Annotated in this window: 58 protein-coding genes (2 of these 58 cut by a window edge); 30 read left to right on the plus strand and 28 right to left on the minus strand. The window is 70.1% G+C overall.

The annotated features are described in order from the left end of the window. Together J3P31_RS03425 and J3P31_RS03430 are read left to right on the plus strand one after the other, a co-directional pair. On the plus strand, positions 1-515 hold the 3' portion of the coding sequence (locus J3P31_RS03425; RefSeq protein WP_210527005.1) for a nitroreductase family protein. Its footprint begins 64 nt before the window's first position; the window shows 515 of its 579 coding nt (coding positions 65-579); its start codon lies beyond the left edge, outside the window; the stop codon is at positions 513-515. Next, positions 512-1,198, plus strand: a complete 687-nt coding sequence (locus J3P31_RS03430) for an EI24 domain-containing protein (RefSeq protein ID WP_368373007.1) — start codon at positions 512-514, stop codon at positions 1,196-1,198. Before J3P31_RS03425 ends, J3P31_RS03430 begins: the two co-directional genes overlap by 4 nt. Here J3P31_RS03430 and J3P31_RS03435 read toward each other — a convergent pair. Both J3P31_RS03435 and mce read right to left on the minus strand, forming a co-directional pair. Beyond that, positions 1,195-1,476: a DUF1467 family protein gene (locus J3P31_RS03435; RefSeq protein WP_210527006.1), complete on the minus strand. Its 282-nt coding sequence runs from the start codon at positions 1,474-1,476 to the stop codon at positions 1,195-1,197. The genes J3P31_RS03430 and J3P31_RS03435 overlap by 4 nt on opposite strands. Before the next feature lie 109 nt (positions 1,477-1,585). Next, positions 1,586-1,990, minus strand: a complete 405-nt coding sequence (mce, locus tag J3P31_RS03440) for a methylmalonyl-CoA epimerase (protein ID WP_210527007.1) — start codon at positions 1,988-1,990, stop codon at positions 1,586-1,588. Between the two features lie 108 nt (positions 1,991-2,098). Between mce and J3P31_RS03445 the strand changes: the two genes are divergently transcribed. Continuing rightward, on the plus strand, positions 2,099-2,788 hold the full coding sequence (locus tag J3P31_RS03445) for a response regulator (protein WP_210527008.1): 690 nt from the start codon (positions 2,099-2,101) through the stop codon (positions 2,786-2,788). On the opposite strand, the gene J3P31_RS03450 is transcribed toward J3P31_RS03445, so the two are convergent. After that, positions 2,785-3,498 carry a GNAT family N-acetyltransferase gene (locus J3P31_RS03450; RefSeq protein WP_210527009.1) on the minus strand — a complete coding sequence of 238 codons (714 nt, stop codon included), beginning with the start codon at positions 3,496-3,498 and terminating at the stop codon, positions 2,785-2,787. The two genes, J3P31_RS03445 and J3P31_RS03450, sit on opposite strands and share 4 nt — an antisense overlap. Positions 3,499-3,709: 211 nt before the next feature. Here J3P31_RS03450 and J3P31_RS03455 point away from each other — a divergent pair, with 211 nt between their 5' ends. Beyond that, entirely contained in the window at positions 3,710-3,985 is a 276-nt protein-coding gene (locus tag J3P31_RS03455; protein ID WP_210527010.1) for a hypothetical protein, read from the plus strand. A 381-nt stretch (positions 3,986-4,366) separates the two neighbouring features. Here the strand turns inward: J3P31_RS03455 and aspS are convergent, their stop codons facing one another. The 3 genes from aspS to J3P31_RS03470 form a co-directional block, all read right to left on the minus strand. Next, entirely contained in the window at positions 4,367-6,148 is a 1,782-nt protein-coding gene (gene aspS, locus J3P31_RS03460; RefSeq protein ID WP_210527011.1) for an aspartate--tRNA ligase, read from the minus strand. Between the two features lie 65 nt (positions 6,149-6,213). Continuing rightward, positions 6,214-6,816: an aminotransferase class IV family protein gene (locus J3P31_RS03465; RefSeq protein WP_210527012.1), complete on the minus strand. Its 603-nt coding sequence runs from the start codon at positions 6,814-6,816 to the stop codon at positions 6,214-6,216. After that, positions 6,809-7,933, minus strand: a complete 1,125-nt coding sequence (locus tag J3P31_RS03470; RefSeq protein WP_210527013.1) for an aminodeoxychorismate synthase component I — start codon at positions 7,931-7,933, stop codon at positions 6,809-6,811. The genes J3P31_RS03465 and J3P31_RS03470 overlap by 8 nt, the downstream gene beginning before the upstream one ends. 126 nt (positions 7,934-8,059) lie before the next feature. Between J3P31_RS03470 and J3P31_RS03475 the strand changes: the two genes are divergently transcribed. Next, positions 8,060-9,658: an amino acid permease gene (locus tag J3P31_RS03475; protein WP_210527014.1), complete on the plus strand. Its 1,599-nt coding sequence runs from the start codon at positions 8,060-8,062 to the stop codon at positions 9,656-9,658. A 48-nt stretch (positions 9,659-9,706) separates the two neighbouring features. On the opposite strand, the gene J3P31_RS03480 is transcribed toward J3P31_RS03475, so the two are convergent. Continuing rightward, on the minus strand, positions 9,707-10,513 hold the full coding sequence (locus J3P31_RS03480; RefSeq protein WP_210527015.1) for a class I SAM-dependent methyltransferase: 807 nt from the start codon (positions 10,511-10,513) through the stop codon (positions 9,707-9,709). A 155-nt stretch (positions 10,514-10,668) separates the two neighbouring features. Between J3P31_RS03480 and carB the strand changes: the two genes are divergently transcribed. Together carB and J3P31_RS03490 are read left to right on the plus strand one after the other, a co-directional pair. Next, positions 10,669-13,998: a carbamoyl-phosphate synthase large subunit gene (carB, locus tag J3P31_RS03485; protein WP_210527016.1), complete on the plus strand. Its 3,330-nt coding sequence runs from the start codon at positions 10,669-10,671 to the stop codon at positions 13,996-13,998. 98 nt (positions 13,999-14,096) lie between these two features. Next, a complete protein-coding gene (locus tag J3P31_RS03490; protein WP_210527017.1) occupies positions 14,097-14,678 on the plus strand; it encodes a thymidine kinase in 582 nt (193 codons plus the stop codon). Positions 14,679-14,722: 44 nt separating this feature from the next. On the opposite strand, the gene J3P31_RS03495 is transcribed toward J3P31_RS03490, so the two are convergent. The 5 genes from J3P31_RS03495 to J3P31_RS03515 form a co-directional block, all read right to left on the minus strand. After that, the gene (locus J3P31_RS03495; protein WP_210527265.1) at positions 14,723-15,670 is read right to left on the minus strand and encodes a 2-hydroxyacid dehydrogenase; all 948 of its coding nucleotides are present in this window, start codon (positions 15,668-15,670) and stop codon (positions 14,723-14,725) included. Positions 15,671-15,678: 8 nt separating this feature from the next. Next, the gene (locus J3P31_RS03500; protein WP_210527018.1) at positions 15,679-16,020 is read right to left on the minus strand and encodes a tRNA-binding protein; all 342 of its coding nucleotides are present in this window, start codon (positions 16,018-16,020) and stop codon (positions 15,679-15,681) included. Next, positions 16,017-16,823: a pyrroline-5-carboxylate reductase gene (gene proC, locus J3P31_RS03505; RefSeq protein WP_210527019.1), complete on the minus strand. Its 807-nt coding sequence runs from the start codon at positions 16,821-16,823 to the stop codon at positions 16,017-16,019. Before proC ends, J3P31_RS03500 begins: the two co-directional genes overlap by 4 nt. Positions 16,824-16,973: 150 nt before the next feature. After that, positions 16,974-17,477 carry a type III secretion system chaperone family protein gene (locus tag J3P31_RS03510; protein ID WP_210527020.1) on the minus strand — a complete coding sequence of 168 codons (504 nt, stop codon included), beginning with the start codon at positions 17,475-17,477 and terminating at the stop codon, positions 16,974-16,976. Between the two features lie 184 nt (positions 17,478-17,661). Then, on the minus strand, positions 17,662-17,961 hold the full coding sequence (locus J3P31_RS03515; RefSeq protein WP_210527021.1) for an accessory factor UbiK family protein: 300 nt from the start codon (positions 17,959-17,961) through the stop codon (positions 17,662-17,664). A 95-nt stretch (positions 17,962-18,056) separates the two neighbouring features. Between J3P31_RS03515 and lgt the strand changes: the two genes are divergently transcribed. The 3 genes from lgt to pgeF are packed head-to-tail and all read left to right on the plus strand — an operon-like array spanning position 18,057 to position 20,761. Next, positions 18,057-18,953: a prolipoprotein diacylglyceryl transferase gene (gene lgt, locus J3P31_RS03520; RefSeq protein WP_210527022.1), complete on the plus strand. Its 897-nt coding sequence runs from the start codon at positions 18,057-18,059 to the stop codon at positions 18,951-18,953. Further along, the gene (locus J3P31_RS03525) at positions 18,950-20,005 is read left to right on the plus strand and encodes a class I SAM-dependent methyltransferase (RefSeq protein ID WP_210527023.1); all 1,056 of its coding nucleotides are present in this window, start codon (positions 18,950-18,952) and stop codon (positions 20,003-20,005) included. Before lgt ends, J3P31_RS03525 begins: the two co-directional genes overlap by 4 nt. Then, positions 20,006-20,761 carry a peptidoglycan editing factor PgeF gene (pgeF, locus tag J3P31_RS03530; protein WP_210527024.1) on the plus strand — a complete coding sequence of 252 codons (756 nt, stop codon included), beginning with the start codon at positions 20,006-20,008 and terminating at the stop codon, positions 20,759-20,761. Between the two features lie 3 nt (positions 20,762-20,764). On the opposite strand, the gene J3P31_RS03535 is transcribed toward pgeF, so the two are convergent. Continuing rightward, complete coding sequence (locus J3P31_RS03535) at positions 20,765-21,241, minus strand: Lrp/AsnC family transcriptional regulator (protein WP_210527025.1); 477 nt, start codon at positions 21,239-21,241, stop codon at positions 20,765-20,767. A 157-nt stretch (positions 21,242-21,398) separates the two neighbouring features. Between J3P31_RS03535 and trxB the strand changes: the two genes are divergently transcribed. Then, a complete protein-coding gene (trxB, locus tag J3P31_RS03540) occupies positions 21,399-22,394 on the plus strand; it encodes a thioredoxin-disulfide reductase (RefSeq protein WP_210527026.1) in 996 nt (331 codons plus the stop codon). A 134-nt stretch (positions 22,395-22,528) separates the two neighbouring features. Continuing rightward, positions 22,529-24,232, plus strand: a complete 1,704-nt coding sequence (locus J3P31_RS03545; RefSeq protein WP_246849253.1) for a bifunctional sulfate adenylyltransferase/adenylylsulfate kinase — start codon at positions 22,529-22,531, stop codon at positions 24,230-24,232. Between the two features lie 57 nt (positions 24,233-24,289). Here J3P31_RS03545 and J3P31_RS03550 read toward each other — a convergent pair whose 3' ends face one another. The 3 genes from J3P31_RS03550 to J3P31_RS03560 form a co-directional block, all read right to left on the minus strand. After that, on the minus strand, positions 24,290-24,820 hold the full coding sequence (locus J3P31_RS03550) for a cytochrome b (protein WP_210527028.1): 531 nt from the start codon (positions 24,818-24,820) through the stop codon (positions 24,290-24,292). Between the two features lie 125 nt (positions 24,821-24,945). Continuing rightward, the gene (locus J3P31_RS03555) at positions 24,946-25,191 is read right to left on the minus strand and encodes a DUF1150 family protein (RefSeq protein WP_210527029.1); all 246 of its coding nucleotides are present in this window, start codon (positions 25,189-25,191) and stop codon (positions 24,946-24,948) included. Beyond that, positions 25,188-25,610 carry an Hsp20 family protein gene (locus J3P31_RS03560; protein ID WP_210527030.1) on the minus strand — a complete coding sequence of 141 codons (423 nt, stop codon included), beginning with the start codon at positions 25,608-25,610 and terminating at the stop codon, positions 25,188-25,190. Before J3P31_RS03560 ends, J3P31_RS03555 begins: the two co-directional genes overlap by 4 nt. 161 nt (positions 25,611-25,771) lie before the next feature. Here J3P31_RS03560 and J3P31_RS03565 point away from each other — a divergent pair, with 161 nt between their 5' ends. The 5 genes from J3P31_RS03565 to J3P31_RS03585 are packed head-to-tail and all read left to right on the plus strand — an operon-like array spanning position 25,772 to position 28,514. After that, complete coding sequence (locus J3P31_RS03565; protein WP_210527031.1) at positions 25,772-25,990, plus strand: YdcH family protein; 219 nt, start codon at positions 25,772-25,774, stop codon at positions 25,988-25,990. A gap of 20 nt (positions 25,991-26,010) precedes the next feature. After that, positions 26,011-26,469 (plus strand): 5-(carboxyamino)imidazole ribonucleotide mutase, encoded by a 459-nt coding sequence (gene purE / locus J3P31_RS03570; protein WP_246849254.1) that lies wholly within the window; start codon positions 26,011-26,013, stop codon positions 26,467-26,469. Beyond that, the gene (locus J3P31_RS03575) at positions 26,462-27,526 is read left to right on the plus strand and encodes a 5-(carboxyamino)imidazole ribonucleotide synthase (RefSeq protein ID WP_210527033.1); all 1,065 of its coding nucleotides are present in this window, start codon (positions 26,462-26,464) and stop codon (positions 27,524-27,526) included. Before purE ends, J3P31_RS03575 begins: the two co-directional genes overlap by 8 nt. Positions 27,527-27,585: 59 nt before the next feature. Then, complete coding sequence (locus J3P31_RS03580) at positions 27,586-28,029, plus strand: NUDIX domain-containing protein (RefSeq protein WP_210527266.1); 444 nt, start codon at positions 27,586-27,588, stop codon at positions 28,027-28,029. Further along, entirely contained in the window at positions 28,026-28,514 is a 489-nt protein-coding gene (locus J3P31_RS03585; protein ID WP_210527034.1) for a GNAT family N-acetyltransferase, read from the plus strand. The genes J3P31_RS03580 and J3P31_RS03585 overlap by 4 nt, the downstream gene beginning before the upstream one ends. A 125-nt stretch (positions 28,515-28,639) precedes the next feature. Here J3P31_RS03585 and J3P31_RS03590 read toward each other — a convergent pair whose 3' ends face one another. The 4 genes from J3P31_RS03590 to J3P31_RS21275 form a co-directional block, all read right to left on the minus strand. After that, the gene (locus J3P31_RS03590; protein WP_210527035.1) at positions 28,640-29,497 is read right to left on the minus strand and encodes a GGDEF domain-containing protein; all 858 of its coding nucleotides are present in this window, start codon (positions 29,495-29,497) and stop codon (positions 28,640-28,642) included. Between the two features lie 126 nt (positions 29,498-29,623). Next, on the minus strand, positions 29,624-31,261 hold the full coding sequence (gene groL, locus J3P31_RS03595) for a chaperonin GroEL (protein ID WP_210527036.1): 1,638 nt from the start codon (positions 31,259-31,261) through the stop codon (positions 29,624-29,626). Positions 31,262-31,297: 36 nt separating this feature from the next. Further along, positions 31,298-31,615 (minus strand): co-chaperone GroES, encoded by a 318-nt coding sequence (gene groES, locus J3P31_RS03600; RefSeq protein WP_210527037.1) that lies wholly within the window; start codon positions 31,613-31,615, stop codon positions 31,298-31,300. A gap of 172 nt (positions 31,616-31,787) precedes the next feature. Next, positions 31,788-33,455, minus strand: a complete 1,668-nt coding sequence (locus tag J3P31_RS21275) for a BON domain-containing protein (protein ID WP_246849255.1) — start codon at positions 33,453-33,455, stop codon at positions 31,788-31,790. Positions 33,456-33,865: 410 nt separating this feature from the next. Between J3P31_RS21275 and J3P31_RS03610 the strand changes: the two genes are divergently transcribed. The 9 genes from J3P31_RS03610 to J3P31_RS03650 all read left to right on the plus strand — a co-directional run bounded on the left by J3P31_RS03610 (position 33,866) and on the right by J3P31_RS03650 (position 41,155). Continuing rightward, positions 33,866-34,120: a hypothetical protein gene (locus J3P31_RS03610; protein ID WP_210527038.1), complete on the plus strand. Its 255-nt coding sequence runs from the start codon at positions 33,866-33,868 to the stop codon at positions 34,118-34,120. 80 nt (positions 34,121-34,200) lie between these two features. Then, positions 34,201-35,121, plus strand: coding sequence for a manganese-dependent inorganic pyrophosphatase (locus J3P31_RS03615; protein WP_210527039.1), 921 nt, complete (start codon positions 34,201-34,203; stop codon positions 35,119-35,121). Between the two features lie 3 nt (positions 35,122-35,124). Beyond that, positions 35,125-36,003, plus strand: a complete 879-nt coding sequence (locus J3P31_RS03620) for a TIGR01459 family HAD-type hydrolase (RefSeq protein WP_210527040.1) — start codon at positions 35,125-35,127, stop codon at positions 36,001-36,003. Positions 36,004-36,170: 167 nt separating this feature from the next. Next, positions 36,171-37,097 carry a bifunctional riboflavin kinase/FAD synthetase gene (locus tag J3P31_RS03625; protein ID WP_210527041.1) on the plus strand — a complete coding sequence of 309 codons (927 nt, stop codon included), beginning with the start codon at positions 36,171-36,173 and terminating at the stop codon, positions 37,095-37,097. Beyond that, complete coding sequence (locus tag J3P31_RS03630) at positions 37,090-37,545, plus strand: YcgN family cysteine cluster protein (protein ID WP_210527042.1); 456 nt, start codon at positions 37,090-37,092, stop codon at positions 37,543-37,545. The genes J3P31_RS03625 and J3P31_RS03630 overlap by 8 nt, the downstream gene beginning before the upstream one ends. Beyond that, positions 37,542-38,615, plus strand: a complete 1,074-nt coding sequence (locus J3P31_RS03635; RefSeq protein ID WP_210527043.1) for a threonine aldolase family protein — start codon at positions 37,542-37,544, stop codon at positions 38,613-38,615. The genes J3P31_RS03630 and J3P31_RS03635 overlap by 4 nt, the downstream gene beginning before the upstream one ends. Before the next feature lie 28 nt (positions 38,616-38,643). Beyond that, positions 38,644-39,663, plus strand: a complete 1,020-nt coding sequence (locus J3P31_RS03640; RefSeq protein WP_303645122.1) for a ribose-phosphate pyrophosphokinase — start codon at positions 38,644-38,646, stop codon at positions 39,661-39,663. Positions 39,664-39,886: 223 nt separating this feature from the next. Continuing rightward, complete coding sequence (locus tag J3P31_RS03645) at positions 39,887-40,630, plus strand: Crp/Fnr family transcriptional regulator (protein ID WP_210527044.1); 744 nt, start codon at positions 39,887-39,889, stop codon at positions 40,628-40,630. A gap of 63 nt (positions 40,631-40,693) precedes the next feature. Further along, entirely contained in the window at positions 40,694-41,155 is a 462-nt protein-coding gene (locus tag J3P31_RS03650) for a group III truncated hemoglobin (protein ID WP_246849256.1), read from the plus strand. Between the two features lie 117 nt (positions 41,156-41,272). On the opposite strand, the gene J3P31_RS03655 is transcribed toward J3P31_RS03650, so the two are convergent. The 7 genes from J3P31_RS03655 to J3P31_RS03685 all read right to left on the minus strand — a co-directional run bounded on the left by J3P31_RS03655 (position 41,273) and on the right by J3P31_RS03685 (position 48,406). Then, the gene (locus J3P31_RS03655; protein WP_210527045.1) at positions 41,273-42,055 is read right to left on the minus strand and encodes a formylglycine-generating enzyme family protein; all 783 of its coding nucleotides are present in this window, start codon (positions 42,053-42,055) and stop codon (positions 41,273-41,275) included. A 511-nt stretch (positions 42,056-42,566) separates the two neighbouring features. Beyond that, complete coding sequence (locus J3P31_RS03660; RefSeq protein WP_210527046.1) at positions 42,567-42,968, minus strand: F0F1 ATP synthase subunit epsilon; 402 nt, start codon at positions 42,966-42,968, stop codon at positions 42,567-42,569. A 4-nt stretch (positions 42,969-42,972) separates the two neighbouring features. Further along, a complete protein-coding gene (gene atpD / locus J3P31_RS03665) occupies positions 42,973-44,403 on the minus strand; it encodes a F0F1 ATP synthase subunit beta (protein ID WP_210527047.1) in 1,431 nt (476 codons plus the stop codon). Positions 44,404-44,487: 84 nt separating this feature from the next. Beyond that, on the minus strand, positions 44,488-45,354 hold the full coding sequence (locus J3P31_RS03670; protein ID WP_210527048.1) for a F0F1 ATP synthase subunit gamma: 867 nt from the start codon (positions 45,352-45,354) through the stop codon (positions 44,488-44,490). 14 nt (positions 45,355-45,368) lie between these two features. Further along, on the minus strand, positions 45,369-46,907 hold the full coding sequence (gene atpA / locus J3P31_RS03675; protein WP_210527270.1) for a F0F1 ATP synthase subunit alpha: 1,539 nt from the start codon (positions 46,905-46,907) through the stop codon (positions 45,369-45,371). Further along, the gene (locus tag J3P31_RS03680; RefSeq protein WP_210527049.1) at positions 46,907-47,473 is read right to left on the minus strand and encodes a F0F1 ATP synthase subunit delta; all 567 of its coding nucleotides are present in this window, start codon (positions 47,471-47,473) and stop codon (positions 46,907-46,909) included. Before J3P31_RS03680 ends, atpA begins: the two co-directional genes overlap by 1 nt. A 180-nt stretch (positions 47,474-47,653) precedes the next feature. Further along, complete coding sequence (locus J3P31_RS03685; RefSeq protein ID WP_210527050.1) at positions 47,654-48,406, minus strand: class I SAM-dependent methyltransferase; 753 nt, start codon at positions 48,404-48,406, stop codon at positions 47,654-47,656. Positions 48,407-48,480: 74 nt separating this feature from the next. Here J3P31_RS03685 and gloB point away from each other — a divergent pair, with 74 nt between their 5' ends. The 4 genes from gloB to J3P31_RS03705 all read left to right on the plus strand — a co-directional run bounded on the left by gloB (position 48,481) and on the right by J3P31_RS03705 (position 53,754). Further along, positions 48,481-49,257 carry a hydroxyacylglutathione hydrolase gene (gene gloB, locus J3P31_RS03690; protein ID WP_210527271.1) on the plus strand — a complete coding sequence of 259 codons (777 nt, stop codon included), beginning with the start codon at positions 48,481-48,483 and terminating at the stop codon, positions 49,255-49,257. A gap of 217 nt (positions 49,258-49,474) precedes the next feature. Beyond that, positions 49,475-51,805 (plus strand): ATP-dependent Clp protease ATP-binding subunit ClpA, encoded by a 2,331-nt coding sequence (gene clpA / locus J3P31_RS03695; RefSeq protein WP_210527051.1) that lies wholly within the window; start codon positions 49,475-49,477, stop codon positions 51,803-51,805. 174 nt (positions 51,806-51,979) lie between these two features. Next, complete coding sequence (locus J3P31_RS03700) at positions 51,980-52,942, plus strand: M23 family metallopeptidase (protein WP_368373008.1); 963 nt, start codon at positions 51,980-51,982, stop codon at positions 52,940-52,942. 263 nt (positions 52,943-53,205) lie between these two features. Continuing rightward, positions 53,206-53,754 (plus strand): flavodoxin domain-containing protein, encoded by a 549-nt coding sequence (locus J3P31_RS03705; RefSeq protein WP_210527053.1) that lies wholly within the window; start codon positions 53,206-53,208, stop codon positions 53,752-53,754. Here the strand turns inward: J3P31_RS03705 and J3P31_RS03710 are convergent. Beyond that, on the minus strand, positions 53,735-54,465 hold the 3' portion of the coding sequence (locus tag J3P31_RS03710; protein ID WP_210527054.1) for a peptidoglycan -binding protein. It continues 1,570 nt past the right edge of the window; 731 of the gene's 2,301 nt are visible here — the last part of the coding sequence; its start codon lies beyond the right edge, outside the window; it ends in the stop codon at positions 53,735-53,737. The two genes, J3P31_RS03705 and J3P31_RS03710, sit on opposite strands and share 20 nt — an antisense overlap.

A 54,465-nucleotide genomic window follows, 5' to 3' on the forward strand; every position in this document is an offset into this window, starting at 1 on the left:
CCCTGGGCCTCCCCATCCCCTCGCCCGAGGAGGTGACGCAGCTCCTCGCCGCCGCGACCCGCGTGCCCGACCACGGCAAGCTCGAGCCCTGGCGCTTCCTGGTCCTCACCCGGCCGGCGACCGACCGCCTGGCCCGGCTGGTCGAGGCGCGCGGCCCCGCCCTGGGCATCGAGCCCGACAAGATCGCCAAGTCCGCCTCCCAGTATTCCATGGCCGACCTCGCCATCGTCGTGATCCAGGTGCCCCGGCCCACCGAGAAGGTGCCGCTGATCGAGCAAACCTACTCCGCCGGGGCCGTCTGCCTGGGCCTCCTCAACGCCGCGACCGCGGCGGGCTACGGGGCGAACTGGCTCACCGGCTGGCCCACCTACGACGAAACCTTCGTGCGCGACGGCCTGGGCCTCGCCCCCGGCGAAACCGTCGCCGGCCTCATCCACATCGGCACCCCCACCATGGAGGCGCCCGACCGGCCGCGCCCCGACCTGGGCCGGCTCGTGACCTGGGTCCGGTCGTGATCCGGGACATCTCGCTCGCGCTCGCGCAGATGGGGGACCCGCGCTTCCAGCGGGTCGTCTGGCGGGGCGTGGGGCTGGCGGTGCTGCTGCTGGCCGCCCTGTCGGGGGGGCTTCTCTGGCTGCTCCAGTGGCTCCTGCCCGACGACGTGGCCCTGCCCTGGATCGGCGACGTGACCTGGCTCGACGACCTCGCCGGATGGACGCTCGTGCCGGTGCTGCTGGTCCTGTCGGTGGTCCTGATGGTCCCGGTCGCCTCGGCGATGACCTCGCTCTTCCTCGACGAGGTGGCCGAGGCCGTGGAGGACCGGCACTACCCCGGCCTGCCCCGCGTCCGGCCGCAGGGCTGGGGCGAGGCGCTGCGCGAATCGCTCGGCGCCTTCGGCGTGGTGCTCCTGGCCAATGCCGTGGCCCTGATCGCCTACCTCGTGCTCGCGCCCTTCGCGCCGCTGATCTTCATCGCGCTGAACGGCTTCCTGCTCGGGCGCGAGTACTTCCAGGTCGCCGCGCTCCGCCGCGAAGGCGCCGAGGGCGCCAGGCGGATGCTGCGGGCCAACCGCGGACGGATCTGGCTGGCCGGATGCCTCATGGCGATCCCGCTCTTCGTGCCGATCCTGAACCTGATCGTGCCGCCCCTAGGCGCGGCGGCCTTCACCCACCTCTACCACCGCCTCAAGAGGCGCTAGTTCACCTGCTCGGGGTCCATGCGGCCGAACCAGTCCAGGTCGCGGACGCCCCAGGGCCCCCAGATCAGCATGGCCGACAGCCCGGCCCAGATGACGACGGCCCAGATCGTGGTGATCCGCATCTTGCGCCCCAGGTCGAATTCGTGCGGCGAGGAGGCGTGCGTGCCGGGCACGATCTGCCCCGCATCGCCCTGCGTGACGTTGCCGAGCGGCAGCACGATGAAGAACACCATGAACCAGGTGACGGCAAACAGGACGATGGCGCCGGTGATGCTCATGGAAACCTCGCTGAGACCACGCCGCACATACGCGTTCCGCCCGCCGGGGCCAAGGCGCGACGGTGCCGCAGGCCCTCCACTTCGGGCCCGCTACCCCAGACCCGCCGCCTCAGGCCTGCTCGAGCTCGACCAGCGTGCCGTTGAAGTCCTTGGGATGCAGGAACAGGACCGGCTTGCCATGCGCCCCGATCCGGGGCTCCCCTCCGCCCAGCACGCGCGCGCCGGTGGCCAGCAGGCGATCCCGCGCGGCCAGGAGGTCCTCGACCTCGTAGCAGATGTGGTGGATGCCCCCGGCGGCGTTCTTCACGAGGAACCCGTCGACCGGGCTCCCCTCGCCCAGGGGCTCCAGCAGCTCCACCTTGGTGTTGGGCAGCGTCACGAAGACCACCCGGACCCCGTGCTCGGGCAGGTCCTGCGGCGGCCCGACCTCGGCCCCCAGGGCGTCGCGGTAGCGGGCCACGGCCTCCGCGAGGTCGGGCACCACGATCGCCACATGATTCAGTCGTCCGATCATGGCCCGATTTCGTCCCAGGCCCGCGCCAAAGGCAAGCCGCTTGTGATTAACCGGACATTCACCACGAGCGGCGAAAACCGACGAAAGGATAGACAAGGACGATTCGCCATGGGCAGCCTGGACGATTTCCGGCCCTACCGCATTCCCCCGGCCGACCAGCCCCTGGCCGGCCGCACCCTCCTCCTGGTCGAGGACAGCCGCCTCGCCTCCGAGGCGATCCGCCTGCTCTGCCGCCAGTCGGGCGGCCGCCTCCGCCGCGCCGACAGCCTCGCCACCGCCGAACGCCACCTGCGGGGCTACCGGCCCGACGTTGCGGTGGTGGACCTCCACCTGCCCGACGGCTCGGGCCTCGACCTGATCCGCCGGCTGGACCAGGCCCGCCCCCGCATCGACGTCCTCCTGGGGCTGAGCGGGGAGTCCGGCCTGGCCGAGGCCGCCCTGCGCGCCGGGGCCGACGGCTTCCTCCCCAAGCCCGTCGGCCTCGCCGCCTTCCAGGCCATGGTCCTGTCCCGCCTGCCCGCGGACTGCCAGCCCGGCGCGCGGCGGGCCGTGCCGGCCAGCGATCCGCCCCCCGACCCGACCGCCCTGCGGGAGGATCTCGCCCACGCCGCCCACCTCCTCGCGCAGGAGGAGCCGCCGCTCGACTACGTCACGCGCTTCCTGGGCGGGGTGGCCCGCGGCGCCGGGGATCGCATCCTGGCCAATGCCGCGCGGGCGGCGCATCGGGGCGAGGGCTCGGCAGTGGCCCCCCTGCTCCGCCTCGTGCGGGACCGCCTGGGCGACGGCCCGGCGCTCTAGCCCTGCACCGGGTCCCGGGCCGCCAGCAGCGGCGCGGTCAGGGACGAGAGCGCCACCCGCTGCCGCCCCTCGGCGTCGAAGTTCGCCGGATCGAGCCAGGCTCCGAACGCCGCCTTCAGCGCCGGCCATTCCTTGTCGATGGCGGCGAACCAGGCGGTGTCCCGGTTGCGCCCCCGCACCACCGTCGCCTGCCGGAAGATTCCTTCATGGGACAGCCCCAGCCGCTGCGCCGCGCGGCGCGAGGGCAGGTTCAGCGCATCGCACTTCCATTCGTAGCGGCGGTAGCCCGCATCGAAGGCCCAGCCCATCATCAGCACCATGGCCTCGGTCGCGGCGGGCGTCCGTTGCAGCGCGGGCGACAGGTTGATGTGGCCCACCTCGATGGACCCGGCCTCGGGCGTGATCCGCAGATAGCTCGCCACGCCGGACGCCCGCCCGGTGTCGAGGTCGCGGATGACATAGAAGAACGGGTCGGGCCGCCCGGCCATCCCCTCGGCCCAGGCCTGCCACTCCTCCTCCTGGGCAAAGGGGCCATAGGGCAGGTAGTTCCAGATCGCGTCCGACGCGCGGTTGGCCGCATGGACCTGATGGGCGTGCCGGGCCGGGTCCAGCCGCTCGAGCCGAACCCAGTGCCCGTCCATCACCTCCGGCCCGGGCCGGGGCGGCGGCGTCCAGTCGGGGACGGGGTCACCGAAACGGGGCTGGTCCATGGGGTCTCCTTGCGTTGCGGCGCAACCCTCGCCCGCCGACCGGCCCTCCGCAAGGGCGCGCTCCGTCCCGTCGCCGCCCCGAGGGGCCGCCCGGACCCTCGGCCCCGTCCGTCCAGGGGCAGGCCGGTCGACAGGTCCCGCGTCCCGGTCTATCCTTGGCCCACCGCGCGTCCCCGGCCCCGCGCCGGCGCCGCCCTACGGAGGCAGGCCCATGACCCCCCATCTTCGCTGGCGCGTCCTTCCCTGGGCCGGCGCCGCCCTTCTCCTCCTCGTCCCGGCCCTCGCCATGCGCGTCACCGACGAGGTCGCCTGGGGGCCCGAGGATTTCCTGGCCCTGGGGCTCCTTCTCGCCCTGGGCTGCGGCGCCTGGGAAATCGCCACGCGACGCCCGTCCCGGCGCGCCGTCGCCGCGCTCGTGATCCTGGGGGCGGTCCTTTATGTCTGGGCCGAACTGGCGGTGGGCGTCCTGACCGGCCTGGGCTCCTGACGCCCCGTTGATTCGCGCGGCCCGCCGGTCGCCGCGCCGGTTTCCCGCAGGCCCGCGCAACGCCCCGCGCCGGCCCCCCGCCGCCCTTGGCCCCATGAACCAGGGGGCCGTTGCGCGAACCGCGGCTCCAGCGTTCCCAGCCCTCGGACTCCGTTAATCCGTCCGCGCGATCCTGCCGGGGATCGGCCGTCCCACGCGGCCCCGACCGGACCCGAGGCCCAGCCCATGACCACCTGCGACGACCCCATCGAATGGATGCACGCCTATGGCTGCGACGACGGCTTCCTTGCCGTCGTCCGCCTCAACGCCAGCCGCACCCGGCAGCGAAACGCCCCCTGGCGCAGGCTTCTCGACCCGGAGCTTCGCCGGGCCTGGGACCGCCTACTTGGCCTCGGTGACGACCCGGAGCCCGAGCTCGCGCAGCTGCGCGGGCGTGGGCTCGCTGGGTGCGCCCATGAGGAGGTCCTCGGCCCGCTGGTTCATCGGGAACAGGATGACCTCGCGGATGTTCTGCTCGTCGGCGAGCAGCATGACCATCCGGTCGATGCCCGCCGCGCAGCCGCCGTGCGGGGGCGCGCCATAGCGGAAGGCGTTGACCATGCCGCCGAACCGCTTCTCGACTTCCGAATTGGGATAGCCCGCGATCTCGAAGGCCTTGAACATGATGTCCGGCCGGTGGTTGCGGATCCCGCCCGAGATCAGCTCGTAGCCGTTGCAGGCCAGGTCGTACTGGTAGGCCACGACCTCCAGCGGATCGCCCTCCAGCGCCTCGAGGCCCCCCTGCGGCATCGAGAACGGGTTGTGCGAGAAGTCGATCTTCCCGTCGTCGGTCTTCTCGTACATCGGGAAATCGACGATCCAGCAGAAGGCGAAGCGGTCCTTGTCGGTCAGCCCCAGCTCCTCGCCGATGACGGTCCGCGCCCGCCCGGCGATCTTCTCGAAGGTCTCGGGCTTGCCGCCCAGGAAGAAGGCCGCGTCGCCAAGCCCCAGGCCCAGCTGCGTGCGGATCGCCTCGGTCCGCTCGGGCCCCAGCGCCTTGGCCACGGGACCGGCGGCTTCCATGCCCGCGCCACCCTCGGCCTCGCGCCAGAAGATGTAGCCCATCCCCGGCAGCCCTTCCTTCTGCGCCCAGGCGTTCATGCGGTCGGCGAACTTGCGCGACCCGCCCTTGGGCGCGGGAATGGCGCGGACCTGCGTTCCCTCCTGCTCGAGGAGCTTGGCGAAGATCCCAAAGCCGCCGCCGGCGAAGTGCTCGCTCACGACCTGCATCTTGATCGGGTTCCGCAGGTCGGGCTTGTCGGTGCCGTACCAGAGCGCGGCGTCGCGGTAGGAGATCAGCGGCCAGTCGGCATCGACCTTGCGGCCCCCGCCGAACTCCTCGAACACGCCCTTGATAACCGGCTGGACCGTCGCGAAGACGTCCTCCTGCGTCACGAACGACATCTCCAGGTCGAGCTGGTAGAAGTCGGTGGGGCTGCGGTCGGCCCGCGGGTCCTCGTCGCGGAAGCAGGGCGCGATCTGGAAATAACGGTCGAAGCCCGACACCATGAGCAGCTGCTTGAACTGCTGTGGCGCCTGGGGCAGCGCGTAGAACTTGCCGGGATGGAGGCGGCTCGGCACGAGGAAGTCGCGCGCCCCCTCGGGCGAGGAGGCCGTGATGATCGGCGTCTGGTATTCGCGGAAGTTCTGGTCCCACATCCGCTGGCGGAGGCTGCGGACGACGTCGCTCCGCAGCGTCATCTTGCGCTGCATCTGCTCGCGCCGCAGGTCGAGGAAGCGGTAGCGGAGCCGCGTCTCCTCCGGGTATTCCTGGTCGCCGAAGACCTGGAGCGGCAGTTCGCCCGCCGGGCCCAGCACCTCGACCTCGCGGATGAAGACCTCGACCTCGCCGGTGGGGATCTTGGGGTTCACCAGCCCGGCGTCCCGCGCCTTGACCGTGCCGTCGATGCGGATGCACCACTCGGACCGCAGCTTCTCCACGTCCTTGAAGGCCGGGGAGTCGGGGTCCGCGAGGCACTGGGTCACGCCGTAATGGTCCCGCAGGTCCACGAACAGGATGCCGCCATGGTCGCGGACGCGGTGGACCCAGCCGGCCAGCCGCACGGTCTGTCCGACATCGGAGGCGCGCAGGTCGGCGCAGGTTTGGGTGCGGTAGCGGTGCATGGGCGGTCCTCCGGAACGGTCGGGCCGATCCATCGCAAAGGGCCGGGGAAGTCAAGCGGCGCGGGTCACGCGGCCATCTCCGCCGGGACGATCCCCCGCAGGGCATTGCCGACGGCCAGCCGCACCCGGGGCAGGTCGGCGACCGCCAGCACCTCCTCCTGGGCGCCCTGCTCCAGCATTTCCTCGCGCAGGATGCCCGGCAGGCACCCCGAGCCAAGTGGCGGGGTGCGCCAGCCCTCGCCCCGGTCGAAGAACAGGTTGGTGATGGTGCCCTCGCAGACCTCCCCCCGCTCGTTGGCGAAGATCCATTCGTCGATCCCGGGTGGAAGGGCGGCGCGCGCGCGGTCGTACAGGGCCCTGTTCGTGGTCTTGTGCCCGAGCCAGGGGTCCGCCGAGTCGAGCCGTTCGGGATGGAGCGCCACGCGCCAGAGCGGCGCCGGGGCGGGCAGCGGTCCTTCGGTGACGGCGAACCGCCCCGAGGGCGCCAGCGTCAGCCGCATCCGCGCGGGCGCGGTCCGCCCCTCCCGCAACGCCGCTTCGGCCGCGTCCCTGTCGAACGGCCAGCCCAGCGCGGCGGCCGAGCGGCCCATCCGCCCCAGGTGCCGCGCCTCCCGCACGGGTGCCGTCCCGTCCCAGGCAAGGGTCTCGATGAGGAGAAGGTCAGCCATCGAGCGCCGGCCCCACGAAGCGGGTCTTCCAGAGCGCCTCGTCCCATTCGCCCTGCGCCGTCGAATCGGCGACGATGCCGCCGCCCACGTTCAGCGTCACGTCCTGCCCCCGGATGCTGAGGGTCCGGATGGCGACCGAGAAATCGCAGGAGCCGTCCGGCGCCATCCATCCCACGGCGCCGCAATAGACACCGCGCGGATGCGGCTCGATCTCGCGGATGATCTGCATGGCACGGATCTTGGGCGCTCCGGTCACCGATCCGCAGGGGAACAGCGCAGGCATCAGCCGCGCGAGCGACGCGGGCTCGGCCAGCACCCCTTCCACCGTCGAGGTCATCTGGTGGACGGTGGCGTAGGGCTCGATGGCATAAAGCGCGGGGACGCGGACGCTGCCGGGCCGCGACAGGCGGCCGATGTCGTTGCGCAGCAGGTCCACGATCATCAGGTTCTCGGCCCGGGCCTTCTCGCTCGCCTGGAGTTCGGCGGCCAGGGCGGCGTCGCGCCGGGGATCGGGATCGCGCGGCGCGGTGCCCTTCATGGGGCGCGAGCCGATGCGCCCGGCCGCGTCCACCCGGAAGAACAGCTCGGGCGAGAGCGAGACCACCACGGGCCCGACGCCAAGGTCGGCAAAGGCGGCATGGCCCGGCCCGCCCGCCCCGCGCAGACGCCGGAACAGGTCGAGGGGCCGTCCGGTCAGCCGGGCCGACAGCGGGAAGGTCAGGTTCACCTGATAGCAGTCCCCGGCCGCGATATAGGCCAGGACCGAGGCGATGGCGCTGTCGTAGGCCCCGCGCGAGATCAGGGGCTCGGGCGGGCTGATCCAGGCCTCGCCCCCATCGAGGCCCTCGGCGGCCCCGGGCCCGTCCGGAAAGACCCCCATCGCCAGCAGCGGCCCGTCGCCGCGCAGGATGCCGGCCAGGCGCGGCTCGAAGGCGGCGCCTGCCTCGTAGGCGATCCAGCCCGCGACCCAGGCCCCTGCCGCCCGCGCCACATCCAGGCGGCGCAGGGCGGGCGCGACCTCCCCGGGCGAGGCCGCCGTCACCACCTCGCGCGCGGCGCTGAACCAGGCCGGACCGTTCGGGCCATGCTCAAGGAAAACGCGGGTCGGATCGGTCATTGGGCGCTAGCGGTCTATCAGGAAAGGAAATTCTCACGAGCATGCTTGCCGTTCGCGCAGGGCTCATGCTCACTAGCGGCAAGGCGGAACCGATAACCGCCGAAAAGGCAACAGGGGAGAACCACCTTGAGCGATTATTCGGACCACGACCGGCACGAGGACATCCAGCTCCTCCACGGCATGGGCTACGCGCAGGAGCTGGAGCGGTCGATGAGCCGCTTCTCGAACTTCGCGATCTCCTTTTCCATCATCTGCATCCTGTCGGGCGGCATCAACTCGCTGGGGCAGGCGACGGCGGGCGCGGGCGGCGCGGCGATCGGGATCGGCTGGCCGCTGGGCTGCCTGATCTCGGGCGTCTTCGCGCTGGGCCTCGCGCAGATCTCGTCCGCCTATCCGACGGCGGGCGGGCTCTACCACTGGGGCTCGATCCTGGGCAACCGCTTCACCGGCTGGCTGTCGGCCTGGCTGAACCTCCTGGGGCTCGTGACGGTGCTGGGGGCCATCAACGTCGGCACATTCTACTTCTTCTTCGGCGCCTTCGGGACGACCTTCGGGCTCGAGGACACGCTGGCCACGCGCGTGACCTTCGTGGCGGTCATCACCGCGGCGCAGGCGCTGGTGAACCATTTCGGCATCAAGCTCACGGCCAAGCTCACCGACTTCTCGGGCTACCTCATCCTCGTGACCGCGGCGCTTCTCACGCTGGCCTGCCTCTTCGCCGCCACCAGCTGGGACCTGAGCCGGCTCTGGACCTTCGCCAACTACACGGGCACCGAGGGCGCCAGCGCCGTCTGGCCCCAGACCACGGGCGGCCTGATGGCGTTCCTCCTGGGCCTGCTGCTGCCGATCTACACGATCACGGGCTATGACGCGTCGGCCCACACCTCGGAGGAGACGATCAAGGCCTCGACCTCGGTGCCGCGGGGCATGGTCTCGGCGGTCCTGTGGTCGAGCCTTGCGGGCTGGGTCATGCTGTCGGCCTTCGTTCTCATGATCCCGAACATGGACGAGGCCGCCGCGCAGGGCTGGAACGTGTTCTTCTGGGCCATGGACAGCCAGATGAACCCGGTCGTGCGGACCCTCCTCTACATCGCGATCTTCGTGTGCCAGTTCCTTTGCGGGCTCGCGACCGTGACCTCGGCGTCGCGGATGCTGTTCGCCTTTGCGCGGGACAACGGCGTGCCGCTGGCGTCCCGGCCCCTGGCCACCGTGAGCCCCGCGCACCGCACCCCGGTCGCCTCGATCTGGACGGCCTCGATCCTGTCGGTGCTGTTCGTGTGGTTCACCTCGGCCATCACCATCGCCGGCACGCCCGCCTATTCGATCGTGGTGTCCTGCACCGTGATCTTCCTGTTCCTGAGCTTCGCGCTGCCCATCGTGCTGGGCCTGATCGCCATCGGCGGGCCGAAATGGCCGCGCATGGGGCCGTGGAACATGGGGATCGGCGCCTACAAGGTGGTCGCCGTCCTGGTGATCCTGGCCATGCTGCTGATCTTCTTCATCGGGGTGCAGCCGCCGAACGACTGGGCTCTGGAGATCACGCTTGGCTTCATCGTGCTGGCGCTGGTCATCTGGATGCTGGTCGAGAACCGACGCTTCAAGGGCCCGCCGATCGGCGACGAGATCGCGCGGCGGCAGGCGGCCATCGCGGCGGCCGAGGCGGTCGTGGGCGAGGCTTCGGCCAGCGGCGCCCCTGCCGGCCGCCCGGCCGGGCAGCGGGGCTGACCCCTAGCGGGCCGACCCAGGGCCGGGGCGATCCCCGGCCCGTGTCCGTCAGGCGCTGGCCCGGAAGGCCCAGGCCCGCGCCTTGAGGCGGATGGGCCCGCCCACCCCCGCGCCCAGATCGCTGGCCAGGCGGTTGCGCAGGCGGGCGCGGGCCTCGGAGGGCAGGCTGTCGCAGTAGCCGGGCGCCGGGCCCGCGCCCCCCAGGAACGGCTCCCAGAAGTCCTCGAAGGAGGCGAAGACCGTCGGCACCTCGATGCCGAGGCTGACCACGTCCCGGAACCCCGCCCCGGAGACCAGGGCCGACAGGTCCCGGCGCGTGCAGAACGGGAAGCGCTGCCCCTCGGTCAGGGCCTGCGCGGCGGGGTCGATGGCCACGGCGGCCGTCCAGAAGGCGCGCAGGAACTCGAGGCCGCCGTCGGGATAATCCCAGACGTAAAAGGCCAGCGTTCCCCCGGGCCGCAGGATCTCCCTCCAGGCGGACAGGGCGGCGGGCCGGTCGGGCAGGAAGTTCAGGAGGAGCCCCGAGGCGACCACGTCCCGGCTGGCGGGGCCAAGCCCCGGCGCGGCCGCGTCGCCCACCCGGAGGTCCACCCTGTCCTCGGCCAGAGTCCGGCGCGCGCGGGCCACGAAGGGCTCGGACCGGTCCAGGGCCACCAGGCTGCGGGGCCGCGCCTGGGCGGCGATCACGCCGGTCAGCGCCCCCGTGCCGCAGCCCAGCTCCAGCCAGTCGAGGCCGGGCGCCGGATCCAGCCAGTCCAGGAAGCGGGGCGCGATCTCGCGGCTCCAGCGGCCCATGTAGGTGTCGTAGCTCTGGCCCTGGGTCCAGGCGTCGAAGCGGGTCGAGGCAGTGGTCATGCACGTCGTCCCAGCCAGGGAGGGTGCGTGGCAGTATGTCACAACCGCTCCGGTCCGGGAACATCCGGTTTACCTTGGCGCAGGACCCTCCCCCGGCCTTGCGGTCGGACGTCCCATGTCTATAAGCGCGTCAATTTGCGCGAAGGGTGGGGACAATGCCGAAGCGGACCGACATCAAATCCATCATGATCATCGGCGCGGGCCCCATCGTCATCGGGCAGGCCTGCGAGTTCGACTATTCCGGCGCACAGGCCTGCAAGGCGCTGCGCGAGGAAGGCTACCGGGTCGTCCTGGTGAACTCCAATCCCGCGACGATCATGACCGATCCGGGGCTGGCCGACGCCACCTACATCGAGCCCATCACCCCCGACGTCGTCGCCAAGATCATCGAGAAGGAACGTCCCGACGCGCTGCTGCCCACCATGGGCGGGCAGACCGGGCTGAACACCTCCCTCGCGCTGGCCGACATGGGCGTGCTGGAGAAGTTCGGGGTGGAGCTGATCGGCGCCAACCGCGAGGCCATCGAGATGGCCGAGGACCGCAAGCTGTTCCGCGAGGCGATGGACCGCATCGGCCTGGAGAATCCCAAGGCCGAGATCATCACCGCGCCCAAGAACGCGGACGGCAAGCGTGACCTTTCCGCGGGCGTGGCCCTGGCCATGGACGCGCTGGAGCGCATCGGCCTGCCCGCCATCATCCGCCCCGCCTTCACGCTGGGCGGCACGGGGGGCGGCGTCGCCTACAACCGCGCCGAATACGAGCATTACTGCCGGACGGGGATGGACGCCTCGCCGGTCGGGCAGATCCTGGTCGACGAGTCGCTGCTGGGCTGGAAGGAATACGAGATGGAGGTGGTCCGCGACCGCGCGGACAACGCCATCATCGTCTGCTCCATCGAGAACGTGGACCCGATGGGCGTCCACACCGGCGATTCGATCACCGTCGCCCCGGCGCTGACGCTGACCGACAAGGAATACCAGGAGATGCGCAACGGCTCGATCGCCGTGCTGCGCGAGATCGGGGTGGAAACGGGCGGCTCGAACGTCCAGTGGGCCATCAACCCCGCGGACGGCCGCATGGTCGTGATCGAGATGAACCCGCGGGTGTCGCGGTCGTCCGCGCTGGCGTCCAAGGCCACGGGCTTTCCGATCGCCAAGGTCGCGGCCAAGCTGGCGGTCGGCTATACGCTCGACGAGCTCGACAACGACATCACCAAGGTCACGCCCGCCTCCTTCGAGCCGACCATCGACTATGTCGTGACCAAGATCCCGCGGTTCGCCTTCGAGAAGTTCCCCGGCGCCAAGCCCGAGCTGACCACCGCCATGAAGTCGGTGGGCGAGGTCATGGCCATCGGGCGGACCATTCACGAATCGCTCCAGAAGGCGCTGGCGTCGATGGAAACGGGGCTGACCGGCTTCGACGAGGTCGCCATCCCCGGCGCGCCCGAGAAGTCGGCGGTGGTCGCGGCGCTGACCAAGGCCACGCCGGACCGGCTGCGGACCATCGCGCAGGCGATGCGGCACGGGCTGTCCGACGACGAGATCAACGCCGCCACCAAGTACGACCCCTGGTTCCTGGCCCGCATCCGCGAGATCATCGAGGCCGAGGCCCGCATCCGCAAGGACGGGCTGCCGGTGACCGAGGACGGGCTGCGGCGGCTCAAGATGATGGGCTTCACCGACGCGCGGCTCGCCAAGCTCACGGGCCGCGACGAAGGCCAGGTGCGGCGCGCCCGCGAACGGCTGGGCGTGCGGGCGGTGTTCAAGCGCATCGACACCTGCGGCGCCGAGTTCGAGGCGCAGACCCCCTACATGTATTCGACCTACGAAGTCCCCGCGATGGGCGAGGTCGAGGACGAGGCGCGCCCCTCGGAGGCCAAAAAGGTCGTCATCCTCGGCGGCGGACCCAACCGGATCGGCCAGGGGATCGAGTTCGACTACTGCTGCTGCCACGCCTGCTTTGCGCTGAGCGAGGCCGGCTACGAGACCATCATGGTCAACTGCAACCCCGAGACGGTCAGCACCGACTACGACACCTCGGACCGGCTCTACTTCGAGCCCGTCACCTTCGAGCATGTCATGGAGATCCTGCGGGTGGAGCGGGAGCGCGGCACGCTGCACGGCGTGATCGTGCAGTTCGGCGGCCAGACGCCGCTGAAGCTCGCCAATGCCTTGGAGGAAGCGGGCATCCCGATCCTGGGGACCACGCCGGACGCCATCGACCTTGCCGAGGACCGGGAGCGGTTCCAGCAGCTCGTGGAGCGGCTGGGCCTCAAGCAGCCGGTGAACGGCATCGCCTCCTCGCCCGAGCAGGCCTTCGCCATCGCCGAGAAGATCGGCTTTCCGCTGGTGATCCGCCCCTCCTACGTGCTGGGCGGCCGCGCCATGGAGATCGTGCGCGACCAGGACCAGCTGGCCCGCTACATCCGCGAGGCGGTGAACGTGTCGGGCGACAGCCCGGTGCTGCTGGACAGCTACCTGTCGGGCGCGACCGAGGTGGACGTGGACGCGCTCTGCGACGGGACGCGGGTCCATGTCGCGGGCATCATGCAGCATATCGAGGAGGCCGGGGTCCATTCCGGCGATTCGGCCTGCTGCCTGCCGCCGCACACCCTGGAGCCCGAGATCATCGAGGAGATCCGCACGCAGACCGAGGCGCTGGCCCTGGCGCTGCAGGTCGTGGGCCTGATGAACGTGCAGTTCGCGGTCAAGGACGGGGTGGTTTACCTTCTGGAGGTGAACCCGCGCGCCTCGCGCACGGTGCCCTTCGTGGCCAAGGCGACGGACAGCGCCATCGCCTCGATCGCCGCGCGGCTGATGGCGGGGGAAACGCTCGACGCCTTCCCGCTGCGCGAGCCCTATCCGAACGCGAGCTACGACACGCCCCTGCCCTATGCCGACCCGATGACGCTGGCCGACCCGGCGATGCCGTGGTTCAGCGTCAAGGAGGCGGTGCTGCCCTTTGCCCGCTTCCCCGGCGTGGACACGATCCTGGGGCCCGAGATGCGCTCCACCGGCGAGGTCATGGGCTGGGACCGGTCGTTCGAGCGGGCCTTCCTCAAGGCGCAGATGGGCGCGGGCGTGCAGCTGCCGCGCGAGGGGCGGGTCTTCGTGTCCGTCAAGGACGCCGACAAGGGCCCGGCCATGCGCGAGGCCTGCGAGGTGCTGTCCAGGCTGGGCTTCCAGATCGTCGCCACGCGCGGCACGGGGTCGTGGCTGGAAGGGCACGGCATCCCCTGCGAGATCGTCAACAAGGTCTATGAGGGCGGGCTGACCATCGTGGACCGCCTCAAGGACGGGCACATCGCGCTGGTGATGAACACCACCGAGGGCACGCAGGCGGTGAGCGACAGCCGCGACATCCGCGCCGCGGCGCTGTCGGAGCGTATCCCCTACTTCACCACCGCGGCGGGCGCCCATGCGGCGGCGCTGGCGATCCGCGCCCGCGAAGAGGGCGAGGTCGGGGTCCGGGCGCTGCAGGCGTAACGCGGCCCCAAGCCCCTCATCGACACAACAGGCGGGGCGGTCGCAGGGCCGCCCCGTTCGCCCGTTCACGGACCCCCTTGCCCCGGGAGTGCCCCGCCATGGCCAAGCTGCACTTCAACTATTCGACCATGAACGCGGGGAAGAGCACGATCCTCCTCCAGGCGTCGTACAACTACAACGAACGCGGGATGGCGACCTATCTGCTGACCGCGCGGTTGGACACGCGGGCGGGCCGGGGGCGCATCCGCAGCCGGATCGGCATCGAGGCGGAGGCCGACACCTACGGCCCCGAGGACGACCTGCAGGCGATGATCGCGGCGCGGCTGGCGGCGGGGCCCTGCGCCTGCGTCTTTGTCGACGAGGCGCAGTTCCTGGGCCCCGAGCAGGTCTGGCAGCTCGCGCGCGTCGTGGACGACCTGGGCGTGCCTGTCATGGCTTATGGGCTGCGGGTGGACTTCCGGGGGGAACTGTTCCCCGGCTCGGCCACGCTGCTCGCGCTGGCCGACGAGATGCGCGAGGTGCGGACCATCTGCCATTGCGGGCGCAAGGCGACGATGGTGGTGCGGCGCGATGCCCAGGGCCGCGCCTTCCGCGAGGGCCCGCAGGTCGAGATCGGCGGCAACGAACGCTACGAGTCGCTGTGCCGCCTGCATTACCGCGAGGCCGTCGGGGACCGCTGAGCCGGTCGGCGACGGGGGACCGCCGAGGGTCCCCCGGAGATGCGTCAGAGCGCGTTGGGCGGCCTGCGCCCTTCGGCGAAGGCCAGGAGGTTGTCGAGCGCCATCTGACCCATCGCCTCGCGCACGGTCTGGGTCGCGGTGCCGAGGTGGGGGAGCAGCACGGCGTTGTCGAGGGCGCGGAGGCGGGCGGGCACCTCGGGCTCGCGGGCATAGACGTCGAGGCCCGCGCCCCGGATGCGGCGGGTTTCGAGGGCGTCGATCAGTGCGTCCTCGTCCACCACGTCGCCGCGGGCGATGTTCACGAGGATCGCGGTGGGCTTCATCCGCTGGAACTCGGCCGCGCCGATCAGGCCCCGCGTCTCGGCCCCGCCGGGGACGGCGGTGACGACGATGTCGGACTGGCGCAGGAGGTCGTGGAGGTCAGGCACCTGCCGGGCGGGCAGGTCCACCGCCTTGGACGAGCGGTTGAAGTACAGGACCGGCATCCCGAAGCCGTGGTGGCAGCGCCGCGCGATGGCCTGCCCGATGCGGCCCATGCCGACGATGCCGACCGTCAGGCCGGTGACGTGGGTGCCCAGCATCTGCGTGGGCTCCCAGCCGGTCCACTGCCCGGCGCGGAGCATCCGCTCGCCTTCGCTGGCGCGGCGGCAGGTCATCAGGATCAGCATCAGCGCGATGTCGGCGGTGGCGTCGGTGACGGCGCCGGGCGTGTTGGTGACGGTGACCCCGGCGGCCTTGGCGGCGGCCACGTCGAGGTGGTTCACGCCCACGCCGAAGTTGGCGAGGATGCGGCAACGCACCGGGCCGCCCGCGAAGGATTCGGCGGTGAAGCGGTCGCCCAGCGTCGGCAGGATCGCGTCATAGTCGCGCAGCGCCCGGCTCGCCTCATCCGGCGAGAGGCCATGGTCGGCGTTGGCGAAGGTGGCGTCGAAGTGCTGCGCGGCGAAGGCCATGTTGGCCTCGGGCAGGCGGCGGGTGACGAGGAGCTTCAGGGGGAGCTTCAATGGAGGCGCCCTCCGGTGGGGACCTCGAGGCCCGGCTGGACGAGGACGACGGCGCCGTTCTCGTCGGGGAGGCCCAGGACCAGCACCTCGGAGATGAACTTGCCGATCTGGCGAGGCGGGAAGTTCACGACCGCAAGGACCTGCTGGCCCACCAGCGTTTCGGGCGCGTAGTGGACGGTGATCTGCGCGGAGGAGCGTTTTTCCCCGATCTCGGGCCCGAAATCGATCCAGAGCTTGATCGCGGGCTTGCGCGCCTCCGGGTAGGGTTCCGCCCGGGTGATGCGGCCCACGCGGACGTCCACGCGCAGGAAGTCGTCGAAGGTGATGGGGTCGGTCATGCGCGGCCCAGCTCCTCGCTGCGGTGGGCGGCGGCACGGACGGTGCGGCGGACGAGGTCGGGGAGTTCCGCCATCAGGACGCCAAGCCCGGCCTGCGTGGTGCCGTTGGGCGAGGTCACGTCGCGGCGAAGCTGGGCGGGGTCGGTGCCCGTCTCCTGCGCCAGCGCCCCCGCCCCGGCGACGGTGGCGCGGGCGAGCCGCAGCGACAGCTCGGGCGACAGGCCCTCGGCCTCGGCGGCGGCGGCCAGCGCCTCGATCAGGTGGAAGACATAGGCCGGGCCCGAGCCCGAGACGCCGGTCACTGCGTCCATCTGCGATTCGGAGTCGAGGCGCACGACCTCGCCCACGGCGGCCATCAGCGACTCCGCGAGGTCCATGTGCGCGGGCGTGGCCTGGGCGTTGCCGATCAGGGCGCTGATCCCGCGCCCGATGGCGGCGGGGGTGTTGGGCATCGCGCGGACGACGGGCGTGCCCGGGCCGAAGGCGGCCTCGAAGGCCGAAAGCGACGTCCCGGCGGCGATGGAAACCACGAGCGTCCGGCCCCCGCCCAGCGCGGTCATCGCAGGCAGCGCCGCGCCCATCATCTGCGGCTTGACGGCGACGAGGGCCACGGCGGGCGCCTCGGGCAAGGGGCCGTTCAGTGCTGCGCCGGTGGAGCGGAGCCAGTCGGAGGGCTGCGGCTCGATCACGTGGACGGCGGTGGGCGGCAGCCCCCCGGCCAGCCAGCCCCTGAGCAGCGCCGATCCCATCTTTCCGCAGCCCAGGAGCACGAGCCCCCGCGCCGCCACCTCGTCCAGTGCCATGTCAGTCCCCCGTTCCGGTCGGCGGGGACCCTAGGGGGCGGGGCGGACCGCTTCAAGCCGCCCCTCTCGGGCCGGGGCGACGCTGGGCTTGGCCCGGATACGAAACGGCCGGGCGCTGGCCCGGCCGTCGGTGGTGCTGGGGCCGCGGCCTCAGGCGCGGCCGTAGGCCTCGGCGATGGCGACCTGCATCGCATCCTTGGGGGTCCGGCCGCCCCAGATGGCCAGCTGCACGGCGGGGTAGAAGCGCTCGGCGCTCATCATCGCGGCGTGGATCATGGTGTCGATCTGCTCGGGGCTGGCGATCTGGTCACCCGCCAGCACGAGGCCGTAGCGGAAGACCATCATCTTCTCCTCCTCCCACCAGGTGAAGGCGCCGGCCCAGCACAGGTCGTTGATGCGGTTGAGGAGGTCGTGCAGCGCGGGGATCCGGTCCGCGGGCGGATCGAGCTCATAGGTGCAGAGAAGGCGAAGGGTCTCGTCGGCGGGCGACCAGGCGAGAGTCAGGGCATAGGTGCGCCACTGACCTTCGAGGGTCATGGCGATCTGGTTCTCGGCCACGCGGTCGAAGTCCCACTCGTAATGCGTGGCGATGGTCTCCACCACGTCGATCGGGTGGATCTCGCCCTCGTCGAGATAGGTCTCGGAGATAGTCATAGCTCGGGCCCCTTACCTAGGCGCCCCGGAGCGGGATGCGTCCGGAGCGCGTTGCCTGCTCCAGGGTTCGGTGGGCTTTTCACCGAGCCCTACGAGATATGGTGGCCCAACAAACGAGTCTGTAAAGCGAATTCTTGGGGACAAACGGGAACACGGGCGTGAACGCCACGCCCGTGCCGCCTTCTCAGGCGCCCGGGGAACCGGGCCACTCGGGCTTGGTTTCCACCTCCTGGGCCGCCCCCTGGAGCTTGGCCTCCAGCGCGGTGATGCGGGCCGACAGGGCGTCGTTCTCCTCGCGGGCCTTCTGGGCCATCGCGCGGACGGCCTCGAACTCCTCGCGGGTCACGAGGTCGCGATCGGCCAGGAGACGGTCCACGAGAGACTTCATGGCGGTCTGCGCCTCGTCCCGGGCCCCCTGCGCCACGCCCATGGCGTTGGTCATCAGCTGCGACAGGTCGTCGAGGATCTTGTTGCGGGTCTGCATGGGGCACTCCGGGGTCATGTCGTGCCGAGATATGGGGGGAGCCGGGGACCCGCGCAAGGTTGACACCCCGCGCGGGCGCGCACAGGAAAGGCGACATGACCGGCATCCCGTTCCCCGACATCTCTCCCGAGGTCTTCTCGGTCACGATCTTCGGCCTGCGCTTTGCGCTGCGCTGGTACGCCCTGGCCTACATCGCCGGCATCCTGATCGGGTGGCGCGTGGCCGTGGCGGCCCTGAAGCGGCCGCATCTCTGGGCCGGAGGCGTCGCGCCCATGACGCCCGCGCAGCTCGAGTCGCTGCTCACCTGGATCATCCTTGGCATCATCGGCGGCGGGCGGCTGGGCTACGTGCTGTTCTACCGGCCCGACTACTACCTGAGCCATCCGCTGGAGATTCCCGCGCTCTGGGAAGGAGGCATGTCCTTCCACGGCGGGCTCCTGGGCGTGACCACGGCGATCCTGGTCTTCTGCTGGCGGGAACGGGCGCCGCTGGGCGGGGTCGCGGACGCCATCGCGCTGGCCTCGCCGCCGGCGATCCTGCTGGGCCGCATCGCCAACTTCGTCAACGCCGAGCTCTGGGGCCGGCCCACGACGCTGCCCTGGGGCGTGATCTTTCCCGGCGAGGCCGCGCAGGACTGCCCCGGCGTGCTGGGCGCCTGCGCCCGGCATCCGTCGCAGCTCTACGAGGCGGGGATGGAAGGGCTGCTGCTCGGCCTCGTCCTGATCGTGCTGGCGTTCCGCGGCGGCGCGCTGCGGCGGCGCTGGCTGCTGAGCGGCGTGTTCTTCGCGGGCTACGGGCTGGCCCGGTTCCTTGTGGAGTTCGTGCGGCAGCCGGACGGGCAGTTCGTGTCGCCGGGCAATCCGCTCGGGCTCGCGCTGCACTGGAACGGCTGGGGGCTGACGATGGGGCAGACGCTGACCCTGCCGATGATCCTGATCGGGGCGCTGATGATCCTCTGGGCCCGCCGCCAGCCGCGAGCCGTCCCGGCGTGACCCCCCTCGCCACCCTCCTGGCCGAGCGCATCGCCGCGACCGGGCCCATGACGGTGGCCGAGTACATGGGGGACTGCCTGCTCCACCCGCGCTACGGCTACTACGCCACGCGCGATCCCCTGGGCGCCTCGGGGGACTTCACCACTTCGCCCGAGATCAGCCAGATGTTCGGCGAGTTGCTGGGCCTTTGCCTGGCGCAAGCCTGGCTGGACCAGGGCGCGCCCTCCCCCGTCCTCCTGGCCGAGATCGGGCCGGGGCGCGGGACGCTCATGGCCGACGTGCTGAGGGCGACGCGGCGGGTGCCGGGGTTCCATGCGGCGCTGTCGGTCCACCTCGTCGAGGCCTCGCCCGTGCTGCGGGCCGAGCAGGCCCGGCGGGTGCCCGGCGCCCGATGGCACGATCGGATCGAGGAACTGCCGGAGGGACCTCTCCTTCTCCTTGCCAACGAGTTCTTCGACGCGCTGCCGATCCGACAGTTCCTGCGCGTCCCGATGGGCTGGGCCGAACGGGTGGTGGGGCTGGCCGGGGACCGCCTGGCCTGGGGGCTGAGGCCGCTCGGACCCGTCCCGGCGCTCGAGCCCCGGCTGGCGGACACCCGGGACGGGGAGGTCGTGGAGCTTTGTCCCGCCCTGCCCGGCCTCGTGGCCGAGATCGGGCGACGCATCGCGACCCATGGCGGCGCGGCGGTGATCGTGGACTACGGCGACTGGCGCCTGAGCGGCGACACCTTCCAGGCCGTGGCCCGGCACGCCCATGCGGACCCGCTGGAGGCGCCGGGGGAGGCCGACCTCACCGCCCATGTCGATTTCGCGACGGTCGCGCAGGCCGCCGCCCCGGCCCGGGCCACGCCGATGGTGACGCAGGGCGACCTGCTCCTGCGGCTCGGCATCGCGCAGCGGGCCGAGGCCCTGGCGCAAAACCTCGAGGGGGATCGGCTGACTTCCCACCTTGCCGCGCTGCGGCGCTTGACCCATGCCGAGGAAATGGGAACGCTGTTCAAGGCGATTGGACTTTATCCCGCCCCTGCCCCGATGCTGCCCGGATTTGCCTAGTTGAACCTCGACATCATCACATCCCCCCTGCTCGCCCCCGTCCGCCACGGCTTCTTCGGTCGGGAGGGCGGCGCCTCCTCCGGGATCTTCGCGGGGCTGAACTGCGGGCAGGGCTCGACCGACCAGGCCGAGGCCGTCACGATCAACCGCCAGCGGGTCGCGCAGGCCATGGACGTCCCCCCGGGCGCGCTGCTGGGCATCCACCAGGTGCATTCGGCCGACGTGATCGTGGTGGAGGATCCCGCGGCCCCGCGCGCCCGCGCCGACGCGATGGTGACCAGGGTGCCGGGGATCGCGCTGTCGGTGCTGACGGCGGACTGCCAGCCGGTGCTGTTCGCCGACGCGGAGGCCGGGGTGATCGGCGCGGCCCATGCGGGCTGGCGGGGCACGCTGAACGGCGTGCTCGAGGCGACGGTCGGGGCGATGGAAACGCTGGGCGCGCGCGCCTCGCGCATCCATGCGGTGATCGGCCCGACGATCAGCCAGCGCGCCTACGAGGTCGGGCCCGAGTTCATGGACGACGTGCTGGCCGAGGACCCGCAGGCCGCCCGCCATTTCGCGCGCGGGACCGGCGACCGCCTCCTGTTCGACCTGCCGGGCTATGGGCTCCAGCGGCTGCGGAACGCCGGCATCGGCGAGGCCGAGTGGACGCGCCATTGCACCTATTCCACGCCGGCCCGGTTCTTCAGCTACCGCCGCTCCGTCCATGCCAGGGAGGCGGACTACGGACGCCTGATCGCGGCGATCCGGCTTTAAGCGTCAGGCCGGGTCGACGGGGACGCCGGGCTCGTCCTTGCCGCTGCGGATCACGAGGCTGGTCTTCACGCTGGCGACGTTGGGCGCGGGCGTCAGGGATTCGGTCAGGAAGCGCTGGAAGGTCCGCAGGTCGGGCGCGGCGCATTTCAGGATGAAATCCACCTCGCCGTTCAGCATGTGGCATTCGCGGACATAGGGCCAGTCGCGCGCCAGCGCCTCGAAGGCCTGGAGGTCGGATTCGGCCTGGCTCTTGAGGCGGACGGAGGCGAAGACCCTCACCTCGAAGCCGAGCCTCTGCGGGTCGAGGTCGGCGTGGTAGCCGCGGATGTAGCCCGCCTCCTCGAGCGCGCGGACCCGGCGCAGGCAGGGCGGCGGGGAGATGCCGACCCGCGCCGCCAGCTCCACGTTCGTCATGCGGCCGTTCTGCTGCAGCAGCGCCAGGATGCGCCGGTCGGTTTTGTCGAGCCGCTGCCCGGGCATGGGTCCTCCTTGGATCGAAGGCGGACCTTATCCGCGCCCCCCGTCTCGCGCAATTATGTTTCGCCGCACACGCATCGGGGCCATGCGCGGGCCGAGGGTTCCGATGGCCGGCCCGGCACGCTATATGCGGAACTCGCACGCCCGAGGGAGATGAACCATGGCCGATCCGCGTCACGTCCGGCTTCTGATCGTGGGGTCCGGCCCCGCCGGCTACACGGCCGCCGTCTATGCCTCGCGGGCGATGCTCGCCCCCGTGCTGATCCAGGGGATGGAGCCGGGCGGGCAGCTGACCACCACCACCGACGTGGAGAACTGGCCGGGCGACCTGTCGGTCCAAGGCCCCGACCTGATGGTCCGCATGGAAGCCCATGCCCGCGAGATGGGGGCGGAGATCGTCACCGACCTGGTGACCCGGCTCGACCTGTCGCGGCGGCCCTTCCGGGCCGAGACCGACTCCGGGCAGGTCTGGACCGCGGACGCGATCATCCTCGCGACCGGTGCGCGGGCCAAGTGGCTGGGCCTTCCGTCCGAGGAGAAGTACAAGGGCTTCGGCGTCTCGGCCTGCGCGACATGCGACGGCTTCTTCTACCGCGGCCACGAGATCGTCGTGGTGGGCGGCGGCAACACCGCCGTCGAGGAGGCGCTATTCCTGACCAACTTCGCCTCCAAGGTGACGCTGGTCCACCGCCGCGACACCCTGCGGGCCGAGAAGATCATGCAGGACCGCCTGTTCCGGCACCCCAAGATCGAGGTGATCTGGAACCACGAGGTCGAGGAGGTGCAGGGCGAGCAGGGCGTGACCGGCGTGCGGCTGCGCGACGTGAACTCCGGGGCGGTGCAGGTCGTCCCCTGCACCGGCTTCTTCGTGGCCATCGGGCACGCCCCCGCCTCCGAGCTGGTCGCGGGCCAGCTCGAGCTGCACAACGGCGGCTACGTCAAGGTCGAGCCGGGCTCGACCCGCACGAGCATCGAAGGCGTTTTCGCGGCGGGCGACCTGACCGACCACGTCTACCGCCAGGCGGTCACGAGCGCGGGCATGGGCTGCATGGCGGCGCTGGACGCCGAGCGCTGGCTGGCCGCGCAGCCCATGACCCATCTGGGGGAAACCGTCTCCAGGACGCGTGACGTGACGGCCGCGTTTTCGCATTACTGACCGCCACGGCGGCTTGCGGCCCGGGCGGCTCGGGGCTAGGGGGGGGTCATACCTCCCCGACGCAACATCCCGAAAGCCGTTCATTGATGCTGGACTCCTCCGCACCCGTTTCCGACGACGAAGGCCCCGTTCCGATGCACAACCTGGCTCCGATCCCCGAGCTCTACGTTTCCGCCGACTCCGCCCAGAAGCTGAAGGTCGAGGCGGGCAACCTGCTGAGCCATGATCTCACCCCGCGGCAGATCTGCGATCTCGAGCTGCTGATGAACGGCGGGTTCTTCCCGCTCAAGGGGTTCCTGGGCCAGGCCGACTACGACTCGGTCGTCGACAGGATGCGGCTGGCGGATGGCACGCTGTGGCCCATGCCGATCACGCTCGATGTGTCGGAGGCCTTTGCCGAGAAGATCACGGTCGGCCAGGACATCGCGCTGCGCGACCAGGAAGGCGTCATCCTCGCCATCCTGTCGGTAACCGACAAATGGGTGCCCGAGAAGTCCGTCGAAGCCGCCAAGGTCTTCGGCGCGGACGACCTCGCCCACCCGGCGGTGAACTACCTGCACAACAAGGCGGGCAAGGTGTATCTGGGCGGGCCGATCACCGGCCTCACGCCGCCGGTGCATTACGATTTCAAGGCGCGGCGCGACACCCCGAACGAGCTGCGGGCCTTCTTCCGCAAGATGGGCTGGCGGCGCATCGTGGCGTTCCAGACCCGGAACCCGCTGCACCGTGCCCACCAGGAGCTGACCTTCCGCGCCGCGCGCGAGGCCCAGGCCAACCTGCTGATCCACCCGGTCGTGGGCATGACCAAGCCGGGCGACGTGGACCACTTCACCCGCGTCCGCTGCTACGAGGCGGTGCTGTCCAAGTACCCGGCCTCGACCACGCACCTGTCGCTCCTCAATCTGGCGATGCGCATGGGCGGCCCGCGCGAGGCGCTGTGGCACGCGATCATCCGCAAGAACCACGGCCTGACCCACTTCATCGTCGGCCGCGACCACGCGGGTCCGGGCAAGAACAGCCAGGGCAAGGACTTCTACGACCCCTATGCCGCCCAGGAGCTGGTGCGCCAGCATGAGGCCGAGATCGGCATCGAGATGGTCGACTTCAAGCAGATGGTCTACGTCCAGGAGAAGGCGCAGTACTTCCCCGTGGACGAGGTGCCGGAAGGCTCGACCGTGCTCGACATCTCGGGCACCGAGCTGCGCCGCCGCCTGCGCGAAGGGCTGGACATCCCCGACTGGTTCTCCTTCCCCGAGGTGGTCCAGGAGCTGCGCCGCACCAGCCCCGCGCGGTCCAAGCAGGGCTTCACGGTGTTCTTCACCGGCTTCTCGGGCTCGGGCAAGTCGACCATCGCCAACGCCCTGATGGTCAAGCTGATGGAGATGGGCGGCCGTCCGGTGACGCTGCTCGACGGCGACGTGGTCCGCAAGCACCTGTCGTCCGAGCTGGGCTTCTCCAAGGAGCACCGGGACATCAACATCAAGCGGATCGGCTACGTCGCCTCCGAGATCACCAAGAACGGCGGCATCGCGATCTGCGCGCCCATCGCCCCCTACGCGGCCACCCGCCGCGAGGTGCGCGAGATGATCGAATCCTTCGGCGCCTTCATCGAGGTGCATGTGGCGACCCCGCTCGAGGAATGCGAGCGGCGCGACCGCAAGGGCCTCTACAAGCTGGCCCGCGAAGGCAAGATCAAGGAGTTCACCGGCATCTCGGACCCCTATGACGTCCCGGAGAACCCGGAGCTGCGCGTCAACACCGAGGGGCTCGATGTGGACACCTGCGCGCATCAGGTGATCCTGAAGCTGGAAGGCATGGGGCTCATCAAGGGCCAATGAACAGGAAAGGGGGCCGAACGGCCCCCTCTTCACATCCGGTCCATGACGATGGCCGCGTCAGTTGCCCGGCGTCGGGCGGACGATGCGGCGGATGATGTTCTCCCCCAGGACGAGGTGCAGCAGCGCGCCGCCGACGTGGAGGACGATCAGGATCAGGAGGAGCCAGGCCGTCAGGCTGTGGATCCCTGCCGCGGCCTCGCTGCCGCCGAACCAGGCCAGCGCCCCCACGGGCGGCATGGCCAGGAGAACGACGTAGAAAGCCCAGTGGTTGATCTTGCCCAGCATCGCCAGGAGGTGGTGCTTGGTGCCGGCGGCGGTCTGGACGGGCCGGTTGATGCGGGCCATCAGCCGCGCCACCATGATCAGGAAGATCGTGATCCCCAGCACGATATGGATGAAGGCAGGGCCCCACTGGCTCACGGCCTCGTTGTTCTCGACGGCGTCGTAGACCCGCTCCATGCCGAAGCCCATGAGCCACTGCACCGCCACGAGGACGACGATCGTCCAGTGCAGCGTGATCTGATAGGACGAATAGCCATGCCGCGCATGGGCCGCGCGTTCCGAAGGAGTGGTGGGTGTCGTGGTCATGCCTTGGGTCCGGGACGGCGGGGCCCAACTGCCCCTGCCCGGATTAACCTGATCCGGCGAGCCGGGTCGTCAATCCCCTGCCCGCCGCGTCAGGCCACGCTTGGGCGGCGCCCGTCAGCGGCCCATCAATGGACGGTGACGGGCACCCGGTCGTACTGGCGCGCCAGCACGAAGGCGAGATCGCGGTCGGCCACCAGCGCGAGCTGCTGCCCTTCCGCGTCATGGACGGCGAAGATGGTCTCGAGCTCGCCCGCCTGCTCGCGCAGTTCCTCGGGGAGATCGGCCACGGCGACCGGCTTCACGTAGACGATATCGGCGCCAAGCGCCTGGAGATCCGGCTTGGGCCGGGGATTTGCATAGGGACCGTTCACTTGACCCCACTCCTCTTGATGCGGACGGTCTGGACGACCGTCTCGGGGACATGGCGGGTCAGGTCGACATGCAGGAGACCATTCTCCATCACCGCCTCACCCACCTCAACGCCTTCGGCCAGCACAAAGCTCCGCTGGAACTGTCGTGAGGCGATGCCCCGATGCAGGAACACCCGTCCCTCGCCGTCCTCGACCTGCCGCCCGCGGATCACGAGCTGCCGGTCCTCGACGGTGATCGAGAGGTCGGATTCCGTGAAGCCGGCCACCGCGAGGGTGATCCGGTAGGAGCGGTCCGAGGTCTGCTCGATGTTATAGGGCGGGTACCCGTCATTGCCGGTCTTGGCCGTCCGCTCCACCAGGCGTTCGAGTTGTTCGAACCCAAGGAGGTAGGGATGGGTCCCCAAGGTGAGCTTGGTCATTGCGACACGTCCTTTGCGCGAAAGCGACAGTCAACCACGGCCCCCTGGATGGGCGACCGCTTGACGCAAATATGGGGAACGCAGGCCGCCGCAGCAAGTCCCCCGGGGCTGGTCGCGGGCCGCCCGAGGCGCTAATCTCCCGGCACCCTTGCGAGGATCCGATGAACATAACTGCCGCGATGGACGAGTCCGAGGTGCTGCGCGTCGAGCTCGAAGTGCTCCGGCGCGAGCATCGGGAGCTTGATGAAGCGATCCTGGCGCTGGAGGCCGAAGGATCGCGCGACCTGCTGACGATCCGGCGCAAGAAAAAGGAGAAGCTGATCCTGAAGGACCGGATCCGACTGATCGAGGACCGGCTCCTGCCGGACATCATCGCCTGATGGCGCCCGTCGGAATCATCATGGGAAGCCAGTCTGACTGGCCCACCATGCGCGAGGCCGCGCGCGTGCTGGACGAGTTGGGCGTCGGCTACGAGACCCGGATCGTCTCGGCCCACCGGACGCCGGACCGGCTCTGGTCCTACGGCAAGGAGGCCAGGTCCCGCGGGATCCGGGTCATCATCGCCGGCGCGGGCGGCGCGGCCCATCTGCCCGGCATGATGGCGTCCAAGACCTCCGTGCCGGTCGTCGGCGTTCCGATCGAGACCAAGGCCCTGGGCGGGCTCGATTCGCTGTACTCGATCGTCCAGATGCCGCGCGGCTTTCCGGTGGCGACCATGGCCATCGGGGCAGCGGGAGCGGTGAACGGCGCCCTGATGGCCGCCGCGATCCTGGCCGTGTCGGACGACGCCCTGGCGCAACGTCTCGATTCCTGGCGCGAGGCTCTGTCGGCCTCGGTCCCCGAGGTGCCGCATGACTGAGGCGCTGAAGCCGGGGGCGACCATCGGCATCCTGGGCGGCGGACAGCTTGGCCGGATGCTGGCCATGGCCGCGGCGCGACTGGGTTATCATGTCCACGTCTACGATCCGGACAGGGGCGCCCCCGCCGCCGAGGTGGCGCGGGCCACGACCCATGCGCCCTACGACGACCAGGACGCTCTTGCGGCCTTTGCCGGGTCCGTGGACGTCGTCACCTACGAATTCGAGAACATCCCGCCGGCCGCCCTGGACCTGATCGAGGCCGTGGTGCCGATCCGGCCGAACCGGCGCGCCCTGGCGACGTCGCGCGACCGGCTGGACGAAAAGACCTTCCTGCACGAACTCGGGCTCGGCACCGCCCGCTTTGCCGCGGTGGACGACGAGGACGACCTGCGATCGGCGCTGGCGGTGATCGGGACGCCGTCGATCCTCAAGACCCGGACCCTGGGCTATGACGGCAAGGGCCAGGCGCGCCTGATGTCGCCGGCCGATGCCGAGGACGCCTTTGCCCGCATGGGGGGACGGCCCGCGATCCTGGAAGGCTTCGTGGAGTTCGAGCGCGAGGTTTCAGTCATCGCGGCGCGCGGGCTTGACGGGTCCGTGGCGGCCTACGATCCGGGCGAGAACGTCCACGAGGGCGGCATCCTGAGGACCACGACCGTTCCGGCGCGGCTTTCGCCCAACCTGAGGAGCGATGCCGTCCTGGCCGCGGCACGGATCCTCAACGCGCTCGATTACGTCGGCGTGCTGGGGGTGGAGTTCTTCGTGACGCCGCGCGGGCTTCTCGTGAACGAGATCGCGCCGCGCGTCCACAATTCGGGCCACTGGACCGAGGCGGGGTGCCTGATCGACCAGTTCGAGCAGCATATCCGGGCGGTTGCGGGCCTGCCGCTGGGCAATGGCCAGCGCCATGCCGACGTGGTGATGGAAAACCTGATCGGCCACGACATGGACCGGCTTCCCGCCCTGCTGGGAGAGGGTGCGCAGGTCCATCTTTATGGCAAGGCGGACACGCGCGAGGGCCGCAAGATGGGGCACGTCAACCGGATCCGCCGCTAGAGCGCAGGATGTCGGCGCAGGGCCTTGCGATGGGCCGGGGCCTGCGCCAGCTTTCGGTCATGGCTACACCCCGTCTTGCCGTCCGGGCGGTGATCCTGCGCGATGATCGCTTGCTGCTCGTGAACGCCTGGAAAGGGCGCACCCATCTGTGGTGCGCGCCCGGCGGAGGCGTGGAGTTGCACCAAGCCTTGCCCGAGGCGCTTGCCCGCGAGATCCGGGAAGAGACCGGGCTGGTCGTGGAGGTGGGCGCACCCTGCCTTGTCAACGAGTTCCACGATCCCAACGGGCCGTTTCATCAGGTGGACATCTACTTCCGATGCCGCATCCTGACGGGTGACCCGGACGGGGATTGGACCGATCCGGAGGGCGTCGTCTCGCATCGGATCTGGGTGACACGGGACGATATGGCCGCGCTGACGGTCAAGCCCGACAGTCTGGCTGCGGTTGCCTGGGGCGACCCCGGCGCCATCAGCTACGATCCGCTGGAGCCCATCCTGCGATGATCCGCAGCCTCGATCGGACAACGGACGCGGAGGCCGTGCTCGATCTTTATCGGCGAGCGACGGATTTTCTTCTGCTGGAATCCGGGCGGGTGCCGGACGCGGCCCTGGTGGAGGAGTACTTTGCCGAAGCGCCGCCGGACGGCGATCCCGCGACATCGCTGAAGCTGGGGCTGTTCCAGGGGCCGCAGCTCCTGGGGCTGGCGGATCTGGCCTTTGGATATCCGACGGCCCGGGACGCCTATCTCGGCCTGATGCTGCTGGCGCAGGACGCCCGTGGACGTGGGCTTGGCCGGGAATTTCTGCGTCATACGGAGGAGGCGGCACGCCAGCGGGGGGCCACCCGTCTCCTGCTGGCGGTGCTGGAGGCCAATCCGCGCGGTCGTGCCTTCTGGGAGCGCGAGGGATTTGGCTCGCCCAAGGTCTTTCCGGCCCGGCAGATCGGCACGCGAACCCATGTCCTGATCCGGCTGGAGCGCCCCCTGTGAGCCGGAGGGTCCGTCGTGCGCCTGCGTTCCTTCCTGTTGCTCCTGTCCGTCCGGACGCGACAGTCCCAGCGTGAGCACGATGATCGGGCCAGAATGGCCGAGTTCAGGGCCAGGACTGTCCGCCACTAGGCCGCTTGCACCAGGGTAGGAGCCTCGCAGATGCGATTGCGCCCCATAACGCGAGCGGTGGCGAGCGCGGAGGTCGCCTGGGCCAGAGCAGACCCGACCTCCGGGCCGCCGGGGTGGAGCGCCAGCCCGACCGAGACCGACGTCAGTCCAGCCTTGGTCCGGACACGCATCTCGACCGCGCGGCGGAGGCGCTCCGCGACGCCGCGCGCCTCGTCCAGGGTCAGGGCGGGCAGGACGACCATCAAGTCCCCCTCCCCGAGCCGGGCCAGGATGTCGCCGGGGCGCAGGACGCCACGGGCGGCCCGCACGGTGGCCCGAACGGCCTCATCCGCGGCGTCGCGACCCCAGCGCCGCTCAAGGACCTCGAAATTGTCGAGGCCGAATTGCAGGAACCAGCCCGCGCCCACCTCGGCGATCCGCGCCTCCAGCCCCTCTTGGGTCAGGGCGCCGGTCAGGGAGTCGATGTGCCGTTCGTCGCCGACGCAGCCGAGACGGGCACTGGCCTGATCCATGAGGCGGTTCAACTGTCGAATGGCGCGGCCGAGGTCATCGCCCGACCCCTCGGGCAGGTGACCGGGGTGCCAGCCCTCCCCCCAGGCATGGAGATGCTCGGCCATCCGCAACATGGGCCGCAGGATGGCGCGTTGGCCGAGCCATGTGAGCCCGGTGCCAGCCAAGGCGGCAGCGGCAAGGATCAGGAGCTGCCGGTCGAGCCGGTCCGTCGGTTCCCCCAGGACCAGCGTGGCTGCCATGATCGACATGACCGTCAGGGGTCCCACCGCGGCAACCAGGCGCATCTGCGCCAGGAGACTGCGCGGGAGCAGCCCACGCCAGGAAAAGGAATGACGCCGCATGGAGCCCCCGGGAACATTGCTGTCCCGAATGTCGCATGGGGCGGTTTAGGACAGGTTAAGACCTCCTGCCACCAATGAGAAAGGGCGCCCGGAGGCGCCCTTTCCACATGTCTGACGATCAGGCGATCAGAAGTCGCCCATGCCGCCCATGCCGCCGCCGGGCATCGCCGGGGCCTTGTCGTCCTTGGGCTTGTCCGCAACCATCGCCTCGGTGGTGATGAGCAGGCCAGCCACCGACGCCGCGTCCTCGAGAGCCGTGCGGACGACCTTGGCCGGGTCGATCACGCCGAAGGCGAACATGTCGCCGTACTCTTCGGTCTGGGCGTTGAAGCCGAAGGCCTTGTCGTCGGACTCGCGGACCTTGCCGGCCACCACGGCACCGTCGACGCCGGCGTTCTCGGCGATCTGGCGCATCGGGGCTTCGAGGGCGCGACGGACGATGGCGATGCCCGCGTCCTGGTCGGAGTTGACGCCCTTGAGGTCCTTGAGCGCCTTGGCGCCTTGCACGAGGGCGACGCCGCCGCCGACCACGATGCCTTCCTGAACGGCGGCACGGGTGGCGTTCAGCGCGTCATCGACGCGGTCCTTGCGCTCCTTGACTTCGATCTCGGTCATGCCGCCGACGCGGATGACGGCCACGCCGCCCGCCAGCTTGGCCACACGCTCCTGCAGCTTCTCGCGGTCGTAGTCCGAGGTGGTTTCCTCGATCTGGGCGCGGATCTGCGAGACGCGGGCTTCGATCTCGGACTTGTCGCCGGCGCCGTCGATGACGGTGGTGTCATCCTTCTTGATGACGACCTTCTTGGCGCGGCCGAGCATGTCGAGGGTGACGTTCTCGAGCTTCATGCCGAGGTCTTCGGAGATGACCTGGCCGCCGGTCAGGATCGCGATGTCCTGCAGCATGGCCTTGCGGCGGTCGCCGAAGCCCGGAGCCTTGACGGCCGCGATCTTGAGGCCGCCGCGGAGCTTGTTCACCACGAGCGTGGCGAGGGCTTCGCCTTCCACGTCCTCGGCGACGATCAGCAGCGGGCGCTGCGACTGGATCACGGCCTCGAGGAGCGGAACCATCGGCTGGAGCGACGACAGCTTCTTCTCGTGCAGGAGGATGAACACGTCCTCGAGCTCGGCGGTCATCTTGTCGGCGTTGGTCACGAAGTAGGGCGACAGGTAGCCGCGGTCGAACTGCATGCCTTCGACGACTTCGACTTCGGTGTCGAGGCCCTTGTTCTCTTCGACGGTGATGACACCCTCGTTGCCGACCTTCTGCATCGCGTCAGCGATGAAGCGGCCGATCTGGGCTTCGCCGTTGGCCGAGATGGTGCCGACCTGGGCGACTTCGTCCGAGTCCTTGACGGGACGCGAGGCGGACTTGATCGACTCGATGACCTTGCCCACGGCGAGGTCGATGCCGCGCTTGAGGTCCATCGGGTTCATGCCGGCGGCGACCGACTTCATGCCTTCGGTCACGATGGCCTGGGCGAGCACGGTGGCGGTGGTGGTGCCGTCACCCGCTTCGTCGTTGGTGCGCGAAGCGACTTCGCGGACCATCTGGGCGCCCATGTTCTCGAACTTGTCTTCGAGTTCGATCTCCTTGGCGACGGTAACGCCGTCCTTGGTGATCCGGGGCGCACCGAACGACTTGTCGATGACGACGTTGCGGCCCTTGGGCCCGAGGGTCACCTTGACCGCGTTGGCCAGGGTGTTGACGCCGCGCAGCATGCGGTTGCGGGCATCGGTGTCGAACTTGACGTCCTTGGCAGCCATAGTCTGCTGTCTCCTAGGTTGTCAGAATGGATGGGATCAGGCGGCGGCGGCCTGGGCGGCGGACGTCTCGATGATGCCGAGGATGTCCGATTCCTTCATGATCAGGTATTCCTGACCATCAAGGCTCACTTCGGTGCCCGACCACTTGCCGAACAGGATGCGGTCGCCGGCCTTGACGGCGGGAGCGATGAGCTCGCCCGAGTCCTTGCGGGCGCCTTCGCCGACGGCGACCACTTCGCCTTCAGCGGGCTTTTCCTTCGCGGAGTCGGGGATGATGAGCCCCCCCTTCGTCTTTTCTTCGCTTTGCACGCGGCGCACCAGCACCCGGTCGTGGAGCGGCTTGAACGAGGCCATTGTGAAGCTCCCAGTGTTCTTTATGGTTCGAATCTGTGGATCTGTTAGCACTCGTTCACATCGAGTGCCAGCGCCGTCGATTTAAGAACCCCGAAAGCGGCTGTCAACGGGGCGGTCCGCAAAAACGAACCGGCCGCCCGAAGGCGGCCGGCCGTTGCCGATCAGGGCCGCGTCAGGAGCGGCTGCTGCCCGAGGAGCCCGAAGACCCCGACCCCGTCACGTCGGTGCCGCCCGAGCCGGAGCTCGCGATCGAGCCGCCGCCCGAGCCGCCCGACGTCGAGGAGCCCGATCCGCCCAGCGTGGAGCCGGAGGCCGAGCTGCCGTAGGTCGTGCCGGAGGATCCCGACGAGCTGCCGGTCGAGGAACCCGAAGACCCTGACGAGCCCCCCAGGGTCGAGCCGGAGGAGCCGGAGCCCGACGACCCGAAGGTCGAGCCGGACTGGCTGCCGGACTGGCCACCCGATCCGAAGGACGAGCCCGAGGAGCCGCCCCAGCCCGAGGAGGATTGCTCCTGCACCCGGAGGTTGTTCTGGACGTGCTTCACGCCAGAGACGTCATCGGCGACGTCCTCGGCCCGGCGCTTCTCCCAGCGGGAGTTGACGGTGCCCGAGAGCGTGACTTCGCCGTTCTGGACCGAGACGGTGATCTCGGACGCGTCGATGCCGCCCTGGCTCAGGCGCTCGTTCACGTCCTCCTCGATCCGCGAGTCGGAGCGGGTGTAGCCCTTGGGACCGCGGCCCCGGAACTGCTGGCCCTGGCCCTGGTCGTTGCCGCCGAAGCCCAGCATGGAGCCGATGGCGCCGATCAGGCCGCCCCCCGAGGACCCGCCCTGGTTCCCCTGCGAGCCGTAGCCGGACCCGTAGGTGTTCGAGCTGCCGTAGCTGCCACCCTGCTGGCCGCCCTGCCCGCTGAACTGGCTTTGCTGGCCGTAGCCGCCCTGGCCATAGCCGCCCGAGGAGCCGTAGCCGCCGCCATGGGACGACATGTTGCCCTGGCCGTAGCCGCCCATGCCAAGGCCGCTGCTGCTCTGGCCGTAGCCGCCCGAGCCGCCGTACTGCCCGCCCGAGGAGCCGTACGGGTTGCCGTAGCCGCCCGACTGGCTCTGCTGGCCGTAGCCGCCATGGCCGTAGCCGCCCGAGGAGCCGTAGCCACCCTGCGAGCCGCCGTAGCTGGAGCCGCCCTGGCCGCCGAAGTTGCCGTAGGAGCCCTGCCCCGCGCCGCCGAATCCGCCCGTGCCCTGGCCATAGCCGCCCGAGCCGAAGTTCGAGCCGGACTGCTGGCCGTAGCCGTAGTTGTGCTGGCTGCTTCCGCCCTGCTGGTGCTGCTGCCCATGCTGGTGCTGCTGGCCGCCCTGGCCGTAGCCGTAGCCGCCCATGCCGAAGCCGCCCTGGCCGCCGGTCGACCCGTAGCCGCCCTGCGAGCCGCCGAAGCTGCCCGAGCCCATGTCGCCATAGCTCTGCTGGCCGCCCATGCCGCCGCCGCCATAGCTGCCCTGGCCGTAGGAGCCGCCCATGCCCTGGCTGCCGGCAAAGCCGCTGCCGAGGCCGCTGCCCTGGCCGTAGCCGCCCGAGGAGCCGAAGCCGCCCATGCCCGAGCTCATGCCACCCTGGTGGCCCTGCTGGCTCTGGCTGCCGCTGTAGGCGCCGCCGTAGCTGCCGCCGCTCCCGCCATAGGAACCGCCCATGCTGTAGCCGCCCTGGGATCCCCCCTGGCCGCCGTGCATGGACCCGGGCCCGCCGCCATAGCCGGTCCGGCTGTCGTAGTCGCCGCGCTGACCGAAGTCCTGCTGGCTCTGGCCACTTCCGTAGCGACGATCGTCATCATGGTTGTTGCTGGCCATCTTCTCCTCCTGAGTTGACTGCCACGAGTCCGCCCTCCGTCTGCCGGACGGCCCAGGACTCTGCAGGAGGTGAACCCGCTCCTCCATCTGCTTGTTCCGCTGGCAGCCAGCGAAACCGACAGCAAGAAACAGTGGCACGCGGGCAACTTCCCGCCCTGCTTGGGCGAAAACGGACCGCTCACGGGAATTCACGCTGGCGCGAGCACGCCGGATGTGCTAGGTGCCGCGCACGGCGGGAGTGACCCGCCCCGACGATGGAGGCTGCTCATGCTCAGAGGACTCGTACCCGCCGCCCATTGAGGCGCCAGCAGCCCCCCGCGGCCGCGCCCCTGGCGAGGCCATCACTCTCCCTGTCCGGCCCGACCATGTCCCTGAACGGGGGCCGGCACTCCCACCGAGAGACCGTCGTCATGCTCCCCTTGTTCCTTTCGGTCGATCACCGGATCGACACGTCCTCCCGTCCCTTCGAGGAGCGTCGCGTCCTGCGCCGCTCGGGTCCCGAGCGCCTGCGCTTCGACCTCCCTGCCACCGCCCTGCCCTTCGTCGACCTCAAGGACCTGCCACCGGTCGAGCCCGCGCCCCGGCGGCGTGCGCTGCGGGTGCGGGTCGGCCTTGTGCTCATCGCCTGCGGGCAGCGGCTGGCCGCCCCGGCGCTGGGCCCCTGATCCGCCCCGGAGGGCGGCGCGTGGACAAGCGCGCCGCCTGGGGCTATGGGTCGCGCGTCATTTCCTGGGGACCTTGCCACATGACCACCCTCGTTTTCGGCCACAAATCGCCCGACACCGACTCGACCGCCTCGCCCCTGATCTGGGCCTGGTTCCTCGACCATGTGGGCGAGCCCGCCGAAGCGCGTCTTCTTGGCACGCCCAACACCGAGGCGCAGTTCGTGGCCCAGCGCTGGGGCTTCGAGCTGCCCGCCGTCATCGACGACGTGGAGGACGGCCAGCCCGTGGTGATCGTGGACACCAACAACCCGGCCGAGCTGCCCGCCAACATCAACAAGGCCGAGATCCGCGCGATCATCGACCACCACAAGCTGGTGGGCGGCCTCGAGACCAAGAGCCCGATCGAGATCACCATCCGCCCGGTGGCCTGCACCGCCACCCTGCTGTTCCAGCTCATGGGCGGCCATGGCGGCCACGCGCCGGACGCCATCAAGGGCCTCGCGCTGTCGGCGATCCTGTCCGACACCCTCGAATTCCGCTCGCCCACGACGACGCCGGTGGACCGCCGCCTGGCCGAGCAGCTGGCCCAGGACCTGGGCGTCGACATCCCGTCCTACGCCGCCGAGATGTTCGCCGCGAAGTCCGACGTGTCGGCCTTCAGCGAGGCCGAGCTGCTGCGGATGGACTCCAAGGAGTTCACCGTGGATGGCGTGGACTTCCGCGTGTCCGTGCTCGAGACCGTGTCGCCCCAGCAGATCCTGTCCCGCAAGGACGCCCTGATGGCCGCCATGCCGCAGGTCGCCGCTGAGGACGGGGCCCAGCAGGTGCTGCTCTTCGTCGTGGACATCCTCAAGGAGGAGGCCACGATGCTCATTCCGAACGAACTGACCCGGAAGGTGGCCGAGGCGTCCTTCGGCGCTACCGTGTCGGGCGACACCGTGGTTCTGCCGGGCATCATGTCGCGCAAGAAGCAGATCATCCCCTCGCTCAAGGTCGCCTGACCCGTGGCGCAGATCATCCAGAGCTTCGCGGAGATCGCGGACCGCTACGACGCGGCCTTCGTGGACCTCTGGGGCTGCATGCACAACGGGCTCCGGGCGTTCCCGGAGGCCGTGGCCGCCATGACGGCCTACCGGGAACGGGGCGGCAAGGTGATCCTGGTGACCAACGCCCCCCGCCCTCGCGCCTCGGTCGAGGAGCAGATCAGCCGTCTGGGCATCCCGCGCGAATCCTGGGACGCCATCGCCACCTCGGGCGACGCCGCGCGGGTCGCGATGTTCCAGGGCGCGGTGGGCGAACGGATCTGGTTCATGGGCGAGCCCCGGGACCGGGTCTTCCTCGAGCCGCCGCGGATCGTGCAGAACCCGGTCCGCCTTCTGGAGGTGCCGCTGGACGAGGCCGAGGGCATCGTCTGCTGCGGCCCCTTCGACCCCTTCGCGCATCCGGACGTCAACCGGCCCGGCTTCGAGCTGGCGATCTCGCGCGGGTTGCGGCTCCTGTGCGCCAACCCGGACATCGTCGTGGACCGGGGCGAGACGCGGGAATGGTGCGCCGGCGCGCTGGCCCGCCTTTACGACGAGATGGGGGGCGAGAGCCTTTACTTCGGCAAGCCGCACGCGCCGATCTACGATCTGGCCCGGCGGCGGTTGTCGCAGATCGGGCTGCTGCCCCCCGACGACCGCATCATCTGCATCGGCGACGGGATCCTGACCGACATCGCCGGCGCGGTGGGCGAAGGGCTGGACTGCCTGATGATCACCGGCGGCCTGGCCGCGGCGGAAACGCGGACGGTTCCGGGCGGCCAGCCCGATCCCGGCGCCCTTGCCGCCTATCTCGACCTGGAGCGCCTGGCCACGACCTACGCGATCGGGTTCCTGCGTTGATCCCCTTGGGGGCGGCGCTCCGGCCCGGCCTTCGGGACGGGCGACCGCCGGAGCGGGACGGCCGGACCGGCCTCCGGGGCGCAGGCGTCCCCATGGCGGCCAGGGGCGCGAAGCGGTGATCGCCGGCCGGGTTGCGCCTCCGCCTCTTGAGGACTAACGAACCCGCCATGCTCATCCTTCGCGACCGTCATGCCATCCCGCCCGGGGCCCGAGGCGCCTCGGCGGCCATCGGGAACTTCGACGGCGTGCACATGGGGCACCAGGCCGTCCTCGACCTCGCGCGGCAGGCCGGGGCCCCGCTGGGCGTCGTCACCTTCGAGCCCCATCCCCGGGAATGGTTCGCCCCCGAGGCCCCGCCCTTCCGCCTGATGAACGCCCAGGCCAAGGCGCACCGGCTCGAGAAGCTGGGCGTGCGCACCCTGTTCGAGGTGCCCTTCGACGCCGCCCTGGCCGCCCTCTCGCCCGAGGCCTTCGTGCACGACGTGCTGGCCCGCGACCTGGGCCTGGCCCATGCCGTGGTCGGGGCCGACTTCCGCTTTGGCCGGGGCCGCGCCGGAACGGCGGAGCGCCTGCGGGACCTAGGGGCCGCGGCGGGGATCGGCGTGACCGTCGCGCCGATGGTCGAGGTCGGCGAGGGCGAGGTGTCCTCGACCGCGATCCGCCAAGCGCTGAGCGAGGGGCGGCCCCGCGACGCCGCCCGCATGCTGGGGCATTGGCACCGCATCGAAGGCCCGGTGATCCAGGGGGACCAAAGGGGCCGGACGCTGGGCTACCCGACCGCCAACATGAGCATCGCGGGCCTGCACCCGCCCCGCTTCGGCGTTTATGCCGTGAAGGTCGACGTGCTCGACGGTCCCCGGGCGGGGAGCTACGGCGGCGCGGCCTCGATCGGCGTGCGGCCCATGTTCGGGGTCAACCAGCCCAACTGCGAGACCTTCCTGTTCGACTTCTCGGGCGACCTTTACGGCGCCACGCTGTCGGTGGCCCTGGTGGATTACCTGCGCCCCGAGATGACCTTCGACGGGCTTCCGGCGTTGATCCGGCAGATGGACGCCGATTGCGTCACGGCGCGCGAGATCCTGGCCGATGCCTGACGACCACCGCCCCCGCTTCTGGGAACTGCCGCTCAAGGAGCTGACCCGCCCCGAATGGGAGGCGCTGTGCGACGGCTGCGGCAAATGCTGCCTCAACAAGCTCGAGGACGAGGACACGGGCGAGGTGGCGCTGACCAACGTCGCCTGCCGGCTGCTGGACGGCTCGACCTGCCAGTGCAGCAAGTATGCGACGCGGCACGATTTCGTGCCGGAATGCATCGTGCTGACGCCCCGGACGATTCGCAAGAACATGTACTGGCTGCCCCAGACCTGCGCCTACCGGCTGCGGTTCCAGGGACGGCCCCTGCCCGACTGGCACCCGCTGCTGACCGGAGACCCGGCCAGCGTCCACAAGGCGGGCGTCTCGGTCGCGGGCCTCACCGTGTCGGAATACGACGTCGCGGACGAGGACTGGGAAAACCACATCATCGAGGAGCCCGGCACGTGAACTTCGCCTCGGACAACGCAGGTCCCGTCCACCCCCGCGTCATGAGCGCCCTGATCGACGCCAACGAGGGTCATGCCCCCGCCTATGGCACCGACCGCTGGACCCGGGACGCGGTGGAGCGCATCCGCGACGTCTTCGAGGCGCCCGAGGCGGCGGTTCACCTCGTGGCGACCGGGACGGCGGCGAACGCGCTGGCGCTGGCCACCCTCGCCCGGCCCTGGGACGCGATCTTCTGCACCGAGATGGCCCATATCCAGGAGGACGAGTGCAACGCGCCCGAAGCCTTCTCGGGCGGGGCGAAGCTGATCGCGCTCCCTGCGCCGGAGGCCAAGCTCACCCCCGCGACGTTGCGCCCGGCCCTGGAGTTCGCGGGCGGCAGCGTCCACCAGGCGCAGCGCGGCCCGGTGTCGATCACCCAGGCGACCGAGAAGGGCACCGTCTATGCGCTGGACGAGATCCGGGCCGTGACGGCCACGGCCCGCGAGTTCGGCGCCAAGGTGCACCTGGACGGCGCCCGCTTTGCGAACGCGCTCGTGGCGCTGGACTGCTCCGCCGCCGAGATGACCTGGAAGGCCGGCGTGGACGCCGTCAGCTTTGGCGGGACCAAGAACGGGCTCATGGGCGTCGAGGCCGTCGTCGTCTTCGACCCCTCGCTGTCGCGCGAGGTGGAGCTGCGGCGCAAGCGCGCCGCGCATCTGTTCAGCAAGCAGCGCTACCTTGGCGCGCAGATGGCGGCCTACCTGACGGACGGCCTTTGGCTCGAGATGGCGCGGGCCTCGAACTCCGCCTTGTCCCTGCTGGTCGAGGGGCTTCGGGCCCTGGGCTGCGACCCCGCCTGGGAGCCGCAGGCGAACCTCGTGTTCGTCCGCCTCCCCCGGGCCATGCACCAGAGGCTGCGCGCGGCCGGGGCGGCCTACCATCTCTGGGAGGGTCCGCTGGAGCAGGGCGACCCGGACGAGCCCCTGCTCTGCCGCCTGGTCTGCGACTGGTCTGTCGGAACCGGCACGGTGGACCGCTTCCTCGCCGTTGCGGCAGGAGAGCGCGTTCCGGCTTCCGTTCCGCCGTGCTAGGCCCCGGCCCGAGTAGAAGGAATCATCCATGCCCGTCATGACCGAGCCGAAGCTCATTGCCGGCAACTCCAACATCACCCTCGCCAAGTCGGTCGCGCGGCGCATGTCGCTGCACCGGGGCGTGGCGGTCGAGCTCGTGAAGGCGCGGGTCGAGCGGTTCAACGACCAGGAGATCTTCGTCGAGGTCTTCGAGAACGTCCGTGGCGAGGACATGTTCATCATCCAGTCGACGTCGAACCCGGCGAACGACACGCTGATGGAGCTGATGATCATGACCGATGCGCTGCGCCGGTCCTCGGCCCACCGCATCACGGCCGTGATCCCCTACTTCGGCTACGCCCGCCAGGACCGCCGCGCCAAGGCCCGGACCCCGATCAGCGCCAAGCTGGTCGCGAACCTGCTGACGACCGCCGGCATCGACCGGGTCCTGACGCTGGACCTGCACGCCGCGCAGATCCAGGGCTTCTTCGACGTCCCGGTGGACAACCTGTACGCCGCGCCGATCTTCGCGCTCGACATCGAGCATCACTTCAACGGCCGGACCGCCGAGATGACGGTCGTGTCCCCCGACGTGGGCGGCGTGGCCCGCGCGCGGGAGCTGGCCCAGCGGATCGGCGCCAACCTCGCCATCGTGGACAAGCGCCGCGCCCGCCCGGGCGAGATCGCCGAGATGACGGTGATCGGCGACGTGAAGGACCAGATCTGCGTGATCGTGGACGACATCTGCGACACGGCCGGCACGCTCTGCAAGGCAGCGGAGCTGCTTTGCGAGCATGGGGCCAAGGAGGTCCACGCCTACATCACCCATGGCGTCCTGTCCGGCCCGGCGGTCGAGCGGGTTTCCAAGTCGATGCTCAAGTGCCTCGTGATCACGGACTCCATCGAGCCGACCGAGAAGGTGCGCTCGACCCCCAACATCCGCATCGTGCCGACCGCCCCGATGTTCGCGCAGGCGATCCTGAACATCTGGAACGGAACCTCGGTGTCGTCCCTTTTCGAGGCCGACAGCCTCGCCCCGATCTACGAAGGCATGTATTCGCGGAGCTGAGCGAGGTCCGGACCCCGGGTCGCGAGGGCTGCCATCGGGCAGCCCTTTTCATTGGAGGGCATGACCCCGTCCCGTCAGGCGCCACGGCTCGTTGCGGCGCCTTGACGCAGACCCGTGCTGGTGATTGATCGAAATCGCCGCGCAACTTACGAGAGTGTCAACCGGCACAACGCGGCGACCCGGCCCGCGGTTCCCTTTCTCCAATGAAAAATGTGAGATACTCATGGGCCAGCCCTGTCATGCCGAAGACTTGTCGTCCTGCGCGGCCTGCCCGGTCCGCTCTGCCGCTCTTTGTGCAGGATGCAGCGGGGCGGACCTGACGGCCTGGCAGGATCGCCGCCGGATGCGGAGCTATGGCACGGGCGAGGCAGTCGCCCGCGCCGGGGACCGGCTCGAGGTCGTGGCGACGGTCGTTTCGGGCAGCGCCACCCTGTCGCGCGGGCTGGAGGACGGGCGCACGCAGATCGTTGGCCTCCTGCTGCCGGCCAACCTGCTTGGCCGCCCTGGGGGCCAGCGCCTCGCGCATGACGTGGTGGCGACCACGCCCCTGACGCTCTGCACCATCCGGCCCCATGACCTGGCGGGCCTTCGGGCCTCGCAGCCGGCCCTGGACGCCCGCTTCCTCGAGATGACCATCGCGGACCTGGAGGCGGCGCGGAACTGGATGACGGTATTGGGCCGCAAGACCGCGCGCGAGCGGGTCGCGAGCTTTCTCATGATGCTGGCCCACCGCGAGGTGGTGGCCGGCGCGGACCCGAACCGGCCCGTGTCCTTCGACCTGCCGCTCACCCGCGAACAGGCCGCCGATTACCTGGGCCTGACGATCGAGACGGTCAGCCGGCAGTTGACCGGCCTCAAGCGCGACGGCGTCATCGAGCTGCCCACCAAGCGGGGGGTCAAGGTGCTCGACCTCGAACGACTGCTGATCGAGACGGGCGACGACGCCGACGGCGGCCTGCCGACCTGACACGGCCCCGGAGCCCGGGCGCATGAGACCCTGAGCAGATCGACCGGAGACGCAGGCACCAGGATGGCCCAGGACGACCCGGATCCGTCGCTGCGCGTGACCAGCGCCCGGCCCGCCATGACATCCGACCTCATGGCCCGCACCGGCCTGGATGAGGCGATGCTGGACCGGCTCGTGCGTCGGTTCTACGGCCGGGTGCGGCAGGACGAGATGCTGGCTCCGATCTTCGCCGAGGTCATCGGCGACTGGGAGCCACATCTGCGCCGGATGGTGGAGTTCTGGTCGTCGGTGGCGCTGATGACCGGGCGCTATCATGGCCGCCCCATGCAGAAGCATCTGCCCCTTCCCCTGGACTCCGGCCACTTCGACCGGTGGCTGGCGCTGTTCGAGACAACCGCACGGGAGGTCTGCCCCCCGGAGGGCGCGGCCCATGTGATCGCCGCGGCCGAGCGCGTCGCCCTGGCGATGCAGGCGAGCCGGGAGCGCCACCTCCTCGACGACGCTCGGAACACCCTCCCGAGCTGAGGTCGATGGGATCTGCAGGGCACTGGACGAGGCATGGACGGGCCGGGCTCCAGGGCATCGGACCACCCTCGATGGTTCCCAAGAACGAGCTGACGGACCAGAGCCGGAACCGTGGCCCTAGTTCTCCCGGACCAGCCGAAAGCCCAGGTGCTGCGGAGGCACGCCCGCGGCGCACCCTCCGGCGCTTGCATCGCGGATGAAGTCCACCACGACCGCGCGGTGCCGCCCTTCGACGACACGAGCGCCGCAGAACTCGTCCCTGCCCGCGACCTGACCGCCAGCGTCGAAGGTGCCGGTCACCACGCAGTCGTTCGTCCACTCCCAGACGTTGCCGGCCAGATCCGCCACCCCGCGCGAGTTCTCGCCCCAGCCACCCCGCCTGCGCAGGAGCGGATCCGGCTCGCCCTCGGATTCGTGGCTGTAGCGGGCGAGCCAGCGATCCGTGAGGCTGGCGTCGCCAAGAGCATCATCGGCGAAGCGTTCTGCCGCCGCGCGCTGCCATTCGGCGTCCGTCGGCAGCCGCCACATCTGCCCGGTCCTCCGGGAGAGCCATCCCGCATAGGCCGTGGCGTCGTACCAGTTGACGTCGGTCTGCGGCTCGTCCCCCGGGCCCGGCCGGACGGCCGCGCATACGCCGTCCGCCACGCAGGCGGCGTACTCGGCCCGGCTGACCTGCGCCCGCATGATCAGGAGCGGTTGCGGCCCGTCCATCCGGAGCAGCGGCGGGTCCACCTGACGCCCGTCCCGCCGCCAGGTTCCGGCGGGGCGATAACTCCAGGTCTCCGCGGGAAGCCTCACCAGATCCGGGCCAGGCGACGCGCCGCGATCGGCCAGAGCCCCCCCCAGGAGCACGGCCGCGCCGAGGCAGGCCACCGCGACCGCAAGCAGCGCCCTCCTCATGACGAGCCCCGCTGCAGCAAGGTTGAGCCAACCCATCACCGACCTTCCCTCGTCAGGCCGGTTGGCGGAATGCGGTTCCATGGGATCGCACGGCCTGGATGCTGCTCTCGGCCGTGCTGCACGTTCGGCTTTCCGCGGACGGGCAACTGGAGCGCAGCACTCATCGCGACGGCCCGTTTTGACGGCTGAGCGACAACAGGACCATGGCCGACTCCCTCTGCGAGACGTCGGTAGCTCAGTCGATTTCGGGCGGCTCCACGTTGCTCCGGCACAATGTTCGAGGCTGGAGCGCCAGTCTCGCCCCCACTGGTTCAGGGCAAATCGGGGCAGGACCGGCCTTGAAAGACAGCGCCTTCCGGAGAAATGGCGTGGGTCCGCGTCAGCCCCGGATCGGGTCAGCACTTGCCTGGCCCGGGCCGGACCACGGCGTCAGGATTCTTTCATCTGGCCAGGGCGGAAACAGAACGGGCCCCGCGTTGCCGCGAGGCCCTTGTTCATCATCGAGCCCGGATCAGCGGAGGCCGATCGACTCGATGTCGGCGAGGGCCTTGGCGGCCTCGTCCACGCGGGTCGTGTCGCCGGTCGCCTGGGCGGCAGTGACCGCCTCGCGAGCTTCGGCCACCATGCGGGCATGGACGTCCGCCGTCACCTGGGCACGGGGAAGCGCCTGCTCGGCCAGCACCGAGACGTTGGTCGCCGTGATCTCGGCAAAGCCGCCGGAGACCACGAAGTCCTCAGTGCCGCCGGTGTGGACGACGCGCAGGATGCCGGGCCGCAGCGTGGTGATGGTGGGGACATGCCCCGCCATCGCCGTCAGATCCCCGTCCGTGCCGGGGATCTGCACCTCGCGCGCCGTGACGGAGGACAGCCTCCGCTCCGGGCTCACGAGGTCGAACTGGAGCGTGTCGGCCATGGGATCAGGCCGCCGCCGCCAGACGCTCGGCCTTGGCGATCACTTCCTTGATGCCGCCGACCATGTAGAAGGCCGCTTCGGGAAGGTGGTCGTATTCGCCGTTCACCACGGCCTTGAACGAGGCGATGGTTTCCTCGATCGGCACCTGCACGCCCGGCGAGCCGGTGAAGACCTGCGCCACGTCGAAGGGCTGCGACAGGAAGCGCTGGATCTTGCGGGCGCGGGCCACCGTCAGCTTGTCTTCTTCGGACAGCTCGTCCATCCCGAGGATGGCGATGATGTCCTGCAGCGACTTGTAGCGCTGGAGGATCCCCTGCACCGCGCGGGCGGTGTCGTAGTGCTCCTGCCCCACGATCTGCGGGTCGAGGATGCGCGACGTGGAGTCGAGCGGGTCCACGGCCGGGTAGATCCCGAGCTCGGAGATGGCGCGCGACAGCACGGTGGTGGCGTCGAGGTGGGCGAAGGACGTGGCCGGCGCGGGGTCGGTCAGGTCGTCGGCCGGAACGTAGATCGCCTGCACCGAGGTGATCGAGCCATTCTTGGTCGAGGTGATCCGCTCCTGCAGCACGCCCATGTCGGTGGCGAGCGTCGGCTGGTAGCCCACGGCCGAAGGAATACGGCCGAGAAGGGCCGACACTTCGGACCCGGCCTGGGTGAAGCGGAAGATGTTGTCCACGAAGAACAGCACGTCGGTGCCGGACGCGTCGCGGAACTGCTCGGCGATGGTGAGGCCGGTCAGGGCCACGCGGGCGCGCGCTCCCGGCGGTTCGTTCATCTGGCCGTAGACGAGAGCCACCTTGGACTTCTCGAGCTCGTCCATGTTGATGACGCCGGACTCGATGAACTCGTGGTAAAGGTCGTTGCCTTCCCGGGTCCGCTCACCCACGCCGGCGAACACGGAGAAGCCCGAGTGCACCTTGGCGATGTTGTTGATGAGCTCCTGGATGAGCACGGTCTTGCCCACGCCGGCGCCGCCGAACAGGCCGATCTTGCCGCCCTTGGAATAGGGGGCGAGCAGGTCGATGACCTTGATGCCGGTGACGAGGATGGTGGACTCGGTCGACTGCTCCTCGAAGGCGGGGGCGTCGGCGTGGATCGGGCGGGACTCGGTCGCGGCGACCGGGCCCTTTTCGTCCACGGGCTCGCCCACGACGTTCAGGATGCGGCCCAGCGTGCCCGGCCCCACGGGGACCGAGATCGGCGCGCCGGTGTCGGCCACGGCGGCGCCGCGCACCAGACCGTCGGTCGCGTCCATGGCGATGGCGCGGACGGTGCTTTCACCGAGGTGCTGCGCCACCTCGAGGACGAGGCGCTTGCCGTTGTTGGTGGTTTCCAGGGCGTTCAGAATCGCGGGCAGGTGCCCGTCGAACTGCACGTCCACGACGGCGCCGATCACCTGGGTGATCTTGCCGCTGGGGGTGGCGTCCAGTGCCATTGCGTCTCTCCTCGTGTGTCGGTGTGGGGGCGGTCCCCCAAGTTCTGGTCGTCCGGCCGCCCGAGGGGGCCAGGGGGCGCGGGCTTAGACCGCCTCCGCCCCCGAGATGATTTCGATGAGTTCCTTGGTGATCGCGGCCTGGCGGCTCCGGTTGTACTGGATTGTCAGCCGGTCGATCATGTCGCCCGCGTTGCGCGTGGCGTTGTCCATGGCCGACATCCGGGCGCCCTGCTCGGACGCCGCGTTCTCCAGCAGGGCCGAGAAGATCTGCGTGGCCACGCCGCGCGGCAGCAGGTCGGCCAGGATGGCCTCCTCGCCGGGTTCGTAGTCGTAGTTGGCCGACGCGCCCGTGTCCTCGAAGGTCGCCGGGATCACCTGCCGCGTCGTCGGGACCTGGGAGATCACCGACTGGAAGCGGTTGAAGAAGATCGTGGCGACGTCGAACTCACCGGCCTCGTAGCGGGCGATGAGGTCGCGGGCGATCCGCTGGCCGACCGTGTAGCCCAGACGACGCTCGGCCGAGAGGTCGACGTGGGCGACGAAGTACTGGCCCAGGTCGCGCCGCAGCGCGTCGCGGCCCTTCTTGCCCACGGTCAGGATCCTGACCGTCTTGCCGGCGGCCAGGAGCCGCTGCGCCTCGACCCGCGCCATCCGGGCGATCGAGGAGTTGAACGCGCCGCAGAGGCCCCGTTCGGAGGTCATCACGACCAGCATGTGCACCTGGTCGCGTCCCGTCCCGGCCAGCAGCGCGGGGGCCGCGGGCGAACCCGCGGTCCCGGCGGCCAGCCCGGCCATCACGGCGTTGAACCGTTCGGTGTAGGGACGCGCCGCTTCCGCCGCGTCCTGCGCGCGGCGGAGCTTGGCCGCCGCGACCATCTGCATGGCCTTGGTGATCTTCCGGGTGGATTTCACCGAGGCGATGCGGTTCTTCAGGTCCTTTAGGCTGGGCATCCCCTATCCCACCCTTACGCGAAGTCGCGCGCGTATTCGTCGAGCGCGGAGCGGATCGCCTTTTCGGCGTCGCCCGCGATCTTCGGATCCTGCCCCGTGATCATGTCGAGCACGTCGCGGCGGCGGTTGCGCAGGTGGTTCAGGAGGCCCGCTTCCCAGCGGCCGACCTGGTTCACCGGAACCTTGTCGAGGTAGCCCTTGGTGCCCGCGTAGATGACGCAGACGATCTCGGCGTTGGTGAGCGGCGAGTACTGGGGCTGCTTCATCAGCTCGGTCAGGCGCGCGCCGCGGTTCAGCAGCTGCTGGGTCGAGGCGTCGAGGTCCGAGCCGAACTGCGCGAAGGCGGCCATCTCGCGGTACTGCGCGAGCTCCAGCTTCACGGGACCGGCGACCGACTTCATGGCCTTGGTCTGGGCCGAGGAGCCCACGCGCGACACCGACAGACCCGTGTTCACGGCCGGGCGGATGCCCTGGTAGAACAGTTCGGATTCCAGGAAGATCTGGCCGTCGGTGATCGAGATCACGTTGGTCGGGATGTAGGCCGAGATGTCGCCCGCCTGGGTTTCCACGATGGGAAGGGCGGTGAGCGAGCCCGCGCCGTTGTCCTCGTTCAGCTTGGCCGAACGTTCCAGCAGGCGGGAGTGGAGGTAGAACACGTCGCCCGGATAGGCTTCGCGTCCCGGCGGACGGCGCAGGAGCAGCGACATCTGGCGGTAGGCCACGGCCTGCTTGGACAGGTCGTCATAGATGATCACGGCGTGGCGGCCGTTGTCGCGGAAGTATTCCGCCATCGCGGTCGCGGCGTAGGGCGCCAGGAACTGCATCGGCGCGGGGTCCGAGGCGGTCGCGGCCACGACGATCGTGTAGGCGATGGCGCCGGTTTCCTCGAGGCGGCGCACCAGCTGGGCGACGGTCGAGCGCTTCTGGCCCACGGCGACGTAGACGCAGTAGAGCTTCTTGCTCTCGTCGGCGCCGGCGGCCTCGTTGTAGACACGCTGGTTGATGATCGCGTCGAGCGCGATGGCCGACTTGCCGGTCTGGCGGTCGCCGATGATCAGCTCGCGCTGGCCGCGGCCGATCGGGATCATGGCGTCCACGGCCTTGAGGCCGGTCGCCATCGGCTCGTGCACCGACTTGCGCGGGATGATGCCGGGGGCCTTCACGTCAGCGACGCGGGTCTCGGTCGCGGCGATCGGGCCCTTGCCGTCGAGCGGATTGCCCAGCGCGTCGACGACGCGGCCCAGCAGCGCGTCACCGGCGGGGACGGACACAATGGACTGCGTGCGCTTGACGACGTCGCCTTCCTTGATGTCCCGGTCCGAGCCGAAGATCACGCAGCCGACGTTGTCGGCTTCGAGGTTGAGCGCCATCCCCATGATGCCGCCGGGGAACTCGACCATCTCGCCGGCCTGGATGTTGTCCAGACCGTAGATGCGCGCGATGCCGTCGCCCACGGACAGCACCCGACCCACCTCGGCCACCTCCGCCTCGCGGCCGAAGTTCCTGATCTGGTCCCGAAGGATCGCCGAAATCTCGGCCGCTTGGATCGCCATCATCCCACCTCTTTCATCATGTTCTGCAACCGGCCGAGCTTCGCGCGGATCGAGGTGTCGATCATGCGCGACCCGAGCCGAACGACAAGCCCGCCAATGAGCGACTCGTCCACCTTGGTCCGTAGTCTGATCCGCTTGCCTTCGCGGGCCGCGAGGGTCTCGCCCAGGCGGCGTTCCTGTTCGGGCGTCAGCGGCTGGGCCGAGACGACCTCGGCCGTGACCTCGCCGCGCGCCTGGCTCAGCCGTTCGCGGAGGCTGGCGACAAGCTGGGGCAGCACGAAAAGCCGCCGCTTCTGGGCCATCAGGCCCAGCACGTTGCGCATCACGGGCGTCAGGCCCATGCGATCCGCGATGGCCGCGATCGCCGCGCCCTGTTCGTCGCGGGTGTAGATGGGGGACGAGATCAGCGTCCGCAAGTCTGCGCTGTCCTGAAGGGCCGCCTCGAGGGCGTCGAGGTCGGACTCCACGCCGTCCAGCATCCCCTCCTCGCGCGCGAGGTCGAAGACGGCCTGGGCATAGCGGTTGGCGATGCCGGTCGAGATCGAAGCTGGTTCGGACACGTCCACCCTTTCGTTTGTCGTTGGCCTCCGGCCGCCCTCCGCAGATTCGCCCTGCGCCAAGCGTCCGCCCGGGGCCCGGCCCCGGCGGAGGCGTTCATTCGTGGGCGCGTCTAGCAGAGCATTCCGGGGGTCGCAACGGCTTGGAAAGGGTATTTGACACGCAAGCGCCCGGGTGGGCGCCACCGGTCAGGGCAGCGTGCTGCGGCCCACCGGAGCGGGCAGGCCCTGGGGGATCGAGAGGGGCCGGCGGACGGCCTCGGCCAGGCCCGGACGGGTCGGGTTCGCGACCTGCTTGCAGGCCTCGACCATGAGCACCCCGCCCGCGGCGAAGACCGGCAGATGCCGGCCGGCCTGCTCCATCATGCCGCCGACGCGACGCCAGAACCTTTTGGCCGAGGGGGGCTGGTACAGCGTCGAATGCCCCCGTTCGATGGTGAAGCGGTGACGCCGCAGCACGACCTCGAGCTGCCCCATGGAGTAGGGCCGCCCATAGCCGAAGGGGGTGGCGTCCGACCGCGACCAGAGCCCCGCCCGGTTGGGCACGATGAACACCGCCCGCCCGCCCGGCCCCAGCACGCGCCAGCATTCCTCGAGCAGCGCGGCGGGATGCTCGCTCACCTCGAGGCCGTGCATCACCACGAGCTTGTCGATGAAGCCGGTGGAGATCGGCCAAAGCGTCTCCTCGCAGAGGAGGGACACGTTGGGCTGCCCGGCGGGCCAGGGCATCACGCCCTGCGGCCCCGGCATGAGGCCGATGACCCGGCGCGCCTGCCCGAGGAAGGGCCGCAGCAGCGGCACGGCAAAGCCGTAGCCCGCCACGGCCTGCCCCCTCGCCTCGGGCCAGAGCTGCAGGAGTTCGTCACGGATCACGCGCTGCGCGGCGCGGCCCAGCGCGCTGCGGTAGTAGAAGTCCCGGAGTTCGGTCACATCTAGATGCATGCGAAGCTTCGCATCGCCGGCCGCGGTCCCTTGCAGGTTCGGCCATGACCATACCAAGAGAAGGCGCCCCCGCCATGCCCCAGAACGACGCCCCGCTCACGCTTGTCACCGTGCCGTGCCTCCAGGACAACTACGCCTTTCTCCTCCATGAGGCGGCCACGGGCCGGACGGCGCTGGTGGACGCCCCCGAGGCGGGGCCGATCCGCGCGGAGCTGGAGCGTCGCGGCTGGCGGCTGACGGACATCCTGATCACCCACCACCACGCCGATCACGTCGACGGCGTCGCCGGGCTGCGGGACGGCGCGCGCGTGATCGGCGCCCGCGCCGACGCCCACCGGCTGCCGCCCCTGGACCTCCTGGTGTCCCCCGGCGAGACGGTCACCGTCTGCGGCGAGGACGCGCATGTCATCGACGTGCCGGGCCACACCATCGGCCATGTCGCCTACCACTTCCCCCGCTCGGGGATCGTGTTCACGGCGGACAGCCTGATGGCGCTGGGCTGCGGGCGGCTCTTCGAGGGGACGGCCGCGCAGATGTGGGAGTCGCTCCGGCGGCTTCGGGCGCTGCCGCCCGAGACGATCGTGTGCTCCGGGCACGAGTACACGTCCGGGAACGCGCGGTTCGCCCTGTCGGTGGATGGCCACAACGCCGCGCTCCGGGCCCGGGCCGAAGCCGTCCGCCAGGCCCGCGAGAGGGGGGAGCCGACGGTGCCGTCCCGGCTTTCGGACGAGATCGCGACCAACCCCTTCTTGCGGGCGGACGACCCCGCACTTAAGTCCGCGATGGGGATGCCGGACCGCCCCGACGCAGAGGTGTTCGGCGCGATCCGCTCCGCGAAGGACAGGTTCTGACGACGCCCAGGAATCGGGCAGTCCATGACACGCCCTGGCCCACTCCGGACCTTATCGGCGCCCCATCCGGGGCGCATGTCGCCATCCCATGGGATCGTGATCGGCCTGCCCAAAAAAACCGCTTGAAGCGCGGGCGCAAACACCGATCTTTAAACCCAAGAGGCCCAAGGTCGTGCGGGGCCAGTCCCCTCCCGGCCCCCGATAGAGGAGCACGCAAGTGCCGTCTTTCTCGACCACTCTCGAGCAGTCCATCCATCAGGCGCTTGCGATCGCCAACAGCAAGCGCCACGAGCTCGCCACCCTTGAACACCTTCTTCTCGCCCTGATCGACGAGCCGGACGCCGCCCGCGTGATGCGCGCCTGCTCGGTCGACCTCAAGGAGTTGAGAAAGAACCTCGAAGACTTCATCGACGACGACCTGTCCACCCTTGTCACCGACGTCGAGGGCTCGGAGGCGGTGCCGACCGCCGCCTTCCAGCGGGTGATCCAGCGGGCCGCCATCCACGTCCAGTCCTCGGGCCGGACGGAAGTGACGGGCGCCAACGTCCTGGTCGCGATCTTCGCGGAACGGGAAAGCAACGCCGCGTATTTCCTGCAAGAGCAGGACATGACCCGCTACGACGCCGTGAACTTCATCGCGCACGGCGTGGCCAAGGATCCCGCCTTCGGCGAGTCGCGGCCGATCACGGGTGCCAGCTCCTCCTCGTCCAAGAACGAGGAGCACGAGAAGTCCGAGTCCTCCGACGACAAGGAGAGCGCCCTGTCCAAGTACTGCGTCGATCTCAACGCCAAGTCCCGCAAGGGCGATGTGGACCCCCTCATCGGCCGCGAGGAGGAGGTCGAGCGCTGCATCCAGGTGCTCTGCCGCCGCCGCAAGAACAACCCGCTCCTCGTCGGCGATCCCGGCGTGGGCAAGACCGCCATCGCCGAAGGGCTCGCCTGGAAGATCGTCAACGGCGAGGTTCCGGACGTGCTGGCCGGGGCGACCATCTTCTCGCTCGACATGGGGGCGCTGCTCGCCGGCACCCGCTACCGCGGCGACTTCGAGGAGCGTCTGAAGGCCGTCGTCAACGAGCTCGAGCAGCACCCCGACGCGGTTCTGTTCATCGACGAGATCCACACCGTGATCGGCGCGGGGGCGACCTCGGGCGGCGCGATGGACGCGTCCAACCTGCTCAAGCCCGCGCTGCAGGGCGGCAAGCTGCGCTGCATGGGCTCGACCACCTACAAGGAGTTCCGCCAGCACTTCGAGAAGGACCGCGCGCTGTCGCGGCGCTTCCAGAAGATCGACGTGAACGAGCCGTCGGTGGAAGACACCGTGAAGATCCTCACGGGCCTCAAGCCCTATTTCGAGGAGCATCACAACATCAAGTACACCTCGGACGCGATCCGCATCGCGGTCGAGCTGTCGGCCCGTTACATCAACGACCGCAAGCTGCCCGACAAGGCGATCGATGTCATCGACGAGGCCGGGGCCGCGCAGCACCTGATCCCGAACAGCAAGCGCCGCAAGACCATCGGCGCCAAGGAGATCGAGGCCGTCGTGGCCAAGATCGCCCGCATCCCGCCCAAGAACGTCTCCAAGGACGACGCCGAGGTGCTCAAGGACCTCGAAGGCGCCCTGAAGCGGGTGGTGTTCGGCCAGGATGCCGCCATCGTGGCGCTGTCCTCGGCGATCAAGCTGGCGCGCGCCGGCCTGCGCGAGCCCGAGAAGCCCATCGGCAACTACCTGTTCGCCGGGCCGACCGGGGTCGGGAAGACCGAGGTCGCCAAGCAGCTCGCCGACACGCTGGGCGTGGAACTGCTGCGCTTCGACATGTCCGAGTACATGGAGAAGCACGCGGTCTCGCGGCTCATCGGCGCGCCTCCGGGCTATGTCGGCTTCGACCAGGGCGGGATGCTCACGGACGGGGTGGACCAGCACCCGCACTGCGTGCTCCTCCTCGACGAGATCGAGAAGGCGCACCCGGACGTCTACAACATCCTCCTGCAGGTCATGGACCACGGGAAGCTCACCGACCATAACGGCCGCCAGGTGGACTTCCGCAACGTGATCCTGATCATGACGTCGAACGCGGGTGCTGCGGACATGGCCAAGGCGGCCATCGGCTTCGGCCGCGACCGCCGCGAGGGCGAGGACACCGCCGCCATCGAGCGGACCTTCACGCCCGAGTTCCGGAACCGCCTCGACGCCGTGATCTCCTTCGCGCCGCTGTCCAAGGAGGTCATCCACCAGGTGGTCGAGAAGTTCGTCCTCCAGCTGGAGGCGCAGCTCATGGACCGCCACGTCCATATCGAGCTGTCGCCCGAGGCGGCCGCCTGGCTGGGCGACAAGGGCTACGACGACAAGATGGGCGCACGTCCCCTGGGCCGCGTGATCCAGGAGAACATCAAGAAGCCGCTGGCCGAGGAACTGCTCTTCGGCAAACTGACCAAGGGCGGCGTGGTTCGCGTCGGCGTCAAGGACGACAAGCTCGACCTCCAGTACGAGCCGACGTCGGTCCCACGGCTCACCGACAACAAGCCGCCGCTCCTGACGGCCGAATGATCCAGCGAGCGCCGCCCCCCGGGGCGGCGCTTTGCATTTGGGAGGGGCCAGGCGACCCCGTCCCTGGACGGACCGACGCGCAGGCTCCTGATGGGCCGGGATCGCTCGCTGGCCTCCGACATGCGGCGTCGGCCATGGTCCCTGCTCGGGCCGGGCCTCATGAGGAGATCCGTCGTGCGACCCCAACCCCTGCTGGCGCTCGTCCTGCTCGCATCGCCTGTGCAGGCCTTCGATCTCACTTTTCCAGTCGCCTGCACGCCGGGGCAGGACTGCTACCTCCAGAATCTGTTCGACCACGACGCCGGCCCGGACGCGCGGGACGCCGCCTGCGGGCCGCTGGCCTATGACGCGCATGATGGGACGGACATCGCCCTTCCCACGCTCCGGGATCAGGCCCGAGGCGTCGAGGTGATGGCCGCAGCGGATGGAACCGTCCTGGGGGCGCGGGATGGCATGGCGGATGTGCCGCAGGACGCCCCGGATGCGCCGGAGATCGCAGGGCGGGAATGCGGAAACGGCGTGCTGATCCGCCACGAGGACGGGTGGGAGACGCAGTACTGCCACATGGCCCGGGGCTCGGTCGCCGTGCATGAGGGCGACACCGTCCGGGCAGGCCAGGTGCTGGGCCGCATCGGACTGTCGGGGGACACCGAGTTCCCGCATCTTCACCTCACGGTGCGCCGGGATGGCGTCGAGGTGGATCCGTTCGCGCCCGACAGCGCCGCGACCTGCGGCCCCCTGCCCCAGCCGAACCTCTGGGCCCAGCCGCTGGATTTTCCGCAGGGCGGCATCACCGACGCGGGGTTCGCGACCGGCGTCCCCGACTATGCCGCGATCCGCGCCGGGGTGGCCGAATCCGCCCCGCGACCCGACCAGCCCTTGGTGCTCTTCGGACTGATCTATGGCGGCCGCGCAGGCGACCGGGTCCGCCTCGCCGTCCGCGGGCCGGGGGGTGAGGAGATCCTCGGGCACGAGGAGCCCCTGGACCGGACCCAGGCGCTGCTCTTCCGGGCGGCAGGCCTGCGCGCACCGGACGGCGGCTGGCCGGCCGGCCTTTACGAGGGCACGGTCACCCTGCTGCGCGACGGGACCGAGCTCGGCCAGCTGTCCCGGTCCACGGAGATGCCGGGCCGCTAGGGGCAAGGACCGACCGTCTGAGTCCCCTTGGGCCTCGGGCTCAGGAGACGGCCCCGATCCCCGCGCCCGGATGCCGCGACGACCCTGCCAGACCTTGATCGAGGAGCCATGGCGTCAGGGACACAAGGTCCGACCTTGGCCGCGGAGCCGGGGCAGCCGATCGGCTTAAGAACGGGCCTCCGATGCGCCCAAAGGTTGACCGGGATCAAGGACGGACGATCCAGGGCGGGGCAAAAGGCCTGCGTCATCGCAGGGAGAACGCCATGACCGTCCTCATCCTTTACGCCACCACCGAAGGGCAGACCCGCAAGATCGCCCGCCGCGCCGCGACGCACCTCATCGCGGAAGGTCATTCCGTGGAGCTGCTGCCCGTCGGCGAGGCCGGAGACCTGTCGCTGGACGGCTTCGAGAAGGTTCTGCTCCTGGCCTCGGTCCATGCCGGGCATTACCAGCCGGCGTTCATCGCCTACGCCAAGGCGCACCGCGACCAGCTGGCCCGGCGTTCGACCGCGTTCCTGTCGGTGTCGCTCTCGGCGGCCAGCGCAGAGCCGGAGGACCGTGAAGGGCTCGACGACGTGATCCGGCGGATGATCACCGAGACAGGCTGGGCCCCCGAACGGATCGAGCATGTGGCCGGGGCCTTCCGCTGGTCCGAATACGACCTGCTGCGGAACTGGGCCATGCGCTGGATCGCGTCCCAGCGCGACCCGTCCGTCCGCGCCGGACAGGACAAGGAATACACCGACTGGGCGGCGCTGGACCGGTTCCTCGATGCCTGGGTGGGCGAAGCGGTCAGCGTTCCGTCAGCTTGATCTCGATCCGCCGGTTGCGGGCGCGGCCCTCGGGGGTGCCGCTGGTGTCGATGGGCTGGAACTGCCCATAGCCGTTGGCCGACAGGCGGTTCGGAGGAATGCCTTCGAAATCCGACATCTGCCGGACCACCGACAGGGCGCGGGCCTGGCTCAGCTCCCAGTTGTCGCGGAACTGCCCCGACCCCGTGAGCGGGATGTCGTCCGTATGGCCGTCGACCTGGATCACCCAGTCGATGCCGGCAGGGATATCGGCCGAGATCTCGCGGAGGAGCGTCGCGACGCGCGCGATCTGGGCCCGGCCCTCGTCGGACAGCATCGCCCGGCCGGGCTCGAACAGCACCTCCGAGGAAAAGACGAAGCGGTCGCCCACCACCTGGATGCCTTCGCGTCCTTCCAGCAGGCGGCGCATGTTGCCGAAGAACTCGGACTTGTAGGTCTCGAGGTCCTGGGCCTGGGCCGCCAGACGCGCGGCCTCCTGCCGGGCCCGCTCCGCCTCGTCGGCCTGGCGCTGGCGCTCTTCCTCCTCGAGCTCGGCGCGGCGGCGCTCCTCGGCGGCGACCCGGGCCAGCGCCGTGTTGAGGTCGGCGCCAAGCGACTGGATCTGCACCTGAGCCTGCTTGTCCTCGTCCTCCGCCACGTCCAGGAGCGCCTGCAACGTCGCGATCTGCGTGCGAAGCTCCGACACCTGCTCGTTGAGGACCGCGACCTGGC

Origin of the sequence: Rubellimicrobium arenae (assembly GCF_017916275.1) — a bacterium.
In the GTDB taxonomy this organism is placed as follows: domain Bacteria; phylum Pseudomonadota; class Alphaproteobacteria; order Rhodobacterales; family Rhodobacteraceae; genus Rubellimicrobium; species Rubellimicrobium arenae.

What these genes read in the sequence shown, in the direction of transcription:
- J3P31_RS03435 (WP_210527006.1), bottom strand. Translation starts at nt 1,476, where the DNA reads ATGAGCATCACCGGCGCCATCGTCCTGTTTGCCGTCACCTGGTTCATG.
- mce (WP_210527007.1), bottom strand. Translation starts at nt 1,990, where the DNA reads ATGATCGGACGACTGAATCATGTGGCGATCGTGGTGCCCGACCTCGCG.
- J3P31_RS03445 (WP_210527008.1), top strand. Translation starts at nt 2,099, where the DNA reads ATGGGCAGCCTGGACGATTTCCGGCCCTACCGCATTCCCCCGGCCGAC.
- J3P31_RS03450 (WP_210527009.1), bottom strand. Translation starts at nt 3,498, where the DNA reads ATGGACCAGCCCCGTTTCGGTGACCCCGTCCCCGACTGGACGCCGCCG.
- J3P31_RS03455 (WP_210527010.1), top strand. Translation starts at nt 3,710, where the DNA reads ATGACCCCCCATCTTCGCTGGCGCGTCCTTCCCTGGGCCGGCGCCGCC.
- aspS (WP_210527011.1), bottom strand. Translation starts at nt 6,148, where the DNA reads ATGCACCGCTACCGCACCCAAACCTGCGCCGACCTGCGCGCCTCCGAT.
- J3P31_RS03465 (WP_210527012.1), bottom strand. Translation starts at nt 6,816, where the DNA reads ATGGCTGACCTTCTCCTCATCGAGACCCTTGCCTGGGACGGGACGGCA.
- J3P31_RS03470 (WP_210527013.1), bottom strand. Translation starts at nt 7,933, where the DNA reads ATGACCGATCCGACCCGCGTTTTCCTTGAGCATGGCCCGAACGGTCCG.
- J3P31_RS03480 (WP_210527015.1), bottom strand. Translation starts at nt 10,513, where the DNA reads ATGACCACTGCCTCGACCCGCTTCGACGCCTGGACCCAGGGCCAGAGC.
- carB (WP_210527016.1), top strand. Translation starts at nt 10,669, where the DNA reads ATGCCGAAGCGGACCGACATCAAATCCATCATGATCATCGGCGCGGGC.
- J3P31_RS03490 (WP_210527017.1), top strand. Translation starts at nt 14,097, where the DNA reads ATGGCCAAGCTGCACTTCAACTATTCGACCATGAACGCGGGGAAGAGC.
- J3P31_RS03500 (WP_210527018.1), bottom strand. Translation starts at nt 16,020, where the DNA reads ATGACCGACCCCATCACCTTCGACGACTTCCTGCGCGTGGACGTCCGC.
- proC (WP_210527019.1), bottom strand. Translation starts at nt 16,823, where the DNA reads ATGGCACTGGACGAGGTGGCGGCGCGGGGGCTCGTGCTCCTGGGCTGC.
- J3P31_RS03510 (WP_210527020.1), bottom strand. Translation starts at nt 17,477, where the DNA reads ATGACTATCTCCGAGACCTATCTCGACGAGGGCGAGATCCACCCGATC.
- J3P31_RS03515 (WP_210527021.1), bottom strand. Translation starts at nt 17,961, where the DNA reads ATGCAGACCCGCAACAAGATCCTCGACGACCTGTCGCAGCTGATGACC.
- lgt (WP_210527022.1), top strand. Translation starts at nt 18,057, where the DNA reads ATGACCGGCATCCCGTTCCCCGACATCTCTCCCGAGGTCTTCTCGGTC.
- J3P31_RS03535 (WP_210527025.1), bottom strand. Translation starts at nt 21,241, where the DNA reads ATGCCCGGGCAGCGGCTCGACAAAACCGACCGGCGCATCCTGGCGCTG.
- trxB (WP_210527026.1), top strand. Translation starts at nt 21,399, where the DNA reads ATGGCCGATCCGCGTCACGTCCGGCTTCTGATCGTGGGGTCCGGCCCC.
- J3P31_RS03545 (WP_246849253.1), top strand. Translation starts at nt 22,529, where the DNA reads ATGCACAACCTGGCTCCGATCCCCGAGCTCTACGTTTCCGCCGACTCC.
- J3P31_RS03550 (WP_210527028.1), bottom strand. Translation starts at nt 24,820, where the DNA reads ATGACCACGACACCCACCACTCCTTCGGAACGCGCGGCCCATGCGCGG.
- J3P31_RS03560 (WP_210527030.1), bottom strand. Translation starts at nt 25,610, where the DNA reads ATGACCAAGCTCACCTTGGGGACCCATCCCTACCTCCTTGGGTTCGAA.
- J3P31_RS03565 (WP_210527031.1), top strand. Translation starts at nt 25,772, where the DNA reads ATGAACATAACTGCCGCGATGGACGAGTCCGAGGTGCTGCGCGTCGAG.
- purE (WP_246849254.1), top strand. Translation starts at nt 26,011, where the DNA reads ATGGGAAGCCAGTCTGACTGGCCCACCATGCGCGAGGCCGCGCGCGTG.
- J3P31_RS03575 (WP_210527033.1), top strand. Translation starts at nt 26,462, where the DNA reads ATGACTGAGGCGCTGAAGCCGGGGGCGACCATCGGCATCCTGGGCGGC.
- J3P31_RS03580 (WP_210527266.1), top strand. Translation starts at nt 27,586, where the DNA reads ATGGCTACACCCCGTCTTGCCGTCCGGGCGGTGATCCTGCGCGATGAT.
- J3P31_RS03585 (WP_210527034.1), top strand. Translation starts at nt 28,026, where the DNA reads ATGATCCGCAGCCTCGATCGGACAACGGACGCGGAGGCCGTGCTCGAT.
- J3P31_RS03590 (WP_210527035.1), bottom strand. Translation starts at nt 29,497, where the DNA reads ATGCGGCGTCATTCCTTTTCCTGGCGTGGGCTGCTCCCGCGCAGTCTC.
- groL (WP_210527036.1), bottom strand. Translation starts at nt 31,261, where the DNA reads ATGGCTGCCAAGGACGTCAAGTTCGACACCGATGCCCGCAACCGCATG.
- groES (WP_210527037.1), bottom strand. Translation starts at nt 31,615, where the DNA reads ATGGCCTCGTTCAAGCCGCTCCACGACCGGGTGCTGGTGCGCCGCGTG.
- J3P31_RS21275 (WP_246849255.1), bottom strand. Translation starts at nt 33,455, where the DNA reads ATGGCCAGCAACAACCATGATGACGATCGTCGCTACGGAAGTGGCCAG.
- J3P31_RS03610 (WP_210527038.1), top strand. Translation starts at nt 33,866, where the DNA reads ATGCTCCCCTTGTTCCTTTCGGTCGATCACCGGATCGACACGTCCTCC.
- J3P31_RS03615 (WP_210527039.1), top strand. Translation starts at nt 34,201, where the DNA reads ATGACCACCCTCGTTTTCGGCCACAAATCGCCCGACACCGACTCGACC.
- J3P31_RS03625 (WP_210527041.1), top strand. Translation starts at nt 36,171, where the DNA reads ATGCTCATCCTTCGCGACCGTCATGCCATCCCGCCCGGGGCCCGAGGC.
- J3P31_RS03630 (WP_210527042.1), top strand. Translation starts at nt 37,090, where the DNA reads ATGCCTGACGACCACCGCCCCCGCTTCTGGGAACTGCCGCTCAAGGAG.
- J3P31_RS03640 (WP_303645122.1), top strand. Translation starts at nt 38,644, where the DNA reads ATGCCCGTCATGACCGAGCCGAAGCTCATTGCCGGCAACTCCAACATC.
- J3P31_RS03645 (WP_210527044.1), top strand. Translation starts at nt 39,887, where the DNA reads ATGGGCCAGCCCTGTCATGCCGAAGACTTGTCGTCCTGCGCGGCCTGC.
- J3P31_RS03650 (WP_246849256.1), top strand. Translation starts at nt 40,694, where the DNA reads ATGGCCCAGGACGACCCGGATCCGTCGCTGCGCGTGACCAGCGCCCGG.
- J3P31_RS03655 (WP_210527045.1), bottom strand. Translation starts at nt 42,055, where the DNA reads ATGAGGAGGGCGCTGCTTGCGGTCGCGGTGGCCTGCCTCGGCGCGGCC.
- J3P31_RS03660 (WP_210527046.1), bottom strand. Translation starts at nt 42,968, where the DNA reads ATGGCCGACACGCTCCAGTTCGACCTCGTGAGCCCGGAGCGGAGGCTG.
- atpD (WP_210527047.1), bottom strand. Translation starts at nt 44,403, where the DNA reads ATGGCACTGGACGCCACCCCCAGCGGCAAGATCACCCAGGTGATCGGC.
- J3P31_RS03670 (WP_210527048.1), bottom strand. Translation starts at nt 45,354, where the DNA reads ATGCCCAGCCTAAAGGACCTGAAGAACCGCATCGCCTCGGTGAAATCC.
- atpA (WP_210527270.1), bottom strand. Translation starts at nt 46,907, where the DNA reads ATGGCGATCCAAGCGGCCGAGATTTCGGCGATCCTTCGGGACCAGATC.
- J3P31_RS03685 (WP_210527050.1), bottom strand. Translation starts at nt 48,406, where the DNA reads ATGCATCTAGATGTGACCGAACTCCGGGACTTCTACTACCGCAGCGCG.
- gloB (WP_210527271.1), top strand. Translation starts at nt 48,481, where the DNA reads ATGCCCCAGAACGACGCCCCGCTCACGCTTGTCACCGTGCCGTGCCTC.
- J3P31_RS03705 (WP_210527053.1), top strand. Translation starts at nt 53,206, where the DNA reads ATGACCGTCCTCATCCTTTACGCCACCACCGAAGGGCAGACCCGCAAG.